This is a genomic window from Pseudomonas sp. BJa3 (genome assembly GCF_026343815.1).
GTDB lineage: Bacteria > Pseudomonadota > Gammaproteobacteria > Pseudomonadales > Pseudomonadaceae > Aquipseudomonas > Aquipseudomonas soli.
Genome location: NZ_JAOXMC010000004.1, coordinates 281737 through 339407, shown reverse-complemented (window position 1 = coordinate 339407; position 57671 = coordinate 281737). Strand labels below are relative to the sequence as shown.

Sequence of the window (57671 nt, the reverse complement as noted above, 5' to 3'; positions counted from 1 at the left end):
CTGGGTACCGGTTTTACCCGGCTGACCCCGGCGGGCATGGCCGAGGCGTGGAAGGCCGGCGAGCCACCGCAGCACCCGGCGCTGCACGCCATGGCGGCCCTGCGTGAACAGTTGCAGGGGCTGGCCAGCCCCGATGCGCGCCTGCTGGAGCATGCCGCCGCCTGGGTTTCGGCGCGCTTCGAGGTGGAGAAGCGTCGACGCGCCGAAATGGGCTTCGACGACATGCTGCTGCGCCTTGAGCATGCCCTGGGCAGCGATGCCGGTGAGCGCCTGGCCGCGTTGATCCGCGAGCAGTTCCCGGTCGCGTTGATCGACGAGTTCCAGGACACCGACCCCGTCCAGTACGGCATCTTCGAGCGCATCTACCGTATCAGCGAGAACAACCCGGACACCGGCTTGTTCATGATCGGCGACCCCAAGCAGGCGATCTACGCCTTCCGCGGCGCCGACATATTCACCTACCTGGCCGCGCGCCGCGCCACCGCCGGGCGCCTGCACAGCCTGGACACCAACTACCGCTCGAGCCAAGCCATGGTCGCGGCGGTGAACCGGGTATTCCTCCAGGCCGAGGAGCGTGCCGAGGGCCGTGGGGCATTCCTGTTCCGGGCCCATGGCGACAACCCGCTGCCCTTCGTCGAAGTACGCGCCAAGGGCCGTGGCGAGCAATTGCTGGTGGCCGGGCAGCCGAGCGCAGCCCTCTGTTGCTGGCTGCTGGATAGCGATGAGCCGGTATCCAGCACCTTGTATCGCCAGCAGCTGGCGGCCAGTTGCGCGAGCCATATCGTCGAGCTGCTCAATGGCGGGCAGCAAGGCATCAGTGGTTTCGCCGACGCCGCTGGCAAGCTGCGCCCCTGCCTGCCCTCCGATATTGCCATCCTGGTGCGCGACGGCCGCGAGGCCCAGCTGATCCGCGCCGAGCTGGCCGCCCGCGATGTGCGCAGCGTGTACCTGTCGGACAAGGACTCGGTGTTCGCCGCCCAGGAAGCCCACGACCTGCTGGCCTGGCTCAAGGCTTGCGCCGAACCGGACTCGGAGCGCCTGCTCAAGGCCGCCCTGGCCAGCCTGACCCTCGACCTGCCGCTGGTCGAACTGGAGCGCCTGAACCAGGACGAACGGGTCTGGGAGGGCTGGGTGATGCGTTTTCGCCGCTACCGCGACATCTGGCAACGCCAGGGTGTGCTGCCGATGCTGCGCCGCCTGCTGCATGACTTCCAGCTGCCCCGCGCGTTGATGGGCCGCAGTGACGGCGAACGCGTGCTGACCAACCTGCTGCACCTGGCCGAGCTGTTGCAACAGGCGGCGGGCGAACTGGATGGCGAGCAAGCGCTGATCCGCCACCTCACCGAGCACCTGGCCAACGCTGGGCAAGCGGGCGAGGAGCAGATCCTGCGCCTGGAAAGCGACGAACAACTGGTCAAGGTGGTGACCATCCACAAGTCCAAGGGCCTGGAATACCCGCTGGTGTACCTGCCGTTCATCTGCACCAGCAAACCGGTGGATGGCCAGCGCCTGCCCCTGGGCTGGCACGATGAGCAAGGCGTGGCGCACCTGACCCTGACGCCGAATGCCGAGCAGATCGAGCGCGCCGACGACGAGCGCCTGGCCGAGGACCTGCGCCTGCTCTACGTCGCCCTGACCCGCGCCCAATACGCCTGCTGGCTGGGCGTCGCCGACCTCAAGCGCGGCACCCAGCGCAGCTCGCAACTGCACCGTTCGGCCCTGGGTTACCTGCTCGGCGGCGGGCTGCCGTTGCCCGCCTCCAGCCAGCTGGGCGAGTGGCTCCAGGCGCTGGCGGCGAGCAACCCGGCCATCAGCCGGGAGGCGCTGCCCGAAGTACAGACACAGAGCTATCGCACGCCGGACAGCCAGCGCGAACTCCTGCCGCCACGCAAGCCACGGCGTGCCGCCGCGGAACACTGGTGGATTGCCTCCTACAGTGCCCTGCGGGTGGGCGACCAGACGCTGATCGCCGACAGCTCCCAGGCCCAGCAACTGCTGGACGACGAGGTGCTGGACAGCCAGCTGCTGCGCGAGGTCCCGGCCGAGGCTGGCGATATCCACCGTTTCCCCCGGGGTCCGAACCCGGGGACCTTCCTCCATGGCCTGCTCGAATGGGCGGGTCGCGAAGGTTTCGCCGAGATCAGCAGCCAGGCCGAGGTGATCGAGCGCACCGTGGGGCGGCGCTGCAATCGACGCGACTGGACCGGCTGGATCCCCACGCTGACGCAGTGGCTGCAGCAATTGCTGCTGCAACCCATGCCGCTGCAGGGGGCCACCCTTACCCTGGCGCAACTGAACCACTACCAGATCGAAATGGAGTTCTGGTTCGCCAGCCACCAGGTCGACGCCCTGCGCCTCGACTACCAGGTGGCGCGCCATACCCATGCCGGCGCGGCGCGCCCGGCCGCGCAGCCGACCTTGCTCAATGGCATGTTCAAGGGCTTCATCGACCTGGCGTTCGAGCTCGATGGGCGCTACTACGTGGCCGACTACAAGTCCAACTGGCTTGGCCCCGATGCCGAAGCCTATGGCGCCCTGGCAATGGAGCAGGCGATCCTCGAACATCGCTACGACCTGCAGTACGTGCTCTACCTGCTGGCCCTGCATCGCCAGTTGCGCGCCCGCCTGCCTGACTACGACTACGATCGGCATGTCGGTGGCGCGGTGTTCATCTTCCTGCGCGGCGTCACGTCGGCAGGCCACGGGCTGTATCATGCGCGGCCACCCCGGGCGCTGATCGAGCAGCTCGACGCGATGTTCCGGGGTGAGCAAGAACCTGAACAACAGGACCTGTTTGCCGGAGCCGCGCCATGAGCCGCAACCTCGATGACCTGCTGCCCACGCCATTGCAGGCGGAGCATCTGAGCGCCCTGGCGCCGCTGAGCGCCAGCCACGACCTGCTGGCGTTGCTCGATCGCTGGGTCGAGCGCGGGTGGTTGCGTGCCCTGGATCGGGCCTTCGTGAGTTTTCTCGAGGAACGGGCGCGAGGCAGTGACCCGTTGGTGCTGCTGGCCGCGGCGCTGGCCAGCCACCAGCTGGGGCATGGGCATGTCTGTCTGGACCTGCGCCAGACTCTCGCGGAACCAGACTTCGCCCTGTCGCTGCCTCCGGAAGGCGATGCCCTGGCCGGGCCGCTGCTGCTGCCTTCGCAGCTGCTGGCCAGCCTTGACCTGGGTACTTGGCTGCAACGGATCGCCGAGAGCCCGCTGGTCGCGGCGGGCGATAGCGTCGAACAGCGCGCCCGGCCACTGGTGCTCAGCGCCGAGCGTTTGTACCTGCGCCGCTACTGGGCCTACGAGCGGCGGATCGACGGCGCCCTGCATGAGCGCCTGGCACGCCGTCAGCCTCAGCCCGCCGATCTGGCCCAGCGCCTGGCGCAGTTGTTCGACGGCGGCTCGGCGGCCGGCGAGGTGGACTGGCAGAAGCTGGCATGCGCCCTGGCCACCCGAGCGGGTTTCAGTGTGATCACCGGCGGCCCCGGCACCGGCAAGACCACCACCGTGGTGCGCCTGCTGGCGTTGTTGCAGGGGCCGGCGGTCGAGCAAGGCCGACCGCTGCGTATCCGCCTGGCGGCACCGACCGGCAAGGCCGCGGCGCGCCTGACCGAGTCCATCGGCCAGCAGGTCGAGCGCCTGCAGGTGGACGTTGAGGTACGGGCGCAGATCCCCACCGAGGTCAGCACCGTGCACCGCCTGCTGGGCAGCCGCCCAGGCTCTCGGCATTTCCGCCATCATGCCGGCAACCCGTTGCCGCTGGACGTGCTGGTGATCGATGAAGCCTCGATGATCGACCTGGAGATGATGGCCAACCTGCTCGATGCCCTGCCGTCCACCGCCCGGCTGGTGCTGCTGGGCGACAAGGACCAACTGGCCTCGGTGGAAGCCGGGGCGGTGCTGGGCGACCTGTGTCGCGACGCCGAGGAAGGCTGCTACTGGCCGCAGACCCTGGCCTGGCTTGAGCAGGTGGGCGGGCAGTCGCTGGCGGGCATTGGCCTGAAACCGGGCGATGGGCAGCGCAATCCGCTGGCCCAGCAGATCGTGATGCTGCGTCATTCGCGGCGTTTCGGCGAAGGCAGCGGCATCGGCCAATTGGCGCGCCTGGTCAATCGCCAGCAGGCGCTGGAGGCGCGGGCGCTGCTGGCGACCCGACCTGCGGACGTTCATTGCCTGACCCTGGGCGGCGAACACGACAAGCGCTTCGATCGCCTGTTGCTCGACGGCCTTGGCCAGGGCGGCGAAGGGCCGCAGGGTTACCGTGGCTACCTGCGCACCATCGGCCGCTTGCGCCCGCCGCCTGGCACGCCGGGCGACGATCCGCGCTGGGAGCGTTGGGCCGCCGAGGTACTGCAGAGCTTCGAAGCCTTCCAGCTGCTTTGCGCCGTGCGCAGGGGCGCCTGGGGTGTCGAAGGCCTGAACGAACGCGTGGCCCGGGTGCTGCACAATGCCGGACTGATCGATAGCCAGCAACCCTGGTACGAGGGCCGCCCGGTACTGGTCACCCGCAATGACTACGGCCTCGGCCTGATGAACGGTGATATCGGCATTGCCCTGCGCCTGCCGGACGAGCAGGGCGAGGCGTTGCTGCGCGTGGCCTTCCCGCGCAACGATGGCAGCGGCGGGGTGCGCTTCGTCCTGCCCAGCCGGCTCAGCGAAGTGGAAACCGTGTTCGCCATGACCGTGCACAAGTCCCAGGGCTCGGAATTCAGCCATACCGCGCTGGTGCTGCCCGATGCCTTGAACCCGGTGCTGACCAAGGAACTGGTGTACACCGGCATCACCCGCGCCAAGCATTGCTTCAGCCTGATCGAGCCGCGCGCCGGGGTGTTCGAGGAAGCGGTGGAGCGCAAGGTCAGGCGTGTCTCGGGGCTGATGCTGGAGCAAGTCTGACTCTGGAGTTCGCCGCCGATATGCTATCGTTGCGGCATTATCCGCAAACATTTTGTGAGATTTTCCCCCATGACTGTGGCTGTCTCGGTCTTGAGACGAGTGACGGGTTGTGCGCTCTCGCTGCTGATGGCCACGCTGTTGTCGACCGGCGCTCCCGCCTGGGCGGGCACTGCCGCGTCGGATGCGCAGGCGCAGCAACGGGCCAAGGCCGTGACCCAGGTGGTACTGGGGATCCTCAGCTACGCACGCTGGCCTGCCGACCCCAACCCCTTGCGCCTGTGCCTGGTCGGCCCTACCGAGTACGCCGACGACCTGATCAAGGGCAATGTGCAGAACTCCGGGCAACCCCTGCAGGTGCGCCGTCTGCTGGCCGACGACCCGAGCGTGGCCAATGCCTGTGATGCCATCTATATCGGCAAGCTCGACAAGCTGGAACGTGAGCGGTTGTTCCAGCGGGTCAATGGCCACCCATTGCTGAGCATCAGCGAGGCCGATGACCCGTGCACCGTGGGTAGCCTGTTCTGCCTGCGGGTCAGCGACCAGCAGGTGGCGTTCGACGTCAACCTCGACTCGGTGGCGCGCAGCGGTGTGCGCATCCACCCCAGCGTGCTGCAGCTGTCGCGACGGCGGGCAGGGCAGCCATGAAGCGTTCAGCCAAGCGCTTCAGCCGGCCGACCCTGCGTGCTGTGCTCGGCCGTCGTCACCTGAGCGTGGCGCTGCTCGCCGCGGGCCTGGCCGGTGTGCTGGTGACCCTGCTCGGCGTGGCGGCGTTGCGCGTCTATGCCAATCACAACCTGCACCTGATCGCCCGCTCCATCAACTACACCGTCGAGGCGGCCGTGGTGTTCGACGACAGTGCCGCGGCCAACGAAGCGCTGGCATTGATCGCCTCCACCGAGGAGGTCGCCGACGCCAAGGTCTATGACAACGACGGCGAACTGCTCGCCCATTGGCAGCGTGATACGCCCGGCGTGATGGCGCAGTTGCAGACCCAGGTGGCGCGCGGACTGCTGGAAGAGCCGATCAACATGCCGGTGCAACACATGGGCCAGCGCGTCGGGCATATCGAGTTGACCGGGCAGGGTGGCAGCCTGGTGCGCTTCCTGCTCAGCGGCCTGGCCGGGATCCTGGTGTGCACGGTGCTCAGCGCGGTGCTGGCGCTGTATCTTTCACGGCGCCTGTTCAGCGACATCATCCGGCCCCTGCGCAACCTGGCCAGCGTCGCCCATGCGGCGCGGCGCGAGCGCAGTTTCGACCGCCGCGTGCCGGAAACCCAGATCGCCGAGCTCAACGAGCTGGGCAACGACTTCAATGCCCTGCTCGATGAGCTGGAGGTGTGGCAGAGCCACCTGCAAAGCGAGAACGAAACCCTCGCCCACCAGGCCAGCCATGACAGCCTGACCGGCCTGCCCAACCGCGCCTTCTTCGAAGGGCGGCTGAGTCGCAGCCTGCGCAACGCAGCGCGCACGCAAGATCATCTGGCCCTGTTGTTCCTGGACAGCGACCATTTCAAGCAGATCAACGACAGCCTCGGCCATGCGGTGGGGGACGAAGTGCTGATCAGCGTGGCTAGTCGGGTGCGTGCGCAACTGCGCGAGCATGACCTGGTGGCGCGCCTGGGCGGTGACGAGTTCGCCGTGCTGCTGACGCCGCTGCACTCGCGAGAGGATGCCAAGCGCATCGCCGAGAAAATCGTCGACAGCATGAAGCTGCCGGTGCAACTGGAGGATGGTACCAGTCTGACCACCTCGCTGAGTGTCGGTATCGCCTATTACCCGGACGACGGCCGCGACCCGGCCAGTCTGCTCAATGCCGCCGATGCGGCGATGTACCAGGCCAAGCGCAATCGCCGCGGCCATTGGCAAGTGGCACAGACGGAACGCTGTGCCAACGATGCAAAGAACAGGAGCTGAACCGTGACCAAGCGTTTTTCCGTACTGCGTTTCCCGTTATTCACCCTGCTGCTGGCGCTGTTCGCCCTCACCGGCTGCCAGAGCGTGCCGCCCAAGGGGCTGACACCCGAGCAGGTCGCCGTGCTCAAGCGCGAGGGCTTCGCCCCGACCGATGACGGCTGGGCGTTCGACCTGTCCGGCAAGGTGCTGTTTGGCAGCGACCTGGATAGCCTCAACAGCCAGAGCGAATCGATCGTCGAGCGCATCGGCAAGGCGTTGCTGTCGGTGGATATCCAACGCGTGCGCATCGACGGTCACGCCGACGCCTCGGGCAAGGCCGCCTACAACCAGCAGTTGTCCGAGCGCCGCGCGCAGAGCGTGGCCAAGGCCTTGGCCGGCATCGGCATGCAGCCGCAGAACATCCAGACCCGCGGCATGGGCAGCAGCCAGCCGGTGGCGGACAACCGCACCGCCGCAGGGCGCATGGAGAACCGCCGGGTGTCGATCGTGGTGGGGTCGGAGTGATACCGACATCGCGGGGCTTGCCCCGCGATGATGCCTTCCCTCAATCCCGAGCGAACTTCATCTCCCGCGTCTCCCCCATCAACAACGGCGCATTGGCCTCGGTCACCTCACGGATGTAATCCCACAGCAGGGTGATCCGCTTCAACTTGCGCAGGTCCTCCCGGCAGTACATCCAGAACTGCCGCGTCACCTCGATCTGCTCCGGCAGCACCGTCACCAGCCGTGGGTCCTGCGCCGCCAGGAAGCACGGCAGGATCGCCAGCCCACGCCCCTGCAATGCCGCCGTGTACTGGGCGATCACGCTGGTGCTGCGCAGGTGCGCGTTGGCGTTGGGGATCAGGTTGGCCAGATACAGTAGCTCCGAGCTGAAGGCCAGGTCGTCCACGTAGCTGATGAACGGGTGGCGCCCCAGGTCGGCGATCTCGCGGATGGGTTCATGGCTGTCCAGGTAATCCTGGGTGGCATACAGGCGCAGGCGGTAGTCGCACAGCTTGCAGCACACGTAAGGGCCATGTTCCGGACGCTCCAGGGCGATGACGATATCGGCTTCGCGCTTGGACAGGCTGATGAAGTGCGGCAGCGGCAGGATGTCCACCGAGATCGCCGGCCAGGCATCGACGAAGTGGCTCAGCTGCGGGGTGACGAAGAAGCTGCCGAAGCCTTCGGTGCAGCCCATGCGCACATGCCCCGACAATGCCACGCCCGAGCCCGAGACTTGCTCGCAAGCCATGTGCAAGGTGCTCTCGATCGACTCGGCATAGCCCAGCAGACGCTGGCCCTCGGCGGTGAGGACGAAGCCGTTGGTCCGCGATTTTTCGAACAGCAAAGTGCCCAGCGCCCCTTCCAGTGAACCGATGCGCCGCGACACCGTGGTGTAGTCCACGGCCAGGCGCTTGGCCGCACTGCTGGCCTTGCGGGTGCGCGCTACCTCAAGAAAGAACTTGAGGTCGTCCCAGTTCAGCGCGCTCAGGGAGGTGAGGTCTTTTTGCATGATGATCCGGTTTTTTTGTGCATTCTTGTTGGATGTTTGCACATCTATACTCGATCTCAGCCCCTGTACGCCACCCCGTGTCCATGCCGGCGTAGGCGTCTTCGTTCCGACAATAATTCCAAGGAGAGCGCAGATGAACGCACCCCAGACGCCCGACCAGACCAAGGTCGAGCAGGTCAAGCTGCTGATCGACGGCCAATGGGTCGAGTCGAAAACCACCGAGTGGCGCGACATCGTCAACCCGGCCACCCAGCAGGTGCTGGCGCGTGTGCCGTTCGCCACCGTCGAGGAAGTGAACGCCGCGGTGGCCGCCGCCGAGCGCGCCTTCAAGACCTGGCGCGACACTCCCATCGGCGCGCGCATGCGCATCATGCTCAAGCTGCAGGCGCTGATCCGCGAACACAGCAAGCGCATCGCCGTGACCCTCAGCGCCGAGCAGGGCAAGACCATTGCCGATGCCGAGGGCGATATATTCCGTGGCCTGGAAGTGGTCGAGCACGCCGCCTCCATTGGCACCCTGCAGATGGGCGAGTTCGCCGAGAACGTCGCCGGCGGCGTCGACACCTACACCCTGCGCCAGCCGATCGGCGTGTGCGCCGGCATCACCCCGTTCAACTTCCCGGCGATGATCCCGCTGTGGATGTTCCCGATGGCCATCGTCTGCGGCAACACCTTCGTGCTCAAGCCGTCCGAGCAGGACCCGCTGTCGACCATGATGCTGGTCGAGCTGGCGCTGGAGGCTGGCGTGCCGGCCGGCGTGCTCAACGTGGTGCATGGCGGCAAGCAAGTGGTCGATGGCATCTGCACCCACCCGGACATCAAGGCGATCTCGTTCGTCGGCTCGACCGAAGTCGGCACCCACGTCTACAACCTGGGCAGCCAGCACGGCAAGCGCGTGCAGTCGATGATGGGCGCCAAGAACCACGCCGTGGTGCTGCCCGACGCCAACCGCACCCAGACCATCAACGCCCTGGTCGGCGCCGCCTTCGGCGCGGCCGGCCAGCGCTGCATGGCCACCTCGGTGGCGGTGCTGGTGGGCAAGGCCCGCGAATGGCTGCCGGATATCAAGGACGCGGCGAGCAAGCTCAAGGTCAATGCCGGCAACGAGCCGGGCACCGATGTCGGCCCGGTGGTCTCCAAGCGCGCCAAGGAGCGTGTGCTGGGCCTGATCGAAAGCGGTATCAAGGAGGGCGCCAAGCTCGAACTGGACGGCCGCGACGTGAAGGTGCCGGGCTACGAGCAAGGCAACTTCGTCGGTCCGACCCTGTTCTCCGGGGTGAAGACCGACATGCAGGTCTACACCCAGGAAATCTTCGGCCCGGTGCTGGTGACTTTGGAGGTGGATACCCTCGACGAGGCCATCGCCCTGGTCAACGCCAACCCGTTCGGCAATGGCACCGGCCTGTTCACCCAGAGCGGCGCGGCGGCGCGCAAGTTCCAGAGCGAGATCGACATCGGCCAGGTCGGCATCAACATCCCGATCCCGGTACCGGTGCCGTTCTTCAGTTTCACAGGTTCGCGCGGTTCCAAGCTTGGCGATCTCGGCCCGTACGGCAAGCAGGTGGTGCAGTTCTACACTCAGACCAAGACCGTCACCGCCCGCTGGTTCGACGATGACAGCGTCAATGACGGTGTGAACACCACCATCAGCCTGCGCTAAGGAGCTCGTCATGCGTATCGCATTCATCGGCCTGGGCAACATGGGCGCGCCCATGGCCCGCAACCTGATCAAGGCCGGGCACCAGCTCAACCTGTTCGACCTGAACAAGACCGTGCTGGCCGAACTCGCCGAGCTGGGCGGGCAGGTCAGCACCTCGCCCAAGGACGCCGCCGCCAACAGCGAACTGGTGATCACCATGCTGCCGGCCGCCGCTCATGTGCGTGGCGTGTACCTGGACGAAGAAACCGGCGTGCTGGCCGGCATTCGCCCCGGCACTCCGACCGTGGACTGCAGCACCATCGATCCGCAGACCGCCCGTGAGGTCTCCAAGGCCGCCGCGGCCAAGGGCATCGACATGGGTGATGCGCCGGTCTCCGGCGGCACCGGTGGCGCGGCGGCCGGCACCCTGACCTTCATGGTCGGCGCCAGCGCCGAGCTGTTCGCCACGCTCAAGCCGGTGCTGGAGCAGATGGGCCGCAATATCGTGCATTGCGGCGAAGTCGGCACCGGGCAGATCGCCAAGATCTGTAACAACCTGCTGCTGGGTATCTCGATGATCGGCGTGTCCGAGGCCATGGCCCTGGGCAATGCGTTGGGCATCGACACCAAGGTGCTGGCCGGGATCATCAACAGCTCGACCGGACGTTGCTGGAGTTCGGACACCTACAACCCGTGGCCAGGCATCATCGAGACTGCCCCGGCTTCACGGGGGTATACCGGCGGCTTCGGCGCCGAACTGATGCTCAAGGACCTGGGGCTGGCCACCGAGGCCGCGCGCCAGGCGCACCAGCCGGTGATCCTGGGTGCCGTGGCCCAGCAGCTTTACCAGGCCATGAGCCTGCGCGGCGAAGGTGGCAAGGATTTCTCGGCGATCGTCGAGGGGTACCGCAAGAAGGATTGACCCGCGAGTGGACTTGATCGCGGATCGTATGGTCCTCCCCCTTGTAACTGCGCACCTTGGGGGAGGGGCATGTGCTCCGCGATTTTTTTGCTTCGAGCTTTCAGGCAAACACGAAGTATTTGCGCACCGTCTCGACCACTTCCCAGGTCCCTTTCATCCCCGGCTCGATCACGAACACATCCCCCGCCTTCAGATGCTTCGGCTCCTCGCCTTCCGGGGTGACGATGCAGTAGCCATCGAGGAAATGGCAGTACTCCCACTTCTCGTAGTTGACCTCGAACTTGCCCGGCGTGCAGATCCAGGTGCCCATGATCTTGCTGCCGTCGGCGGACAGGTAGGCGTTGAGGTTGACGGTGTGCGGGTCGCCGCCGATGCGCTTCCATTTGGTCGCGTCGACCACCGGGGTCGGACAGGTTTCGCGCAGGACGGTGATGAAGTCGGACATGGCATGGCTCCAGGTAACAGGTGAGATGACGCGTCACCATAGGGCCATCGAAGTACGGGCAGTTGCCTGGGCTCGACGTCCAGCTGTCAGAGCGCGCTATCTCAACCCAAGCCTGCCGATCGGCCAGGCCTCACGCCCACCAGTAACGCACGAAGTGGAAGAACACGGGCGCTGCGAAGCACACCGAGTCCATGCGGTCGAGCATGCCGCCGTGGCCTTCGATCATGTGGCCCCAGTCCTTCACTCCGCGGTCGCGCTTGATCGCCGACATCACCAGCCCTCCAAAGAAGCCCATGGCATTGACCGTCAGCGCCATCAGCGCCGCCTGCCAGAAGGTGAACGGGGTGATCCAGCACAGCAGGGCGCCGACCAGGGTCGCCAAGGCCACGCCGCCGGCCAGGCCTTCGACGGTCTTCGACGGCGACAGGTTGGGCGCCACCTTGCGCTTGCCGAACAGCTTGCCGCAGACGTACTGCAGCACGTCGCTGATCTGCACCACCAGGATCAGCCAGGCGATCAGCAGCAGGTTGCGGCCTTCGTAGCCGGGGATGTCCAGGGTCATCAGCGCCGGCACCGAAGACACGCAGTACACCGCGATCATCAGGCCCCACTGCACCTTCGAGGCGCGCTCGAGGAAGCGCGTGGTGTCGCCGCCGAAGCTGGCGAGGATCGGCAGCAGCAGGAACAGGTACACCGGGATGAAGATGCTGAACAGGCCGTACCAGTCCATGGCGATCAGCAGGTACTGCACCGGCAACGCCACGTAGAACGCCGCCACCAGGGCGGGGTAGTCGCTGCGTCGGGTCGGGGTGAGGGTCATGAACTCGCGCAGGGCGTAGAACGAGACGCCGTAGAACAGCACGATGACGCCGTACTTGCCGAACAGGAAGGCGATGCCGATCACCAGCACCATCACCCACCAGGCATTGATGCGCGCGTTGAGGTTGTCGATCACCGCATGCGGCGCGGGGCCGGCACGCCACTTGAGCAGGCGGCCTACGAGGCTGGCGAGCAGCAGCAGGGCGCCGATACCGGCGAATAGCGACAGGGTGTTGTGATCCATCTCAGGCTTCCTTCGGGGCCAGGTTCAGCAGGGCCTGGCGGGCCCGCTCGAGAAAGGCATGCTTGGCTTCGTCCTGCTGCAGGTGCAGCGGCTCGCCGAAACTCAGGGTGCACAACAGCGGCAGCGGCAGGGCGCGTCCTTTGGGCATGACCCGGTTGAGGTTGGCGATCCACACCGGCACCAGCTCTACCTGCGGGTTGGCCGAGGCCAGGTGGAACAGGCCGCTCTTGAACGGCAGCAGCGGGTCATCGGTGAGGTTGCGCGTGCCTTCCGGGAAGAAGATCAGCGAGTCACCCTGGGCAAAGGCGTCGAGCACCGGTTGCAGTGGGTTGCCCTCGCAGGCCTGCTGGCGATCGATCAGCACGCCGTTGAACACCTGGCGGATCAGGAAGTCGCGGATGCCCGGCTTGCACCAGTAGTCGGCGCCGGCCACTGGCCGGGTGCGGCGGCGCAGCGGCTCGGGCAGCGCGGCCCAGAGCAGCACGAAGTCACCGTGGCTGCTGTGGTTGGCGAAGTACAGGCGCTGCACCGGTTGCGGCGTGCAGCCCAGCCACAGGGCGCGGGCACCGGTGATCAGGCGGGCGGCGGAGGTGATGACGAAGGCAGTCAGGCTGGCGAGCATCGGGGTTATCCGGTGAAGGGAAGGGTGACGGCGAGCAGCACCTGCGCGGCCAGGCACAAGGCCTGACGGCGCAGCAGGGCCAGGGCAGCCTCGCTGCGTGCAGGCCAGCCGCGTGGATCGTCGGCGGTCGGTTTCAGGCGCAGTTCGAACAGGGCACGGTCCAGGGCCTGGGTATCAGCGGGCAGGCTGTCGCGGCTTGCGAGCCGGGCGAACAGCTCGGCATCCAGGGCAACGCGTATGGCCCAGTACTTGTGCGCCAGGCCAAGCGCCAGCAACGTTGCGTAGAACACCCGGGGCAGCGTTGGCAGCGGCACGCCCAGCATGGGCGCCAGGCTGCAGGCCAGGGCCAGCAAGGTGATGCCGTCCGACCAGCGCTCCAGTTGGCGGCCACGGGCGAGCAGGCTGGCGACGACGAGCAGGTTCATGGCTGTGTCTCCAGCGGCTGCAGGGCCTGGCGGTGGGCTGGATGCAATACCACGCCGGGGCGCGCCTGGCGGATCAGTGTTTCGGCATGCGCGATTGCCTTGCAGCGACCGCTGACCACCAGCCAGGCGGCGACTGCGCTGGCGCTGCGTGAGTAGCCCAGTGCGCAGCAGACCAGTACCGGGCCGTGCCGGCGCAGGTGTTCGATAGCCTCGGCAGCTTGCTGCAAGGTCTGCGTGTCAGGGGCGACCAGGTCCAGTGACGGCAGGTTCAGGTAGGACTGCGAAGCCTGTGGCGTCTGCTCGTGGCAGCGCGCTTGCCCCGCGATGCGGACCCGGCAGGCGAGCTCCGCGCTGAGGTCGATCACCGCCGGGAACTGCACCGTATCACCCGCGCCCGGCACACGCCCGAGGTACACCCCCTCGCACACCTCATCCGCCTGCGGATGGCGCCAGGTCCACAGCCTTGAATTGATCCAGGCAGCAATCAGGTAAGGCGCCAGCAATGCCGTCGCCGCGACCGACAGCCGGCCATCGCTGCTTTTCTGGAAACCTTGCGCTCCGAACAGTGCGTAGTTCAACGCTACCAGCAGCAGTGAAAACGCAGGCCAGAGCAGCCACAAGGCGGAGTGCCCCAGCTTGAACCCGAGCACGGCCAGCAGCAGCGCGCCCAGTCCATAACGCAACGCCAGCCGCCAGCGTTTGGGATCGCGTGCCAGGCGTGCCTGCTGCCAGGGCAACGGCCCTTGTTGCGGCCACAGCCACAGGCAGACGAACCCGGCCAACGCCCCGGTCGGCACATCGATGAAGTGATGCTGCCAGGTGCTCAGGACCGACAGCCCGATCAGCCCCATCCAGCCGTGCACCAGCCAGCGCCAGGCGGGATGCCGCGCATGGCGGGCGAACATCGTCCAGATGATTACCAACAGCGCGATATGCAGCGAAGGCGCCTGGTTGTAGGGCTTGTCGAAGCCCATCAGCACATCGAACAGCCAGCCGAACAGCCCTGACAGCTCGGGACGCTCGAAGGTGAAGCGCAGCGGCCAGAGCAGGAAGCAGGCCACGCAGATCACCTGTGCCGTGAGCAATGCCAAGGCATGTCGGTCCATCTCGCGACGTGTACGTGGCAGCAGGAACGACAACCCGTACAGCAGGTCGATCGACCAGTACGGGATGATAGTCCACGGCCACAGCGGCATGTGCCGTTCCCAGGCGAACACCAGGCTGCCGATATCGTCGCGTCCGGCCGTGTAGGAGTTGGCCAGGCCGTAGCTGAGGAAAAACAACGGTCCGAGCAGCAACAGCCAGAGCACGCCGCGGCGGATCAGCCCGGTTTCACGGGCCATCAGCGCACCCGCTGCGCTAGGCTGACGCTGAAGATGCCCCATTCATCGATGCGCTGGGTGATCTTGCGGAACCCTGCGGCCTCGACCAACTGATCCATCTCTGCCTGGCTGCGTCGGCGCATAACCCAGGCCTGGCCGCCGCGGTGGCTGGTCAGGGCGCGGGCGATCATCTCCAGCTGCGGATGCCAGGGCTGGCCGGTGTAGACCAGGTAGCCGCCGTCCTCGACGGCATCGGCCAAGCCCGCCAGTGAATTGCCGACCAGCTCGTTGCTGGCGAACAGCTCGTAGAGCCCCGAGACCACCGCGAGGGTGGGGCGTGGGGTGAGGCTGGCCAGGCTTTGCCGATCGAAGGCATCACCCTGGACGAAGCGGGCGATCTCGCCGAGGTCTTTTTCGCTGATCAGTGCGTTGCCCTGTTGCACGTTCAGCTCGCTGTAGTCGCGCAGCAGGATCGAGTCGGGCAGTTGCTGCAGGCCTTGCAAGGCCTCGAGGATATAGCGGCCATGGCCGGCGGCGATATCGACGATATGGACCGGGCGCTGCTGCTCGCGCAACTGGGCGATGGCCAGGCGCAACAGCTCCTCGACGTTCAGCTTGCGCTGGCGGATACCGCGCCAGCCGATGGCGTCCAGGTAGTTCCGGTCGACCAGCCCGCCCAACCGGCCTTTGCCGGTCGGCGTATTGCGGTAGACGTAGTCGAGGGTCGAGCCGGAGTCGAAGCCGGTGTCGAAGCCCAGTTTCACCCCCTCGGAAAGGCCCTTGCCCAACTGCAGGCCGGCGCGGGTGGCGCGCCAGTAGAGGTCGCGTGGCGAATGGCGTGGCAACGGCGCAGCCAGGCTCTCGGCCTCGGCGCAGCTGGCGCCGCTCCTGTCGGCGTCCAACAAGGAAGGGCGCGCTGGCGGCGCGTCGAAGCAGTGCTCGACGAAGCGTTCGATCCGCGCCAGGGCGTGGGCGCGGTCGCGCTCGCCAAGGGTGTCATGGAAGAAGCCTGGCAGGATGTGCTTTTCCTTGCGTGCGCTGCCCAGGCGATCGAAGAACTGCTCCTGCGGCTTGCGCTCGACCACCAGGTCCGCGCCGGAGATCAGCAGTTGCGTCGGCACCTGGATTGCCTGGGCGTCGGCCACCACGCGGTCGGCGGCGTCATACAGGCCCAGCAGCATGCTGACCGAAATGGGCCGGCTGATCAGCGGGTCGGCGACATAGGACATGACCCGCTCCGGGTCATGGGTCAACAGGCGCGGCTTGACGTAGCTGTTGACGAAGAAGTTGCCGCGCAGGGCCTTCATCAGCTTCAGCCCGGGGCGGGCGAAGGGCACATAGAGTTTGACCTTGAACGCCGGCGAAGCGAGCACCAGGCAGCGCACCCTGGGCGCATAGTCGTGGGCCCAGGTGGCGATCAGTACCGCGCCGACGCTTTGCGCCAGCACCACCATATCGGGTTCGGCGATGCCATGGCTGGCCTGGAGGTGCTCGATGAAGGTCTGCACGTCGCGCACGCTGGTGGCGAAGCCCGGGCTGTCGCCGCGTGCTCCTGGCGATTGGCCATGGCCACGGGCGTCCCAGGCGAAGAAATCATAACCGGGCATGTTCAGTTCGTCGGCCAGGTGGGCCATGCGCCCGCCGTGCTCGTGGCCGCGGTGGAACATCACCACGGCGCGGCGTGGTTGATGCTCGTTGCGCGTGGCGGGCCAGTGGCGATAGTGCAGCTCGACGCCGTCATGGGTGCAGAAATGCAGCGATTGCGCTTGGCGCATGGCGAATATCCTTGTCCGGCAGCGAGGGGCTCAGCGGGTTTCGGCCAGGCCGTGGCGAACCCGGTTGTACAGGGTATAGAGCGAGAGCAGCAGGATCACCAGCAGCAGGCCATTGATCCAGCTCGCGGCCAGCAGCCCGAACGCCACGCCAGTGCCCAGCACGCCGAAGGCGAAGGCCCGGTCGCTCTTGCCCATTGGCCCGTCGTAGCGGCGTGACGCGCCGGCCAGCGGGCCCATTACCCCGGCGTATTCGCTGATCACGGCGAACACCACCACCAGCACCACCAGTGCCGGCGAAACGCCGGGCAGCAGGGCGAACGGCAGGTACAGCGCAGTGTCGGCGATCACGTCGCTCAGTTCATTGAGGTAGGCGCCGAGCCTGGACTGCTGGCCGAACTCGCGGGCGAGCATGCCGTCGACCGCGTTCAGCGCCATGCGCAGCAGCATCCACAGCGGTATCAGGATGAACAGCCAGGTGGCCTGGTGCTGCCAGGCGAGCAGTAGGCCAAGGACGATGGAGACCGCCGCGGCGGCGACGGTGACCTGGTTGGCGGTGACGCCACGCTCGTACAGGCGTTGCACCGAAGGGCGCAGCAGCGCCTGGAAGCGGGGTTTGAGCTGATAGATGGATGGCACGGCGAATTCCCTGTCATGGTGCGGCATGGCCGCGATTGTGGGGAATCAGGCCGGGGGCAGGCAAGGGGGCAGGTGAGGGCTTTCGCCTGGTTTCGTGACGCAGCGCTGCAAAGCGGCGCCGCTCTCAGCGAATCCAGCGGTCGCGCTGCTGCAAACGCCACCCCAGCCACCCCAGCGTCACCGCCCGCAGCACCATGAAGCCGAGGAACGCCCACCACAGCCCATGGTTGCCGAACCCGCGCATGGCAAGCGCCAGGGGCAGCGCGACCGCCACCGACAGCAGCATCGCATTGCGCATCTCGCGTGCCCGCGTCGCGCCGATGAACAAGCCATCGAGCAGGTAGCTCCACACGGCTACCAATGGCAGCACCGCCAGATAGGGCAGATAGGGATACGCGGCTTCGCGCACACTGGCAATGTCGGTCTGCAGGTCGATGAACAGGTGCCCGCCCAGCAAGAACAGCACGGCGAACACCAGGCTGACGATCAGCGACCAGCCGCAGGCCACCACCAGTGCCTGCTTCAGGGCACTGCGGTCACGGGCGCCGATGGCATGGCCGCACAGGGCCTCGACCGCATGGGCCAGGCCATCGAGGGCATAGGCGGTGAGCATCAGCCCATTGAGCAGCAGGGCATTGGCTGCCACCGTAGCCTCGCCCAGGCGCGCACCCTGCACGGTGAGCAGCAGGAACACCAGTTGCAGGGCCAGGCTGCGCAGGAAGATGTCGCGGTTGACCGCCAGCAGCGGCCGCCAGCTCTGCCAGCGTTTCAACGCGGCCCAGGCGACCTGCCCGGGGTAGGCGCGCAAGGCCGGGCGGGTGAGGGCCAGGCCGAGCAGGGCGGCGCTCCATTCGGCGATCACCGAGGCCCGCGCCGAGCCGACCACCCCCCAGTCCAGGCCAAGTACGAACCACAGGTTCAGGGCGATGTTGAGCAGGTTGGTCGTCAGCAGGATCGCCAGCGGCGCCCTGGCGTTCTGGGTGCCGAGGAACCAGCCGACCAGGGCATAGCTGGCCAGTGCTGCCGGCAGGCCGAGCAGGCGGGTGTGGAAGAAGGCTTCGGTCGAGGCATGCAGCGCTTCGCTGGGCTGCATCGCCTGCAGTGCCAGTTGGCTGAAGGGTAGGGCCAGCAGGCCGATCAGCACGGCGAAAGCCAGCGCCAGCAGCAGCCCCTGCACAAGTACCTGGCGCAGCGCGGCGCCGTCGGCGCGGCCGGCGGCCTGGGCGGCGAAGCCGGTGGAGCCCATGCGCAGGAAGCCCAGCAGGCCGACCATGAAGGTGAACAGCGTGGCACCGACGGCCACCGCGCCCAACTGATGGGCATGGGGCAGGTGGCCGATCACCGTGCTGTCGACCAGCGCCACCAGCGGCACCGAGATGTTGGACAGGATCATCGGCGCGGCCAGGGCCCAGACCTTGTGGTGGGTGGGGCGGTTGCGCCAGGCGGTGGACAGTGAAGACATGCGGGCTCCTGCGTGATTGCGCAACGGATTGTACCGGCCCGGCAACCTATTGGCGCGAACACGGTCTCACTTGCCGCGCATCGCCAGGAAAGCCTCGAGCCGTTGCGCTATAGTTGCCCCCCTCACGTACACGCTGCCGAAGAGTTCTCTCTCAAATGCTCAACAAAGGATTGTTGCTGGCCTGCGCGCTGGCCCTGCTCAGTGCCTGTGATTCTTCCACCCCGGACAAGCCATCGGCGCCTGCTGCTGACGCCGCTGCCGTCGCGCCTGTCGAAACCCGGACGGCCAAGCGCGAAGATCCGGCAGTGCTCGCCAAACGCTATGCCGGCCGTGAACTGACCGTGCTGGACGTCTCGGAAGTGCAGCTCGACGGCGCCAGCACCCTGTCGGTCAGCGTCTCCGCGCCGCTGGACGCCAATCAGGACTTCGCCGGCAAGTTGCACCTGGTCGACACCGTCAAGGGCAAGGTCGACGGCGCCTGGGAACTCTCCGACAACCAGATGGAACTGCGCCTGCGCCACCTGGAGCCGCAGCGCAAGATGGTCCTGACCATCGACAAGGGCCTGCTCTCGGTCAACGGCAACCAGCTGCAGGCCGAATCGGTCAGCCGCTTCGAGACCCGCGATATGCAGGCCACGGTGGGCTTCGCCAGCCGCGGTTCGCTGCTGCCCACGCGCCTGGCCGAAGGCCTGCCGGTGATTGCCCTGAACGTCGACAAGGTCGATGTCGAGTTTTTCCGCATCAAGCCGGACATGCTCTCGAGTTTCCTGGTCAACTGGGGGCGCAACAGCAGCCTGTACTACTACCAGTCCAAGGAAACCCTGGAGATGGCCGAGCTGGTCTACAGCGGCCGTTTCGACCTCAACCCGGCGCGCAATACCCGCGAAACCGTGCTGTTGCCGATCGCCGGGATCAAGCCGCTGCAGGAGCCAGGCGTATACCTGGCGGTGATGCGTGCCTCGGGCACCTATGACTACTCGCAGCCGGCGACCCTGTTCACCCTCAGTGACATCGGTGTCTCGGCGCACCGCTATCGCGATCGCCTGGACGTGTTCACCCAGGCTCTTGAGGGCGGCAAGGCGCTCAAGGACGTCACCCTCGAGCTGCACGACGACAAGGGCAAGTTGCTGGCCCAGGCCAAAACAGACGGCGACGGTCATGCGCAGCTGCCGATCACCGCCAAGGCCGATACGCTGATCGCCACCCAGGGCGTGCACACCACCCTGCTGCGTCTGAACACCGCGGCGCTGGACCTGGCCGAATTCGACATCACCGGGCCCCAGGCCAACCCGCTGCAGTTTTTCATCTTTGGCCCCCGTGACCTCTATCGCCCAGGCGAGACCGTGCTGCTCAACGGCCTGTTGCGCGACCAGGACGGCAAGCCGGTCAAGGCCCAGCCGGTGAACGTGGAAGTACGCCGCCCCGATGAGCAGGTCAGCCGCAAGTTCGTCTGGGAGGCCGACCAGAACGGCCTGTTCCAGTACCAGCTGCAACTGGCCAGCGAAGCGCCGACCGGCCGTTGGCAGTTGCTGCTCGACATGGGCGGTGGCCGCAAGCAGGTTTACGAATTCCTTGTCGAGGACTTCCTCCCCGAGCGCCTGGCGCTGGAGCTCAAAGGCAGTGCCGCGCCGCTGGCGCCGGAGCAAACCGCCACGATCCAGGTCAATGGTCGTTACCTCTATGGGGCTCCCGCCGCCGGCAACCGCCTCAGTGGCCAGGCCTACGTGCGTCCGTTGCGTGAAGCGGTGAAGGCGCTGCCGGGCTATCAGTTCGGCGCGGTCACCGAGACCGAGCTGAACCAGGACCTGGAACTGGACGAAGTCACCCTCGACCAGAACGGCAAGGCCCGCATCGACATCGAAAGTCGCTGGGCTGAAGCCCGCTCGCCGCTGCAACTGACCGTGCAGGCCAGCCTGCAGGAGTCCGGTGGTCGGCCGATCACCCGGCGCCTGGAGCAGCCGATCTGGCCTGCCGAGCGTATGCCGGGCCTGCGCGGCCTGTTCGACGGCGAAGAAACCGATGGCGACGGCCCGGTGGAGTTCGAGTTCCTGGTGGCTGATCGCGACGGCAAGAAACTGGCCGCCGACAACCTGAAGGTACGGCTGATCCGCGAGCGCCGCGACTACTATTGGAACTACTCGCAGAGCGATGGCTGGAGCTACAACTACAACGAGAAGTTCCTTACCCAGGCTGAAGAAACCGTCAGCGTGAAGGCAGGTTCCACCGCCAAGCTGAACTTCCAGGTGGAGTGGGGTCCGTACCGTGTCGAGGTGGAAGACCCGCAGACCGGCCTGGTCTCCAGTGCCCGCTTCTGGGCCGGCTACCGCGCCCAGGACAACGCCGAGGGGGGCGCCGTGCGCCCTGACCAGGTGAAGATCGCCCTGGACAAGCCAGCCTACAAGGAAGGCGGCACCGCCAAGGTCACCGTCACCCCGCCGGCCGCCGGCAGCGGCTACCTGATGATCGAGTCCGCCGACGGCCCGCTGTGGTGGCAGGAAATCGAGGTGCCGGCCGAGGGCAAGACCTTCGATGTCGAACTGGACAAGAAGTGGGCGCGCCACGACCTGTACATCAGCGCCCTGGTGATCCGCCCGGGTGAGCGCAAGGCCAACGCCACGCCGAAACGCGCCGTGGGCGTGCTGCACCTGCCGCTGGACCGCGCCGAGCGCAAGCTGGCCGTGTCGCTGCAGGCGCCGGAAAAAATGCGGCCCAAGCAACCGCTGACCGTCAAGGTCAAGGCGGTCAACGCCGATGGCAGCGTGCCCAAGCAGGTGCATGTGCTGTTGTCGGCGGTGGACGTGGGCATCCTCAACATCACCGACTTCAAGACCCCCGATCCGTTCGCCAGCCTGTTCGGCCGCAAGGCCTATGGCGCCGACCAGCTGGACATCTATGGCCAGTTGATCGAAGCCGGCCAGGGCCGCCTGGCCAGCCTGGCCTTCGGCGGTGACGCCGCCATGGCCAAGGGCGGCAAGCGCCCGAACACCACGGTGACCATCGTCGCCCAGCAGAGCCTGCCGGTGACCCTCGATGAAAAAGGCGAGGGCCAGGCCAGCGTCGATATTCCCGATTTCAACGGTGAACTGCGCCTGATGGCCCAGGCCTGGACCGAAGAACACTTCGGCATGGCCGAGGGCAAGACCGTGGTCGCCGCGCCGCTGATCGCCGAGCTGTCCGCGCCGCGCTTCCTCGCCGGTGGCGATCAGACCCGCCTGGCGCTGGACCTGGCCAACCTGTCCGGCCGCGCCCAGCAACTGAGCGTGCAGGTGTCCAGCGAAGGTCAACTGAGCCTGGTCGGTGGCGCTCAGCAGAACTTCACCCTCGCCGAAGGCCAGCGCACCACCCTGATGATCCCGGTGCAGGCCCAGGGTGGCCTGGGCCAGGGCAAGGTTCGCGTGCAGGTCAACGGCCTGCAGCTGCCGGGTGAGCCGGCTAGTACCTTCGAGCGTGAATGGACCCTGGGTATTCGCCCGGCTTACCCGGCGATGCTCAAGCACTACCGCGTGGCCCTCAAGGACCAGCCCTGGAGCCTGCCCGACAGCGACCTGGCCGAGTTCGAGCCTGCGGGCCTGGAGGCCAGCCTGGCGTTATCGAGCCGCCCACCGCTGAACCTTGCCGAGCAGATCCGCGCCCTGGAAGCCTACCCCTACGGCTGCCTGGAGCAGACCACCAGTGGCCTGTACCCGTCGCTGTACGCCGATGCCGACAGCCTCAAGCGCCTGGGCATCAAGGGTGAGCCGGCCGATGTGCGCAAACGCAAGATCGAGATGGGCATCGAGCACCTGCTGGGCATGCAGCGCTACAACGGCAGCTTCGGCCTGTGGAGTTCGGACAGCGAGGAGGAATACTGGCTGACTGCCTACGTGACCGATTTCCTGCTGCGCGCCCGCGAGCAAGGCTACGGTGTACCGGCCGAGGCGCTGAAGAAGGCCAGCGAGCGCCTGCTGCGCTATGTGCAGGAGCGCAACCTGATCGAAGTCGACTACAGCCAGAACGCCGACCACACCCGCTTCGCCGTGCAGGCCTACGCCGGCCTGGTGCTGGCGCGCAGCCAACAGGCGCCGCTGGGCGCCTTGCGCAGCCTGTTCGAGCGTCGTGCTGACGCCCGCTCCGGTTTGCCGCTGGTGCAACTGGCGGTGGCGCTGGACAAGATGGGCGACAAGCAACGTTCGCAGCAGGCGCTGCAGGCGGGCCTGGCGGTCACCCGCGGCAAAGGCTGGCTGGCCGACTACGGCAGCGCCCTGCGTGACCAGGCGTTGATCCTGTCCCTGCTGCAGGAGAACAACCTGGCCGCCAATCAGGTCGACCAGCGCCTGTTCGGCCTGTCCGACGAGTTGGCCGCCAACCGTTGGCTGTCTACCCAGGAGCGCAACGCGCTGTTCCTTGCCGGCCGTGGCCTGCTGGGCAAGCCGGAGGGTACTTGGAAGGCTCGCCTGGACAGCGCCGGTGAAGTCCGTGAGTTCGACAACAATGATTCGGGCATGAAGCTCGAGGGCCCGCTGCTGGCCTCGCCATTGACCGTGCAGAACCAGGGTGGCGACACCCTGTACCAGCAGCTGACCTTGTCCGGCTACCCGCGCCAGGCTCCGGCCGCCAGCGGCAATGGCATGGAAATCCGCCGCGAGTACCTGGGCATGAATGGCCAGGCGCTGGATGTGCGCAACCTGCGCAGCGGTGACCTGGTGCTGGTGCACCTGGCGCTCAAGGCCCAGGACCAGGTGCCCGACGCCCTGGTAGTGGACCTGCTGCCGGCAGGCCTGGAGCTGGAGAACCAGAACCTGGCGCAGAGCGCTGCCAGCCTGGACAATGCCAGCAGCGCGGTGAAGCAGTGGCGCGAGTCGATGCAGAACGCCAGCGTGGTGCACCAGGAGTATCGCGACGACCGCTACGTGGCCGCGCTCAAGCTCGACAGCTACGGCACCACCCACCTGCTGTACCTGGCCCGTGCGGTGACGCCGGGCAGCTACCGCGTTCCGCCTCCGCAGGTGGAGTCGATGTACCGGCCCAACCTGCAGGCGATTGGTGATAGCCAGGGCGAGATGATTGTAAGAGCTCGCTGACCCTCAAGCTGTGAGCTGCAAGCTACAAGAGAAAGCAGTCGATGCAGGCTGCTTTCAACTTGCCGCTTGTAGCTCCAAGCTTGCAGCTGCTTTCAATGCACTACCCAGCTCAACACCCACAACCCCAGCAACGCCCAGATGATCCCGAGGATGATCGATGCGCGCATGAAAGCGCGGACCGCCGAGTACAGCAACATCAGGCCGACGATAAGCGCCAGGATGCTCACCAGCGAGGTGTCCATCCCCAGCGTGCGCGCCAGGCCATCGATGAAATTGCCACCGGCGTTGGCCAGCAGGTTGAACAACCCGCTCAAGCCATCGACGATGAACCGGATCACCGAACCCAGTGCCTGGCCCAGCCATTCGAAAAAACCTTCTACATGCATAGTCGCTTCCTGATCAACGAATCGGCGATTCCCAGCCTTTGGCCATCACCTGGCCCGGTCGGTTCCCGATGCCAAGCTTAGCGCGCCCGCGCCTGACCAGGCTGCTGCGGCGTGTCGCCGTCAGCGTGCTGCTGGGCATGGCCCTGCTGTGGCTGGCTGACCGTATCTGGCCATTGCCCATGCCGGGCGACGACCTGGCGCGGGTGGTGCTGGCCGAGGACGGCACACCGTTGTGGCGCTTCGCCGACGCCGACGGCGTGTGGCGCTATCCGGTCAGCCCGCAGGAAGTCTCGCCGTTGTACCTTGAAGCCCTGCTCGCCTACGAGGACCGCTGGTTCTATCGCCACCCCGGGGTGAACCCCATGGCCCTGGCCCGGGCTGCATGGCTCAACCTGCGTGGCGGGCGGGTGGTGTCTGGTGGCAGCACGCTGTCGATGCAGGTGGCGCGCCTGCTCGACCCGCACGACCGCACCTTGCCCGGCAAGCTGCGCCAGCTGTGGCGCACGGTGCAGCTGGAGTGGCACCTGTCCAAGGACGAAATCTTGCAGCTGTACCTCAACCGGGCGCCGTTCGGCGGCACCTTGCAGGGCGTAGCGGCAGCCAGTTGGGCGTACCTGGGCAAGTCGCCGAAACACCTGACTCCGGCCGAAGCCGCGTTGCTCGCGGTGCTGCCTCAGGCGCCGAGCCGGCTGCGTCCGGACCGCCACCCTGAACGCGCCCAGCGTGCCCGGGACAAGGTGCTGCAGCGCCTGGCCGAGTACCAGGTGTGGCCAGCCCAGCGCATCGACGAGGCGCGTGAGGAGCCGCTGTTGCTGGCGCCACGCCAGGAGCCGGCGCTGGCGCCGCTGCTGGCCCGGCGCCTGAATACGCCGAACAGCCCGCCACTGATCCGTACCACCCTGGACGCCGCCTTGCAGCGGCGCCTCGAAGACCTGCTGCTGGGCTGGCGCGCTCGCCTGCCCGAGCGCACTTCGGCGGCGTTGCTGGTGGTCGAGACGCAGAGCATGGCCGTGCGCGCGTATCTCGGCTCCATCGACTTGAGCGATGAGCGCCGCTTCGGTCACGTGGACATGATCCACGCCCTGCGTTCGCCCGGTTCGACCCTCAAGCCGTTCCTCTACGCCATGGCCATGGACGACGGCCTGATTCACTCCGAATCGCTGTTGCAGGATGTGCCACGACGCTACGGCGACTACCGCCCCGGCAACTTCTCCATGGGCTTCAGCGGCCCGGTGTCGGCCAGCTCGGCGCTGGCGCTGTCGCTCAACTTGCCGGCGGTGCAACTGCTCGAAGCCTACGGCCCGAAACGCTTCGCCGCGCAGATGCGCTTGGGCGGGATGCCGCTGGTGCTGCCGCCGCTGGCCGAGCCGAACCTGTCGCTGATTCTTGGTGGCGCAGGCAGCCGCCTGGAGGACCTGGTCGGTGGCTATGCCGCGCTGGCTCGTGGTGGGCTGAGCGCGCAGGTGCGCCTGCAACCTCAGGACCCGCTGGTGGAACGCCGCTTGCTGTCGCCGGGTTCGGCCTGGATCACCCGGCGCATTCTCAGCGGCCTGGCGCGGCCGGACCGTGACCCCCACGCCGAGCTGGTGCAGCGTCCGCAATTGGCCTGGAAGACCGGCACCAGCTACGGCTTTCGCGATGCCTGGTCGGTGGGCGTCGGCCCGCGCTACCTGATCGGCGTATGGATCGGCCGCCCCGACGGCACCCCGGTGCCGGGCCAGTTCGGCCTGGCCTCGGCGGCGCCATTGATGCTGCAGGTGCATGACCTGCTGAGTAACCGCGACAGCCAACGCGGCATCGAAGTGCCGGTCGAACCGGTGCCCGATTCGGTCGGTGTGGCGGCGATCTGTTGGCCGCTGGGCCAGCCAATGAACCGTCAGGACCCGAACTGCCGTCGGCAACGTTTCGCCTGGACCCTCGACGCTACCACGCCACCGACCTTGCAGGCTGCCGACCAGCCGCTGGGGCTGGGTTTGCGCGAAACGGTGTGGCTCAACGAGCGCGGCTTGCGTGTCGATGCCTCTTGTCCCGGTGCCAGGGCGCATGATGTCGCGCTATGGCCGGCCCCGCTCGAGCCGTGGTTGCCCAGCGCCGAACGCCGGGCAGCGCGGCTGCCGACTGTCGACCCCGCCTGCCCACCGCGGATGGCGGCCAGTGCGCCACCGCTGTCGATCGTCGGGGTGCGGGCCGGCGACAGCCTGCGTCGCCCGGCCACCAGCCATGAGCCGCTGCAGGTGCGGGTGTCGGCATTGGGTGGGGCGGGGCGACGCTGGTGGTTCCTCAATGGCCTGCCCTTGGGCGAGACCCAAGGGCAGGACAGCCTGCAAGTAAGTTTCGAGCAGGCCGGGCGCATCGAGTTGAGTGCTTTGGATGAAAGCGGCGAGACGGCGCGGGTGGAGTTCCAGGTCAGCGAGTAAGCACGTTGCCCAGGCTCAGCCTTTGACCGGGTTCAGATCGAAGGCACCAGCCTGGTACTGGAACAGCAGGCAATCGGCCGCCGCGGTGCAGCCGCTTTCATGCACCAGGTTGGCGGGCAGTTTGTAGTAGGCGCCTGTCGGGTACTCCACCCGCTTGCCATCGATCACCGCGTAGAAGGTTCCGCTCAACACCATGGTCGGCAGGGTCTGGCTATGGGTGTGCAGGCCATTGTCGGTGCCTTTGCGGAATTTTACGTAGGCCGAGTACGGCCCCTTGCCGAACAGGTCGCCTTCGACATTGGCGTAGCTCACCGCGCCGTGGGTGCCGGGCACCTGCTGCCATTTCAGCGAAGCGCTGTCAGGGACCGAACTCAGGGTGTCGCCAGCGGCGCTGGCGGTGGCGGTAATAGTGGCCAGGGTGAGGCCGGCGAAAATCGTGTGCAGTGCTTTCATGGGAGGCTCCTTCGCCAAGTGACAATGGGCGAAGGTTAAACAATCAAGTTATGCACAAATACTTCTTCATAGTGCCATAACCTGTGCGTTTTAAGCACAAATCAATGTTGCCATCGCTGCTCTGCGTAGTACGCCTGCACGTAGTCGAGGAGTGCCCGTACCTTGGGCGCCACATAGCGGCTCTGCGGGTAGACCGCGTATACAGTGCGTGAGGGCAGCGACCAGTCCGCCAGCACCGGCACCAGGCGCCCGTCGCGCAAGGCATCGTGGGCGATGAAGCGGTCGAAGCTGGCGATCCCCAACCCGCCGATCGCTGCCGCGCGCAGGGCCATCGGCGAATTGGCGCTCAGGCGCTGAGGCATCAGCAACTCCCGGCGCTCGCCGGCGGGGCCGGTCAGTTGCAGGCGCTGTGGATGCGGCAAGCGGCTGTAGCCGAGCAATGGGTGGGCAGCCAGGGCGTCGGGGGTGGTCGGCGTGCCGTGACGCTCCAGGTAGCCGGGAGCGGCCACCAGCAGCACCTCGCTGTCTGCCAGCCTACGGGCTACGAGGCTGGAGTCGGGCAGGTGGTCGGTGACCCTCAGGCAGACATCGATGTCTTCTTCCAGCAGGTCGATGAAGCGGTCGCTGCAATGCAGTTCGACCTGCAATCGCTCGTGACGTCCGACGAAGTCGGGTAGCCAGTGTCCGAGTTCCAGCTCGCCAAAGGCAGTGGCCACACCCAGGCGCAGCGTGCCGCTGGGCTGTTGTTGATGCTCGGACAGTTCAAGGTTCATGGCCTGCATCTGCTCGAGAATCCGGGTGCAGTGGCGATAGAACAGCGCCCCGGCTTCGGTCATTTGCAGGCGACGGGTGGTGCGGTTGAGCAGTTGCGTGCCGAGATGGCGTTCGAGGTGCTTCACCTGGCGCGACAGCACGGTGTGGGAAACGCCCGCCTGGTGGGCGGCGGCGCTGAAGCTGCCGAGGTCGACGACCCGGCGGAAGGTCTGCATGGCGCTCAACTGGTCCAATGGCACATCACTCCTTGCAGCGAACGGCGGGGCCCTGGCGGCCCCGCGTCGTCGCGGGTCAGCGCCGAACCAGCAGCACCCCGCTTTCCATATGGTGGGTGTAGGGGAACTGGTCGAACAGCGCGCAGCGTTCGATACGGTGGGTATCGTGCAGTTGGGCGATGTTCTGCGCCAGGGTTTCCGGGTTGCAGGAGATGTACAGGATGCGCTCGAAGCGACGGGTCAGCTCGCAGGTGTCCGGGTCCATGCCGGCGCGCGGCGGGTCGACGAACACCGTGCCGAAGTCGTAGCTCTTCAGGTCGATGCCTTCCAGGCGGCGGAACGGGCGGACCTCGTTCAGGGCCTGGGTCAGCTCTTCGGCCGACAGGCGCACCAGGCGCACGTTGTCCACGCCGTTCTCGTCGAGGTTGTGCAGGGCGGCGTTGACCGAGGTCTTGCTGATCTCGGTGGCCAGCACCTGGCGGGCGCGGGTGGCCAGCGGCAAGGTGAAGTTGCCGTTGCCGCAATACAGCTCGAGCAGATCGTCCTGGCGCTCGCCCATGGCCTCGAAGGCCCAGCCGAGCATCTTCTGGTTCACCGCGCCGTTGGGCTGGGTGAAGGCGCCTTCGGGCTGGCGATAGCTGAAGGTGCGCCCGGCGATGTCGAGCTTCTCCACCGCGTAGTCGCGGCCGATCACCACACGCTTGCCTTTCGAGCGGCCGACCACGCTGACACCGAGGTCGGCGGCCAACTGCTGCGCGGCGGCCTCCCAGGCCTCGTCCAGCGGGCGGTGGTAGCACAGGGTGATCATTGCGTCACCGGCCAGGGTGGTGAGGAACTCCACCTGGAACAGCCGGTTGTCGAGGTCTTCATTGGCCTGCCAGGCGGCTTTCAGGCGCGGCATCAATGCATTGATGCGCTCGCTGGCGATCGGGAAGTCGTCGATCAGGATGGCCTTGTGCTTCTCGCCCGGGGCGAACATCGCATAGTGGCGCTGGCCGCCTTCGCGCCACAGGCGGAACTCGGCGCGCAGGCGGTAGTGTCCGCGCGGCGAGTCGAACACGGCCGGCTCCGGCGCGTCGAACGGGGCCAGCAGGTCGCGCAGGCGGGCGGCCTTGGCCGCCAGTTGCGCGTCGTATTGCGCGGGATCGTAGGCAGCACTCATGCGGGGAACCAACCCAGCTTGATGACGAACAGGATGGACAGGATCACCAGCGCCGGGTTCAGGTCATGGCGACGGCCGGAGATCAGCTTGATGGCGGTCCAGGCGATGAAGCCGAAGGCGATGCCGTTGGCGATCGAGTAGGTCAGCGGCATGGCCAGGGCGGTCACCACCACTGGCGCGGCTTCGGTGACGTCGTCCCAGTTGATCTCGGCCAGGCCCGAAGCCATCAGCACGGCGACGAACAGCAGCGCCGGAGCGGTGGCGAAGGCCGGCACGCTGCCGGCCAGCGGGGCGAAGAACAGCGCCAGCAGGAACAGGATGGCGACCACGATGGCGGTCAGGCCGGTGCGCCCGCCGGCACTCACGCCCGCCGCCGACTCGATGTAGCTGGTGGTGGTCGAGGTGCCCAGCAGCGAACCGGCCATGGCGGCGGTGCTGTCGGCGATCAGGGCGCGGCCCATCTTCGGCATGTGGCCGTCCTTGCCCATCAGACCGGCGCGTTTGGCCACGCCGATCAGGGTGCCGGAGTTGTCGAACAGGTCGACGAACAGGAAGGCGAAGATCACGCTGATCAACCCGACATCCAGGGCGCCGGCGATGTCCAACTGCAGGAAGGTCGGGGCCAGCGACGGTGGCATCGAGACCACCCCGCCGAACGGCGTGACGCCCAGCGCGATCGCGGCCACGGTCACCGCCAGGATACCGATCAGCACGGCGCCGCGAACCTTCAGCGACTCGAGGGCGACGATCAGGAAGAAGCCCAGGGTGGCGAGGATCGGCGCGGGTTTGCTGAGGTCGCCCAGACCCACCAGGGTGGCTGGGTTATCGACGACGATGCCGGCGTTATGCAGGGCAATCAGCGCCAGGAACAGGCCGATGCCGGCAGCAATGGCCGAGCGCAGCGGCAGCGGGATGCTGTTCACGATCCATTCGCGGATGCGGAAGATCGACAGCAGGAAGAACAGCACCGCGGAGAGGAACACCGCGCCCAGCGCCACCTGCCAGGTGTGGCCCATGTGCAGGACCACGGTGTAGGTGAAGAAGGCGTTCAGGCCCATGCCCGGCGCCAGGGCGATCGGGTAGTTGGCGATGATGCCCATGGTCACCGAGCCGATGGCCGCGGCCAGGCAGGTGGCGACGAAGAGCGCGCCCTTGTCCATGCCGGTCTCGCCGAGGATGCTCGGGTTGACGAACAGGATGTAGGCCATGGCCAGGAAGGTGGTGACGCCCGCGAGAATCTCGGTGCGCACGTTGGTGTTGTGTGCTTTTAGTTGAAACAGCCTTTCCAGCATGCCTGCTCCCCGGGCGCGCTCGCGCCGTGAATGTATCGACCCCAACAGCAAAGCACAGACCGTACCGGGTGCCGTGGTTTTGTGTGGGGTGGAAAAAAGCCGCGCATCATACCAGCAAGGATGGCGGGGGCCTATGGCCATTGGGGAGAGAGGCCATTCGGGCCCTCTCGCGGTTTTTCGCCTCGCGAGGGGGCGAACACGGTTTTCAGCCGTTATGCATACGGTCGCGATGGGTCAACGTCGGGAACAGCTTCATCCATACCCCGGTCACCAGCAGCGTGCCCACGCCGCCGAGCACCACCGCCGGCACTGTGCCAAACCAGTGCGCGGTCAGCCCCGACTCGAACTCGCCGAGCTGGTTCGAGGCACCGATGAACAGCCCGTTCACCGCGCTTACCCGGCCGCGCATCTCGTCCGGCGTCTCCAGCTGCACGAAGGCGCCGCGGATGACCATGCTGATCATGTCCGCCGCGCCGAGCACCACCAGCACCGCCAGGGAGAACCAGAACGAGGTCGAGAGGCCGAAGGTGATGGTCGCCACCCCGAACACGCCGACCGAGGCGAACATGATCAGGCCTACCTTGCGCTCCACCGGGAAGCGCGCCAGCCACAGCGACATCAGCAGCGCGCCCACCGCCGGCGCCGAGCGCAGCAGGCCCAGGCCCCAGGCGCCGGTGAGCAGGATGTCCTTGGCGAACACTGGCAGCAGCGCGGTAGCGCCGCCCAGCAGCACGGCGAACAGGTCTAGGGAGATGGCACCGAAGATGTCCGGACGGCTGCGGATGAAGCGTACCCCGGCCAGCAGCGATTCCAGGTTGGCCCGACCGCGCTGGGGCAGTTGCTGGCGCGCGTCGAGGCTCAGGGTCAACAGGCAGGCGATGAGGTAGAGGGCCACTGTCGGGCCGTACACCCAGGTACTGCCGAAGGCGTAGAGAAAGCCGCCGACCGCCGGGGCGACGATGGTCGCCGACTGGGTGGCCGACGCCGACGCCGCCACGGCCCGTGGGAACAGCCCTGGCGGCACCACGTTGGGTAACAGCGCCTGGGTCGCCGGCATCTCGAACGAACGGGTGGCGCCGAGCAGGAAGGCGAGGATGAAGATCAGCTCGCGGCTGACGTTGTCGGTGACGCTGCCCAGTGCCAGCGCCAGGGCGATCAGCGCCTGCAGGGTCTGGCACAGGGCGGCCACCTTGCGTCGGTCGTAGCGGTCGGCGACATGGCCTGTGTGCAGCATGAACAGCACCCGGGGCGCGAACTCGACCAGCCCGACCAGGCCCAGGTCGAGGACATTCCCGGTCAGTTGGTAGAGGTGCCAGCCAATGGCCACGGTCAGCATCTGGAAGCCGCTGGCGGTGAACACGCGGGCCAGCCAGAAGGCCAGGAAAGGGTGGTGATGACGCAGCAATTGCGGGGCGGAATCGGACATCGGGGGGCTGCAGCCTCGGAGATAGAGGGGCCTGCAGAGTAACATCTGTTTGTAACAAATAGTTGCTGAAAGTCGTGTGGATCAACTGCCGCGAATTCGCAAAAGAGGGTGAGGCAACCGGTCACGCGGCAATCAACCACACATCCGAATGGGGCATTCAGGACTATGCTTCCATTCAGTCGTTGATCTGGATCAATCGTTCCAGATGCAACGATCTTGGCCTTCGGGCCGGAATCCCCGCGATCGAACAGAACAATTCTAACGCGCCGCACTCGATACCCGTGGGGGCAGTGGGCGACAGGCCATGAGCCCGGTCGCCGGATTACCTGAAGAGGAAGCACCATGTTCGGATTGGAAGCTCTAGAGCTCGCCCGAATCCAGTTTGCCTTTACCGTGTCCTTTCACATCCTGTTCCCGGCCATCACCATTGGCCTGGCGAGCTACCTGGCGGTCCTAGAAGGCCTTTGGCTGAAGACCGGCGACAACACGTACCGTGACCTCTACCACTTCTGGTCGAAGATCTTCGCCGTGAACTTCGGCATGGGCGTGGTCTCGGGCCTGGTCATGGCCTATCAGTTCGGCACCAACTGGAGCCAGTTCTCCGATTTTGCCGGATCCATCACTGGTCCCTTGCTCACTTACGAGGTCTTGACCGCCTTCTTCCTCGAGGCCGGTTTCCTTGGTGTCATGCTGTTCGGCTGGAACCGTGTAGGCCGTGGCCTGCACTTCTTCGCCACCTGCATGGTGGCGCTCGGCACGCTGGTGTCGACTTTCTGGATCCTCGCTTCCAACAGCTGGATGCAGACCCCCCAGGGCTACGAGATCGTCAATGGCCAGGTGATTCCGGTGGACTGGTTCGCGGTGATCTTCAACCCGTCCTTCCCCTATCGCCTGATGCACATGGCCACCGCGGCCTTCGTCGCCACCGCGTTCTTCGTCGGCGCCTCGGCGGCCTGGCACCTGTTGCGCGGGAGGGACAACCCGGCAGTGCGTAAGATGCTGTCGATGGCCATGTGGATGGCCCTGGTGGTGGCGCCTATCCAGGCCGTGATCGGCGACTTCCATGGCTTGAACACGCTCAAGCATCAACCGGTGAAGATCGCCGCCATCGAAGGCCACTGGGAGAACAAGCCCGGCGAGCCGACGCCGCTGATCCTGTTCGGCATTCCCGACATGCAGGCAGAAACCACGCGCTTCAAGATCGAGATTCCAGCCTTGGGCAGCCTGATCCTGACCCATAGCCTGGACAAGCAAGTGCCGGCGATGAAGGACTTCCCGCCCGAGGACCGACCCAACTCGACCATCGTGTTCTGGTCGTTCCGGGTCATGGTTGGCCTGGGCATGCTGATGATCTTCGTCGGCCTGTGGAGCCTGTGGCTGCGCAAGCGCGGCACCCTGTACAGCTCGCGGCCGTTCCTCTACCTGACCCTGTGGATGGGCCCGTCGGGGTTGATCGCGATCCTCGCCGGCTGGTTCACCACCGAGATCGGCCGCCAGCCGTGGGTGGTCTACGGGCTGATGCGCACCGCCGATGGGGTGTCCAACCACAGCTACGCGCAGTTGGGGTTCACCCTGGTGATGTTCGTGGTGGTCTACTTCGCGCTGTTCGGCACCGGCCTGGGCTACATGATGCGCCTGGTGCGCAAAGGGCCGAAGACCGGTGAAGGCTATGAGCACACCCCGGGTGGCCCTGGCCAGAAACGTACGCCGGCGCGGCCGCTGTCCGCCGCCGATGAAGGCCATGAGGCCGACTCCAGCAGCCTGAGCAAGGGGAACTGAGATGGGTATCGATCTTCCGCTGATCTGGGCCGTGATCATCATCTTCGGCGTCATGATGTACGTGGTGATGGATGGTTTCGACCTGGGCATCGGCATGCTCTTCCCCTTCGTCCAGGACGAGCGTGATCGCGATGTAATGATGAACACGGTTGCTCCGGTATGGGACGGCAACGAGACCTGGCTGGTACTGGGCGGGGCGGCGCTGTTCGGGGCTTTCCCACTGGCCTACTCGGTGGTGTTGGAGGCGCTGTACCTGCCACTGATCCTGATGCTGGTGGGCCTGATCTTCCGGGGCGTGGCCTTCGAATTCCGCTTCAAGGCCCGGGCCAACAGGCGCCATATCTGGGACAAGGCCTTCATCTGGGGCTCGCTGGTGGCGACCTTCTTCCAGGGCGTGGCCCTGGGCGCTTTCATCGAGGGCTTCAAGGTGGTCGACCGCAAGTTCGTCGGTGGCACCCTCGATTGGCTGACGCCGTTCACGGTGTTCTCGGGCCTAGGCCTGATCGTCGCCTACACGCTGCTGGGCTGCACCTGGTTGATCATGAAGACCGAAGGGCCGCTGCAGCAGAAGATGCATGACATGGCTCGGCCACTGGCGCTGGTGCTGCTGGTGGTGATCGGCATCGTCAGCCTGTGGACGCCGATCGCCTATCCGCAGATCGCCGAGCGTTGGTTCAGCATGCCCAACCTGATCTGGTTCATGCCGGTGCCGATCCTGGTGCTGGTGACCTTCTACGGGTTGCTGCGGGCGGTGGCGCGCAATGCCCACTACACCCCGTTCCTGCTGACCCTGGTGCTGATCTTCCTCGGTTACAGCGGGTTGGGCATCAGCCTGTGGCCGAACATCATCCCGCCGTCGATCAGCATCTGGGATGCCGCGGCGCCGCCGCAGAGCCAGGGCTTCATGCTGGTGGGCACGCTGTTCATCCTGCCGTTCATCCTTGGTTACACCTACTGGAGCTACTACGTGTTCCGCGGCAAGGTGACCCATGAAGACGGCTATCACTAGGAGCGCCGGGCGATGAATGTCGAAGAGAAGAAACCGCTGTGGCAACGCCTGGGTTGGCTGGTGCTGATCTGGGGGCTGAGCGTGGCAGCGCTTGGCGTGGTGGCTTATGGCATGCGCATGTTCATGAACGCGGCAGGCCTGAGTACTCACTAAGCCATTGAGTCATCGCGGGGCAAGTCGCACCGATGCGACTTGCCCCGCGATGCTTTTATTTCCGGGCCTTGAGCACCACGAACTTCGGCGTTGCCGCCACCTGCTCGACGCCCCGGAACAAGCGCGCCAGCTTGCTGTGATAGCCCAGGTGGCGGTTGCCGACGATGTACAGCGCGCCACCGACTTCCAGCGCCTCGCGGGCCTGCTGGAACATGCGCCAGGCGAGGAAGTCGCCGACCACCTGCTGCTGGTGGAACGGTGGATTGCACAGCACCACGTCCAGCGATTGTTTCTCCTGGCCGGCCAGGCCGTCCGCGGCCCTGATCGTCACTTCGCGTTCGCCCAGTGCCGCCTGCCAGTTCTCCCGCGCCGACTGCACCGCCATGTACGACTCGTCGACCAGGGTGAACTGCGCATCCGGGTTGGCCAGGGCGCAGACAATCGCCAGCACGCCATTGCCACAGCCGAGATCGGCTACGCGGGCGCGGCCCAAATCACGTGGCAGATGCGGCAGGAAGGCGCGAGTGCCGATGTCCAGGCCTTCGCGGCAGAACACGTTGGCGTGGTTGACCAGCTCCAGGGCCGGCGTGTCCAGGCGGTAGCGGCTGGGGTAGGGGGAGCGCGCGACGGGCCGTTGCGCGACAGTGGCAGTCAGCAGGCGCGCTTTCTTCTGCGCCAGCGAAGCCTGCACCGGGCCGATGTACTTCTCCATGAGGTCGCCGGCGGCTCGTGGCAGGTGCTTGATCATCGCCCCGGCGATCACCTGGGCTCCAGGCGCCAATTGGCCCTGCAGGCGGATCAGTTGCTCCTCGAGCAGGGCCAGGGTCTTGGGCACGCGCACCAGCACGCGGTCGAATGGGCCCTGGAAGGGCTCGCTGGCCGGGATGAAGGGCACGCTGTCGAACGGCTTGCCGTTCCCCGCGAGGTTCTTCTCCAGGGCCAGGTGCGCCAGGTGCGAGTCGCTGCTGCTGGTCACGTCCAGGTGCCCGGCCAGGCTGGCGGCCAGGGCGCCGAAGCTGTCGTTGAGCACCAGCACCTTGCACCCTGCGCCCGGTGCCTGGGCGGCCAGGTGTTCCAGCAGGTACTGGTCGGCGGCATCGAACGCCAGCAGCGGGTCGTTGGCTTGCTCCGGCTGGCGGATCAGGTCGAGGTCGGCGAAGGGGCTGTTGAACAGGGGCATGACGTGGGGCTCTGCTGCGTATCTGCCCGGCGCGCGGGTGCGGCGGGCTTGCGGCGGGGAATTCTACAGGGCTTTGCGCCTGGGTGGGGGACGCGCTGTCAGAGCAGGCCGCGCAGGGCGGCAATGGCGATGGCGCCAGCTTTGTTGGAGGCGTTGGTCTTGCTGATCACACTGCGAATATGGAAATTCACGGTGCTGGTCGACAGCGAGAGGATCATCGCCACGTCGGCGGCAGTCTTGCCGGCGGCGGACCACTTGAGCACTTCAAGCTCGCGTTCGCTCAATTGCGGCAGTGGGCTGTACTTCGCCAGGTGGTGCGTGCTGAGGGCGGCGTGCAAGGTGTTGCACAGCCACATGACCTGGGCACTCTTCTCGAACAGTTCGTCGCGGGAGACGGCGCCTTCGGCCCTGGAGACGCTCAACTGACTTTCGTTGTGCTGCTGGTCGTGCACCGACTGACTCCAGCCATGGATCATGCCGTAGGCGCTGGCGGCCTCACGCAGCTGTGGCACCTCATGAAACAGATCGTCGTTCCAGACCAGTGGCAACGTCGTGTGGTGGCATTTTGATACTGTCGGGTCTATGTTGATGAAGTCTTCAGCCTGATAGAGGGTGTTCCAGGCGCTTGGGTAATTGTTGTAGAGGACGATTTGGGGGCCACGGGCAGCGATATGCAGGTGCAAGGTCAGGCCGATGAACTCCATGTCCAGTGCTTGGGCCAGTTTCACAGCCTGGCCGAACACCTGCTGCGGCTCTTTCTCCTCCAGCAGTTGCTGGAGCTGCTCGCTCTTCCAATGTGGCATCTGAGGCTCCCTTTACGTCTTCGTGGATCCAAAGTGAGGACTACACGGACCGTAGTGTAGGAAAGCTCCTACTGGTGTGCTGGGTTTTTTTTCTATAGCTGTGTCGCTTTTTTAGGTAGTTCTGCTCGGTGTCGTGCCATGCCCTACAAATCGACGGTGTTTATCTGCGCTGCTTTGCGCGACACTGTGCGCTCTTGATTCGTGGAGCCCGTCATGACCGCCAGCGCCGACAAATTCACCCGCCAGACCCTGCTCGGCGTCCAGCCTCTGACTCCCAACCTGTTTTCCCTGCGTGTCACCCGCGATGCAGGCTTTCGCTTTCGTGCCGGTCAGTTCGCCCGGCTGGGCGTGAACAAGGCCGATGGCAGCGTTGTCTGGCGTGCCTATTCCATGGTCAGCGCGCCCCATGACGAGTTTCTCGACTTCTTCTCCATCGTGGTGCCCGGGGGCGAGTTCACCAGTGAGCTCAGCCGGCTTGGCGAAGGCGACACCCTGCTGATCGACCGCCAGGCCTTCGGCTACCTGACCCTTGACCGCTTCGTCGGCGGCCGTGACTTGTGGCTGCTGGCCACCGGCACCGGCATCGCACCGTTCATGTCGATCCTGCAGGACTTCGAGGCCTGGGAGCGCTTCGACAATATCAAGCTGGTGTACTCGGTGCGCGAGGCGAAGGAGCTGGCGTATGTCGATGAAATCGCCGCGTTGGAACAGCGCGACTACCTGGCGGAGTACGCGGGCAAGCTGCAGTTCATTCCGGTGGTTACCCGAGAGCAGCATCCGGGTGCGTTGAATGCGCGGATTACCACGTTGATCGAGAACGGTGAACTGGAAAAGGCGGCGGGGCTGGCGCTGTCGCCGGAGCATTCACGGATCATGCTGTGCGGCAACCCGGAGATGATCGACGAGACGCGCAAGGTGCTCAAGGCGCGGGACTTGCAACTGAGCCTGAGCAAGCGGCCGGGGCAGGTGGCGGTGGAGAATTACTGGTAAGGAACAATGGCGCCTTTTGGATCGCCGTCACTGGGGCCGCTGCAAAGCGGCCCCAGTCGTTTTGTGCTTCAGGGCTGGCGATTCTGCGCCTTGAGCAAGTCGCGAATCTCGGTCAGCAGGGCTTCCTCGGCGCTGGGCACCGGCGGCGCGGTCGGTGCCACGGCCTCTTCGCGCTTGAGGCGGTTGATCACCTTCACGCCCATGAAGATGGCAAAGGCGACGATGATGAAGTCGAGCACGGTCTGGATGAACTTGCCGTAGGCCAGCATCACGGCCGGCACATCGCCTTCGGCAGCCTTGAGCGTGATGGCCAGGTCGCTGAAGTCGACACCGCCGATCAGCAGGCCGATGGGGGGCATGATCACGTCACCGACAAAGGAAGAGACGATCTTGCCGAACGCCGCGCCGATGATGATACCCACCGCCATGTCGACGACATTTCCCTTGACCGCGAAGGCCTTGAATTCACTGAGCATGCCCATGCTGTATTCCTTTGTTACGAATGGAGAGGTAAACGCAGTGTAAGCCACTAAAACGCTTCATGCGTGACGTTCGCAGCTACAGACTGTTTATAGAGCGAATAGTTTTGTCGTCCGCCGAGGCCTCCGGGGCACGTCCGTATTCGGCTATCATGGCGGTTTTTTCCAGGAGACCCAGCCCATGGCCAAGGCCAAGCGTTTGTATGGCTGCACCGAGTGCGGCGCGACCTTTCCCAAGTGGGCCGGGCAGTGTGGCGAGTGCGGGGCCTGGAACACCCTGGTCGAGAGCATGATCGAAAGCGGCGGCGCCGCGGCACCGAGCGGGCGCGCCGGCTGGACCGGGCAGCAGGCGCAGATCAAGACCCTGGCCGAAGTGAGCGTCGAGGAGATCCCGCGCTTCACCACCAGCAGCACCGAACTCGACCGTGTACTCGGCGGCGGCCTGGTGGATGGTTCGGTGGTACTGATCGGGGGCGATCCGGGTATCGGCAAATCGACCATCCTTCTGCAGACCCTATGCAACATCGCCGTGCAGATGCCGGCGCTGTATGTCACCGGTGAGGAATCGCAGCAGCAGGTAGCCATGCGCTCCCGGCGCCTGGGCCTGCCCCAGGACCAGCTCAAGGTCATGACTGAAACCTGCATCGAGACCATCATTGCCACCGCGCGCCAGGAAAAGCCGCGGGTGATGGTGATCGACTCGATACAGACCATCTTCACCGAACAACTGCAGTCGGCGCCGGGCGGCGTCGCCCAGGTGCGCGAGAGCACGGCATTGCTGGTGCGCTATGCCAAGCAGAGCGGCACGGCGATCTTCCTGGTCGGTCACGTCACCAAGGAGGGCTCGTTGGCAGGTCCTCGGGTGCTCGAGCACATGGTCGACACGGTGTTGTATTTCGAGGGTGAGTCCGATGGCCGCCTGCGCCTGCTGCGCGCAGTGAAGAACCGCTTTGGCGCGGTCAACGAGCTGGGTGTGTTCGGCATGACCGACCGCGGCCTCAAGGAAGTCTCCAATCCGTCGGCGATCTTCCTCAATCGCACCCAGGAAGAGGTGCCCGGCAGCGTGGTCATGGCCACCTGGGAGGGCACCCGGCCGATGCTGGTGGAGGTCCAGGCGTTGGTTGACGACAGCCACCTGGCCAATCCGCGACGGGTGACGTTAGGCCTGGACCAGAACCGCCTGGCCATGCTGTTGGCGGTGTTGCATCGACACGGCGGCATCCCCACCCATGATCAGGACGTGTTCCTCAACGTCGTCGGTGGTGTGAAGGTGCTTGAGACTGCCTCCGACCTGGCGTTGCTGGCTGCGGTGATGTCGAGCCTGCGCAATCGTCCGCTGGCCCATGGCCTGCTAGTGTTCGGCGAAATCGGCCTGTCGGGCGAGGTACGCCCGGTACCCAGTGGCCAGGAGCGTTTGAAGGAAGCGGCAAAACATGGCTTCAAGCGTGCCATCGTGCCTAAGGGCAACGCGCCGAAAGAGGCGCCCGCCGGGTTGCAGGTGATTGCCGTGACCCGTCTGGAACAGGCACTGGACGCATTGTTCGAGTAGGTCAATTTTTTTATAAGTGATTCTCAATAGCGAGTAGCATGCCACCACCTGCGAGCACCTCATGGAGTGCGTCTGGCGGAGTCAGACCTCAAGCGGCTGTTTCTCAAGCACGCGAAAAACCTTCAAGGCCTGCTCTCGCGCAAGGTGCGCGACTCACTGCTGGCCGCTGACCTGGTGCAGGACAGTTTCCTGCGCCTGGCCGAGCAGCAGTGTACCGAGACGATCGACAACGCCCAGGCGTACCTCTATCGCACCGTGCACAACCCGAAGATCGATCACGTGCGTTAGCAGCAAAGGCGCAAGACCGACACGATGCCCCACGAGGCTTTCGAGGCGCTCGTCGAGGATGGCCCCGGGCTCGAGAGCGAGCCGTGCGCGAGCAGCACCTGCGTCGGTTGCAGGCGATCCTCGGCGAGTTGCCCGAGCGCACCCGGGAGATCTTCCGCCTCAACCGCCTGGAAGGCATGACCCACGCCGAGGTCGCCAGGGATCTGGGGATCTCCGACAGTTCGGTGCAAAAGCATCTGGCCAACGCCCTGGCCTATGTGATGCCGTGCCTGCAGGAGACCGAATGACCAACGGTTTACGGTCCTGGTTGCAGCTGCGCTATATGGCGGGGGGCTGGAGGCCGGTGATCTGAATGTGTTGAATCGGTACTTTGTGGCTCACGGCTAAAGCGATCCCAGGATTCCACGCATCTTCCCATACAAAAAAGGAGCCGACGATGCGCGTCGGCTCCCCTCGGTGACCGTCCTGGTCAGCGATCAGTGTTCGGCAACCGCTTTGCGCCTGGGCGTCTCGTTGCCGTGCTCGTCCAGTTCCAGCACCGGTACCTCGTTGCCCTCGGCGTCGAACAGCTTGCCGTCCTTGAAGTAGTCGCCATCACGCAGGGCCGAAATATCGGAGTACTGGATGGTGCGCTCGTAGGCCGCGGCGAACACCGACTGGTTTTCCGAGTTGCCGGTGGTGAAGTGGTTGAACATCAGGTTCAGCAGAATTGCCATGATCGCCGCCGAGCTGATGCCGGAGTGGAAGATGGTTTCGAACCAGCTGGGGAAGCTGTGGTAGAAGTTCGGCGCCGCGATCGGGATCATGCCGAAGCCAAGCGAGGCGGCGACGATGATCAGGTTGACGTTGTTCTTGTAGCTGACTTTCGACAGGGTACGGATTCCGCTGGCGGCCACGGTGCCAAACAGCACGATACCGGCGCCACCGAGTACCGGGGTAGGCACCGCCGCAATCACCCGGCCCATGATCGGCAGCAGGCCGAGCACCACCAGGATCACGCCGCCGGTGGCCACCACATAGCGGCTCTTCACGCCGGTGACTGCCACCAGGCCCACGTTCTGGGCGAAGGCGCTCTGGGTGAACGAGCCGAAGATCGGCGCCAGGATGCTCGATGCCATGTCGGCGCGCAGGCCGTTGCCCAGGCGCTTGGAGTCGACCTTGGTGTCGATGATTTCACCGACCGCCAGGATGTCCGCCGAGGTTTCCACCAGGGTCACCATGATCACGATGCACATCGACAGGATCGCGGCGATGTGGAAGGTCGGCATGCCGAAGTGGAACGGGGTGGGGAAGGCGAAGATCGGGCCTTCGGTGACCTTGCTGAAATCGGCCATGCCCAGCGACCAGGCGATCAATGTGCCGGCGACCATCGCCAGCAGGATCGACAGGCGCGAAATGCTCGCGCTGCCGAGCTTGCTCAGCAGCAGGACGATGGCGAAGGTCAGCGCCGCCAGGCCGATGTTGGCCATGCTGCCGAACTCTGGCGAGGCGCTGTTGCCGCCCATCACCCAGCGGGCCGCGACGGGCATCAGGGTCAGGCCGATGGTGGTGATGACGATGCCAGTCACCAGGGGCGGGAAGAACTTGGTTATGCGCGAGAACACCGGGGTAATCAGGAAACCGATCAACGAAGCTGCCATTACCGCGCCCAGCACCGCCGGCAGGCCACCGCCGCCCTGGCTGCCAAGAATCGCGCCCATGGTCGCCACGCCCGCGAACGACACGCCCTGGACCAATGGCAGCTGGCAGCCGAAGAACGGCAGCCCAAGGGTCTGCAGCAATGTCGCCAGGCCACCGGCGAACAACGAGGCAGCAATCAGCAGCCCGATTTCCGCCGGCGCCAGGCCGGCGGCCTGGCCGAGGATCAGGGGTACGGCGACGATCCCTCCATACATGGTCAGGACATGCTGCAGCCCGTAGGCCAGGTTGGCGCCGAGGCCGAGGTTTTCGTCCTCGGGGCGCGGGGCGGGAGACGTGCTGGGGGACGTGGTCATTGGAGCAGGCTCTCTGTTTATTGTTGTGCCGCTACTGTAGACAACTAGCGCAAATAATTGCCACTAAAATTGTATACAAAGTTTTGATCGTAGCGTCGTAAAGGATGCATCCAGGGTGCCTGAAACCTGGATGCACGTTGCGTTCCAACCTGCGAGAGGCTGTTCCAGAGGGGTGTGTACAAAGGGGCTGGGAAAGGCAGGAAAGCTGTCTGGCTGGACAAGAAAGCGGTCACAGCCAGATTGTTAGCAGGCTAAGAGATATCAATCTTCGATGAGTTCGCGCAGCTCGCGCATCATTTCGGTGCTGTCCGCCAGGTTCAGTTCCACAAGACGGTGCAAATGGGTCATCGAGTCGATGTCGATGTGCAGGCAGATGAAGCCCAGGCGCGTGGACTCGTCGTGGCGCAGTTCGACCTGCATCCTGACCTCGGTTTTCTTGTCGTTGAGGTGGATGACTGCGTCGAAGTCCTGGGTGGGGTCCGCATCCCAGGGTTCCGGGCGCTCTACCAGCAAGCCCTTAAGCGACAGGTCGAGGAGCTTCACCGGCCAGCGACGTTCGCCCTGGCGCAGTTCGGTAGGGGCATCGAAGGCGATGCGCTGGAAACGGCGGCGTTCGTCGTGGGAGCTAGTCATGGCTGGATCCTCGTCAGATCTTCTGACTATAGCCCAGCCATGGCCGTCCCTTTCGGAGGATTAACCGGAGGCTATTTGCCGCCGACGATGTTCACATCGCTGCAGTTGTAGAAGCCTTCGCCGGCCGGGTCCTTGCGCTGCCAGCGGCTGTAGATGACACGCTTGCCGATGTGGTTCTTGAGATCGACCTCAAGCTCGTAGTACCCATTTACTGGTGGCACGTCGCCGATTTCCTGCACCAGTTCCAGATCGTCCCACTTCAGCGCGCGCTCTGCGGGGTTGTAGCCAGGCTTGGACACATAGATTTCCCAGTAACTGGGGTTATGCACGGCCTCGATCTTGTAGCGCATGTGCACTTTGTTGTCGGCCCCCTTGCGCAGTTCCTGGGTGGCCCACTCGGCAGGTTGGTCCAGGCCGCTCTTGTCGTTGACCAAGAGGTACAGCCAATTCGAATCCAATTTCAACTTGCGCAAAATTTCGAGGAGTGCGTTCCTGACCTTGCTTAGTGAATCCGCTGCCACGACATTGCCCGCCGAGCACAACTGGCCGTCGGGGATAGCCTTCTTGACTTCTTCGATTTTGTCGTACTCGGGGATGTTCTTCGACACTTCGTGCCATTGGATGAACTGATAGGTCGCCTGTTGGGCGTTGTTGTCGAACTTGCGGTAAACGTGTTGGTACGCCGCTTTGCAGCCTGGACTCTTGATACCTGAGCCATCTTCTGGCCAGTGGTAGTCTTGTGCGTTGAAGCAAGCCAGTTGGCGCGCCACGGGTACTTCCATGGCACCATGCATTGGCTCGATGGGGGCGGCATGGGCAGGTATCGCCGCAGTGGCGAGCAGGCCGATGAAAGAGGTGTGAAGCAGGTACTTGGTCTTCATTGTGAACATCCTTGTGTATTCAAGACCTGTTCAAAATGCACTCTGGACTGTGGCCCGACAACTGGCAGAATTACCAGGTGAGTTGCGGGAACAACGCTCTAGGTCGGAGCCCCTGGGGTAGCAAGGACGCTCATCTGGATATGGTAATGGAGGCGAGCAGGCCCTAGACTCAGAGGGCTGTCTATTCCAACCACTTAAGCTGGAAGCATGCCATGAACAACAATAACAGCCTGCTACGCCATATCCCGTGGCTGGCGCTGGCAGTCATAGGGGCCTGCGCGCTGGGCGTCGTCGCCCTGCGTCGCGGTGAGGCGATCAATGCCTTGTGGATCGTCGTCGCGGCAGTGGCCATCTACCTGGTTGCCTACCGTTACTACAGCCTGTTCATCGCCACCAAGGTGATGCAGCTCGACCCACGCCGGGCCACGCCGGCGGTACTCAACAATGATGGCCTGGACTACGTCCCGACCAACAAGCACATCCTTTTCGGCCACCACTTCGCCGCCATCGCCGGCGCCGGCCCGCTCGTGGGCCCGGTGCTCGCGGCGCAGATGGGCTACCTGCCCGGCACGCTGTGGCTGATCGCTGGCGTGGTGCTGGCCGGCGCGGTACAGGACTTCATGGTCCTGTTCCTGTCCACACGGCGCAACGGCCGCTCGCTGGGCGACATGGTCCGGGAAGAGATGGGCCGCATACCGGGCACCATCGCCCTGTTCGGTTGCTTCCTGATCATGATCATCATCCTCGCGGTGCTCGCGCTGATCGTGGTCAAGGCCCTGGCCGAGAGCCCGTGGGGCATGTTCACGGTGATCGCGACCATCCCGATCGCGATGTTCATGGGCATCTACATGCGCTACATCCGCCCGGGCCGCATCGGTGAAATCTCCATTGTCGGCGTGGTCCTGCTGCTGCTGTCGATCTGGCTGGGGGGCCAGATCGCCGCGGATCCGGTGTGGGGCCCGGCGTTCACCTTCACCGGCGTGCAGATCACCTGGATGCTCGTGGGCTACGGTTTCGTCGCCGCTGTGCTGCCGGTGTGGCTGGTACTGGCGCCGCGCGACTACCTGTCGACCTTCCTCAAGATCGGCACCATCGTCGGCCTGGCCATCGGTATCCTGATCATCGCGCCCGAGCTGAAGATGCCGGCGCTGACCCAGTTCACCGACGGTACCGGCCCGGTGTGGAAGGGCACCCTGTTCCCGTTCCTGTTCATCACCATCGCCTGCGGCGCGGTGTCCGGCTTCCACGCGCTGATCTCCTCGGGGACCACGCCGAAGCTGCTGGACAACGAAACCAACGCCCGTTACATCGGCTACGGCGGCATGCTGATGGAGTCGTTCGTCGCCATCATGGCCATGGTTGCCGCCTCGGTGATCGAGCCGGGCGTGTACTTCGCCATGAACAGCCCGGCCGCAGTGGTCGGCGCCGACGTCGCTTCGGTGGCGCAGACCGTCAGCAGCTGGGGCTTCATGATTACCCCCGAGCAGTTGGAGGCCACTGCCCGCGACATCGGCGAGCACACCATCCTCGCCCGTGCCGGTGGCGCGCCGACCCTGGCGGTCGGTATCGCGCAGATCCTGCACCAGGTGCTGCCGGGCGAGAACACCATGGCGTTCTGGTACCACTTCGCCATTCTGTTCGAGGCACTGTTCATCCTCACCGCAGTGGACGCCGGTACTCGTGCCGGGCGCTTCATGCTGCAGGACCTGCTGGGCAGCTTCGTTCCGGCGCTCAAACGCACCGAGTCGTGGGGGGCCAACCTGCTCGCGACCGCCGGTTGCGTGGCCATGTGGGGTTACCTGCTGTATCAAGGCGTGATCGATCCGCTGGGGGGTATCAACACCTTGTGGCCGCTGTTCGGTATCTCCAACCAGATGCTGGCCGGTATCGCCCTGATGCTCGGTACCGTGGTACTGATCAAGATGAAGCGTCAGCGCTATATCTGGGTCACCCTGGTACCTGCGGTATGGCTGCTGATCTGCACCACCGCCGCGGGCCTGATCAAGCTGTTCGACCCGAACCCAGCTGTGGGCTTCCTGGCCCTGGCCAAGAAGTACAGCACCGCGCTGGACGCCGGCCAGGTGCTGGCGCCTGCCAAGGATATCGGTCAGATGCAGCACGTGATCTTCAACGCCTACACCAACGCTGGCCTGACGATCCTGTTCCTGGTGGTGGTGTTCAGCATCCTGTTCTTCGCCCTCAAGGTCGGCTATGCCGCCTGGGGCCGCAAGGAGCGGACCGACAAGGAAACCCCGTTCCAGGCCCTGCCTGACGCTTGAGAGGAATGCCGCGATGTTCAACGACCTGGGTCGACTGGGCAAGTACCTGGGGCAGGCAGCCCGCCTGATGGTCGGCATGCCCGATTACGACAACTATGTCGAGCACATGCAGACCAAGCACCCGGACAAGCCGGTGATGAGCTACGAGGCGTTCTTCCGCGAGCGCCAGGAAGCGCGTTATGGTGGCAAGTCCGGGCCCAAGTGCTGTTGAACCCGCGACACGCGTGAACCAGTGGGAGCCCGGGCAACCGGGCTCCCACTTTCATTTTCAGCTGCAGGAGACAACCGCGTGCAAACGCCGATTCCCGTTACCGTGCTGACCGGCTTTCTCGGTGCCGGCAAGACCACACTGCTCAAGCACATGCTCAAGGCCGAGCACGGCCTGAGGCTCGCCGTGATCGAGAACGAGTTCAGCGAGGCCGGCATCGACAGCCAACTGCTGGGCGATGAGCCAGTGCAGGTCATGACCCTGGCCAACGGCTGTGTGTGCTGCAGCATCCATGGCGACCTGACCCGTGCCCTGTACCTGCTGCTCGAACGCCTGGACGCCGGCGAGATCGCCTTTGATCGCCTGGTGATCGAGTGCACGGGCCTCGCCGACCCGGCACCCGTGGCACAGACCTTCTTCATCGACGAAGAGCTGCGCGAGCGCTATATCCTCGATGGCATCATCACCCTGGTCGACACCGCCCACGCCGAACTGCACCTGACCCAGGCCATCGCCCAGGCCCAGGTCGGCTTTGCCGACCGTCTGCTGCTGAGCAAGACCGATCTGGTCGAGCCGCAGGTGGTCGATGCCCTGCGCGAGCGCCTGGCGTGCATCAATGGCCGGGCGACGATTCGCGTGGTCGAGCACGGTCGCATCGACCTGGCCGAGCTGCTCGATGTGCGAGGGTTCAACCTCAACCCGGACCTTGGCATCAGCCCCGGGCCCAGCTTGCGCCCGGTCCTCAAGCCCGCCACCCCGGATCGCATTTCGACGCTGGTGCTGTGCACCGAAACACCGTTGGATATCGATCGGCTCAGCGACTTCATGAACGAGCTGCTGGAGGAGCACGGCAAACAGCTGTTGCGCTACAAGGGCGTGTTGAATATCGCGGGTGAAGATCGCCGTTTGGTGTTCCAGGGAGTGCTGAAGCTGTACGGCTTCGACTGGGACGCCGAGTGGAAGGAAGGCGAGCTTCGGGAAAGCGTGATGGTGTTCATCGCCGATGAGCTGCCGGAGGAAAGGATTCGGGCTGGTTTCGAAGCTTTGAGCCACGCCTGATTGGGATACAGCCGACTGTTCGATGCCGCCGTAAGGCGGCATTTTTTTGGCCTCGTTTCAGCGATCAGGCCAGTCGAGGTGGCCGCTTGCAGGAGGTACTTTTTTTGGTACACTCGGCCGCGTCGGATCTAAAAATAAATGTGCAGTTCTTCTGTAGTGCGTTGGGTAATGAGCCCGTGAGGGAGTGGCTAAAGGGCTTGGCACGTGAAGAACGCTATCTGATTGGCATGGAAATCAAGACCGTTCAGTTGGGATGGCCACTTGGCATGCCCTTGGTCAGAAAGCTGGAGCACGGGCTTTGGGAAATCCGTATCGACATGGGGCATGTCGTTGCCCGTGTACTGTTCACGATCATGGATGGCGTGATGTTCATGCTCCATGGATTCATCAAGAAAAGCCAGAAAACGCCTTCAGCAGATCTGGCCCTGGCCAGGCAACGCAAGGCCAGCTTACGGAGGTCAACTACATGAACCCGCATATCGGTTCGAACTTCGATGATTTTCTCGCCGAAGAGGGCATCCTCGAAGAGGTCACGGCGGCTGCGCTGAAACGGGTGATCGCCTGGCAACTGACGCAGGCGATGAAGCAGCAAAAGATCAGCAAGAAGGCTTTGGCCGAGCGTATGCACACCAGTCGGGCGGCGGTCGATCGAGCCTTGGATCAGACAGACGCTGGCATGACCTTGGCAACGTTGGCTAGCGCTGCCAGGGCCTTGGGGCAGCGCGTGGAAATACGTCTCGTACCGGATGTCGCGCCAGCCCGATGAAGTACAAACATGAAAAAGCCCGGCACAAGGCCGGGCTTCTTCATTTCAGGCGTCTGCCAATCAGTTGCCGTACACCGGCAGCTTCTTGCAGATGGCCTTGACCTTCTCACGTACGGCGTCGATCACCGCTTCGTTGTTCAGGTCGGCCAGGATGTCGCAGATCCAGCCGGCCAGTTCACGGCACTCGGCTTCCTTGAAGCCACGGGTGGTAACGGCTGGGGTGCCGAAACGCAGGCCCGAAGTGACGAACGGCGAACGTGGGTCGTTCGGTACCGAGTTCTTGTTGACGGTGATGAAGGCCTTGCCCAGAGCGGCGTCGGCGTCCTTACCGGAGATTTCCTGCTTGATCAGCGACAGCAGGAACAGGTGGTTCTCGGTGCCGCCGGAGACGACGTCGAAGCCACGCTCGATGAATACGCTGGCCATGGCCTGGGCGTTTTTCACGACCTGCTGCTGGTAGGCCTTGAACTCAGGCTGCAGGGCTTCCTTGAAGCAGATCGCCTTGGCAGCGATGACGTGCTCCAGCGGGCCGCCCTGGGCGCCCGGGAAGACGGCGGAGTTCAGCTTCTTCTCGATGTCGGCGTTGGCACGGGCCAGGATCAGGCCGCCACGTGGACCGCGCAGGGTCTTGTGGGTGGTGGTGGTGACCACATCGGCGAACGGCACAGGGTTCGGGTACACACCAGCGGCGACCAGGCCGGCGACGTGAGCCATGTCGACGAACAGGTAGGCACCGACCTTGTCGGCGATTTCGCGGAAGCGTGGGAAATCCAGCACTTGCGAGTAGGCGGAGAAGCCGGCAACGATCATCTTCGGCTTGTGCTCGACAGCCAGGCGCTCGACTTCGTCGTAGTCGATCAGGCCGTTGGCGTCGATGCCGTACTGGATGGCGTTGTACAGCTTGCCCGAGGAGGAAACGCTGGCACCGTGGGTCAGGTGGCCGCCGTGGGCCAGGCTCATGCCCAGGATGGTGTCACCGGCCGACAGCAGGGCCAAGTAGACAGCGGCGTTGGCCTGGGAACCGGCATGCGGCTGGACGTTGGCGTAGTCGGCGCCGAACAGCTCCTTGGCGCGGTCGATGGCCAGCTGCTCGACGACGTCGACGTACTCGCAACCACCGTAGTAGCGCTTGCCTGGGTAGCCTTCGGCGTACTTGTTGGTCAGAACCGAACCCTGGGCCTCCATGACCGCCGGGCTGGTGTAGTTTTCCGAAGCGATCAGCTCGATATGCTCTTCCTGGCGCAGGGCTTCTTGCTGCATGGCTTCGAAGAGCTCGGCGTCGTACTTGGCAATGGTCAAATCACGGCTGAACATGGCGGTCCTCAAGGATCGGGCAGAATTGGGGGAGCATTCTAACCGATTGATTCGCCGCTGGCATATGAAGTGGCATCAAGTCGCGGACCAATGGGCTTCATGTTGCAGGCCGCGTGGCGACTGGGCTGGAGTTGACTTTGAGGTCCGGTTTTTTCCAGGTTGCATGAGGTCTGGTGGGCGCGAAGACCCCGCGCAGCGCCTACTGGAACATGAACAACGTCTCGTTGCTGAACTGGGCCTCGAACTGGTTGGCGGGCATCGGTCGGCCGAACAGGTAGCCCTGCACCTCGTCACAGCCGTGTTCGCGCAGGAACTCCAACTGCTCATGAGTTTCCACGCCCTCGGCGATCACCGCCAGGTTGAGGCTGTGGGCCATGGCGATGATCGCCCGGGCGATCTGTGCGTCCTGTTCGCCTTCGGGCAGACCATCGACGAAGGTGCGGTCGATCTTCAGCACGTCGATGGGGAACTGCTTGAGGTAGTTGAGCGACGAGTAGCCGGTGCCGAAGTCGTCGACCGCGATGCTCAGGCCCAGGTTCTTCAGGCTGTCGAGGATCTGCATGGCCTCGTTGACCTCGCGCATCAGGATGCTTTCGGTCAGCTCCAGCTCCAGGCACGCCGGCGGCAGCCCCGTTTCGTCGAGGATAGTTGCGATGCGCGTGCCCAGCTGGCCGTCGGAGAACTGCCGGGCGGAGATGTTCACCGACACCTTGGGCACACGCACTTTCTGCTGGTGCCAGGCCTTGAGCTGACGGCAGGATTCGCGCAGTACCCAGTCGCCAACGTCGACCACCAGGCCCAGCTCCTCGATCACCGGGATGAAGTCGCCCGGCGGCACCAGGCCGCGTGTCGGGTGGCGCCAGCGCAACAGCGCCTCGGCGCCGGTCAGGCGCTTGCCGTCGCCGCTGAACTGTGGCTGGTAATAGAGGATGAACTCGTTCTGCTCTAGTGCATGGCGCAGGTCGCTTTCCAGTTCCAGACGCTCCAAGGCGCTGGCGTTCATGTCCGCTTGGTAGAACTGGAAGTTGTTCTTGCCGCGTTCCTTGGCGTGGTACATCGCCGTGTCGGCGTTCTTCATCAACTGGCTGAGCTCGCTGCCGTCCTGTGGGCTCAGGGCGATGCCGATACTGGCGGTGACGAAGAACTCGCGGTTTTCCAGCACGAACGGGGTGACCAGCCCGTCGAGGATGTGCTCGGCAACATGGATGGCGCGGTTGAGGGCCTGCTCGCGGCTGGCCTTGGGCTGCAGCAGCAGGGTGAACTCGTCGCCGCCCATGCGCGCCACGGTGTCGTCGTCGTCGACGCAGGCCAGCAGGCGCTCGGCCATGTCCTTGAGCATGCGATCGCCCGCCGCATGGCCAAGGGAGTCGTTGATCGGCTTGAAGCGGTCGAGGTCGAGGAACATCAGCACCACCCAGGCCTTCTGGCGCTCGGCCTGTTGCAGGGCGGTGTACAGGCGGTCCTGGAACAACGTGCGGTTGGGCAGGTGAGTGAGGGCATCGTAGTAGGCCAGGCGGTGGATGCGCTGCTCGCTGGCCTTGCGTTCGCTGATGTCGGTGAAGAAGCACACATAGCTGGCCAGGTCGCCTTCATCGTCGAGCACCGCGGTGATGCCTACCCACGCCGGGTAGTGCTCGCCGTTGCGCCGTTTCAGCCAGACCTCGCCTTCCCAGCTGCCGCGCTGGCTCAGTTGCTTGAGCACGTAGCCTTGCTGGGCGTTCTGTTGCTGCTCGACGGTGAGCATGCCGGGGAGCTGGTCGAGCACCTCGGCCACGGCATAGCCGCTGACGCGGGTGAATGCTTCGTTGGCCTGGACGATATAGCCGGCCGGGTCGGTAATGAGGATCGCCGAGGTGGAGTGCTCGAACACGGTCGCGGCCATGCGCAGGTCTTTTTCGGCCCTGCGTTGCTGGCTGATGTCGCGGCCCACGCCGAGCACCCCCTCGAAGCGCTCGTGTTCGTCCCACACCAGCACCAGGCGCAGCTCGATGGGGATCTTGCGGCCGTCGGCGCGCAGGCAGTCGAACAGGAACAACTGCGTAGGCAGGGTACTGCGCAACTGGGCCAGTTGCGTGCTGTCGTCCAGCACCTGGCTGACGCGCTCGAGCAGGTTGTAGACACCGCTGAGCTGGGCCGGGTTGGCAATGATCGACTGCCAGCCGTTGGCAAAGATCCAGTCGGCCTGGTAGCCCAGCACCGCCTGCACCGAGGGGCTGACATAGTTGAGCTGCAGCTGGCTGTCGGTGGAGAAGATCACGTCGCTGATGCTCTCGGCGAGCATGCGGTAGCGCTGTTCGCTGTCGCGCAGCGATTCGCTGGCTTCGATCTGCACGGTGACATCCTTGCCCACGCCGATGATACGTGTGACCAGGCCTTCGCTGTCGCGGGTCAGCACCTGCTCGCGGATGTCGTAGCACCGCCAGCCACCGTCGCGATGGCGGAAGCGCAACTGGCAGTGCAGCGACTGGCCATAGCCGGTGTCGCGCTGCTGCTGGCGCAGGGCGCGGTAGTGCTCGGCATCGCCGGGATGCAGGAGCATCTCCCAGAAGCGGTCACCCATCTGTGCCAGCTCCGCGCGGTCGTAACCGAGGGTCTGGCCGAGGTGGCGGTTGCTGAAGATCATCCGCTGGCTGTCAACGTCCTGCACGTAGAGCTGGTCGGGCACGGTACGCACCACGTCCGACCAGAAGCCCTCGCGTTCGAGCAGCGACAGCTCCACCTGCTTGCGGCTGGTGATGTCGCTGATGCTCAGGATTACCGCCTGGTAGTCACGGCGCTGCTGCGGCAGTCGGGCCATCAGCCACAGGTGCAGTTCACCACCGAGCGGGGCGGGTAGGCGGACCTCCAGTTCGAGTTGCTGGCGCTCTTCGATCAGCGCGTCGATCAACTGCATGCCGATACTGTCGCGGCTGTCCCCGCTGCCATCTATCAGGCGCTGCCAGGCGCCAGCGTGGGAGTCGACGTTGAGCAGTTGGCGGGCCACCTGGTTGATCTCGGTGATCTTCAGTTCCGCAAGCAAGGTGCGGCGCAGCTTGGTGTCCAGGGCCAGGCTTTGCTTGAGCGCGGCGCGGTTGCGCAGGTGGTAGCGGTCGAGCTGCCCCGGCAGGCTGGAGAGATCGAGCACGCACAGGGCCACGCCGGTGCCCTCGAAGATTTCCTGGTAGCGCCGACGGTCTTCCTGCAAGGCGCGTTGGCGACGGCGCATGTTGATCAGCGCCAGCACCGGCAGCAGCGCGCAGAACAGCACCAGCACGCATTTGCCGAGCAGCGCCGGCAGCAACCTGTCGCGGGCCAGGCCGGCATCGAACAGGCCACGCAGTTGCCAGGTGCTGTTGTCGATGAAGGCAAGCATCACGCTTTGCAGAGGCTCTTCGCTGGTCTGCCGGTGCCCGTGGCGCTCGATGACCTCGCCGCTGCGGCTGTTTTCCAGCAGCCACAGGGGATGGGTGGGGCCGTCAAGGTGACGGGTCAGCTCCTGGTAGTAGTCGCGGCTCAGGCGCAGCAGCCAGTAGCCGCGGTCTTGCTCGGTCGGCTGGCGCAGCAGCAGGTAGAGCCGCTGATTGTCGGCATCGTTGCCATAGAAAAATGCCCTGCCCTGATTCAGTTGCAGCAGGTCGTCAATCAGCTGACGGTCGGGTGAGCCAGCGAGGGTGTCGCTGCGCACCTGCCCGGTGGCGTCAAGCCAGGCCAGGTCGCGCAGGGCCGGCAGGCGGGCCTGCAAGGTGGCGAGCAGGCTGGGCAGGGCGACAGGCGCCGGAGGTTTGACGTAGGGCTGGACCAGGTTCAGTGATTGCTGGGCCTTCAGCGCCATGTTCAGGCTCAGATGGTCGGCCAGTTCGGCACTGGTGGCCAGGCTCTGCTGGCGCAGGTCGGCCTGGGTATGGCGGTACTGGGAGAAAAGTTGCCACAGCAGCAGCCCCAGCAGAACCAGGGCGAGCAGGGCCAGCGCCCCCTTGAGCGAGCCACGCAGGTGCGTGCCGGCCGTGGAATCGGCAGGACGCAGGGATGACGGTTGCGTGAGATTGGTCAAGCGTTGGGTCCTGCGATTGGGCTGACGATGGCAGGGGTTGCGTTGTCGCTGCATGCACGGCCCGTGCCGTGGTTGCTGGGCGCACTATAAGACGCACGCGGGAAGCCGACTAGCATGCCTTCAAATATGGCAAAGTGCCAGTCCGCATGTCCGATGCCGGCCGGCAGTTGGTCATGCCGGTTCTGCAAGTCCCTGCAACCTGTGCGAGAATGCCGCCCGCTTCATAGTCAACGCATCGGAGATGTACGGTTTTGGTTACCCACTATTCCACCAATGGCCTCGATTCCGCCTGCGGGCGTAGCAGTCAGACGCTGGTCAGCACTGCCGTGGCCGAGGACGTATCCTGCAAGACCTGCCAGCGCTCGCTGGCCAAGCCGGACGCGGCCGCCGCCAGTGCCAACAAGACGCCGTCGCTGGCCGAGCTGCGCAAGTCGGCCAAGGCTGCCGCCGAGCCGGTCGCCCAGGTTGCCGCACAAACCACCGCCAAACCCACTGCCGCGCCTGCCAAGGCCGTGGGCAAGCCGGCTGGCAAACCTGCCCGCAGTGGCGGCTTCAGCGTCAAGTCCGCCTGGGCCGCGCGCCTGGCCGAGCAATCGGACCGTTGCCGCCTGCCGCGTGGCAAGGCCAGGCAGTCGCACGTCTGAGCCTGCGCCAAGCCCGCCCCACCCGTGCCGGCGTGGGCGCGGGCTTGCCCCGCGAAGGCCGCCGGGCGGCCCCGCCATCTACCCCATCTGTGCAACGCCGCGACTTGGCGTAGAATGGCCCACTTTATTCAATGACCCCGTAATCACATCCCCTGGCCAATGCCGGGGCGCGTGTATTTACCTATCTGATAGAGGGCTTGGTTTTGGCTCAATACGTCTACACCATGCATCGGCTGAGCAAGGTCGTGCCGCCGAAGCGGGAAATTCTCAAGAATATTTCCCTGTCGTTCTTCCCGGGAGCCAAGATCGGCGTGCTGGGCCTGAACGGCGCTGGTAAATCGACCCTGCTGCGGATCATGGCGGGCGTCGACAAGGAATTCGACGGCGAAGCCCGTCCGATGCCCGACATCAACGTCGGCTACCTGCCCCAGGAGCCGCAGTTGGACCCGAGCAAGACCGTGCGTGAAGTGGTCGAGGAAGCGGTCAGCGTGATCAAGGAAGCCCAGGCCCGCCTGGACGAGGTCTACGCCGCTTACGCCGACCCGGATGCCGACTTCGACAAGCTGGCCGCCGAACAGGCCAAGCTCGAGGCCATCCTGCAGGCCGCCGACGGTCACAACCTCGAGCGCCAGCTGGACGTCGCCGCCGATGCCCTGCGCCTGCCGGCCTGGGAGGCGAAGATCGAGCACCTGTCCGGTGGCGAGAAGCGCCGCGTGGCCCTGTGCCGCCTGCTGCTGTCGGCCCCCGACATGCTGCTGCTCGACGAACCGACCAACCACCTGGACGCCGACTCGGTAGCCTGGCTGGAGCGCTTCCTGCACGACTTCCCCGGTACCGTGGTGGCAATCACCCACGACCGTTACTTCCTCGACAACGTCGCCGGCTGGATCCTCGAACTGGACCGCGGCGCCGGCATCCCGTACGAAGGCAACTATTCGGGCTGGCTGGAAGCCAAGTCGGACCGTCTGGCGCAGGAATCCAAGCAGCAGAGCGCCCACGAGAAGGCCATGAAAGAGGAACTGGAGTGGGTGCGCAAAGGCGCCAAGGCCCGCCAGTCCAAGTCCAAGGCCCGTCTGCAGCGCTTCGAAGAGATGCAGTCGCAGGAATTCCAGAAGCGCAGCGAGACCAACGAGATCTACATCCCGGCCGGTCCGCGCCTGGGCGACAAGGTCATCGAGTTCAAGAACGTCACCAAGGGCTATGGCGATCGCGTGCTGATCGACAACCTGTCGTTCGCCATGCCTAAGGGCGCCATCGTCGGCGTGATCGGTGGTAACGGTGCCGGTAAATCGACCCTGTTCCGCATGCTGATGGGCAAGGAGCAGCCGGACTCGGGCAGCATCGAGATCGGTGAAACCGTGCAGCTGGCCTGCGTCGACCAGAGCCGCGAAGACCTGGACGGCAGCAAGACCGTGTTCCAGCAGATCTCCGACGGCTCCGACCAGATCCGCATCGGCAGCTACGAGATCCCGTCGCGCACCTACGTCGGCCGCTTCAACTTCAAGGGCGGCGACCAGCAGAAGTTCGTCAAGGACCTCTCCGGTGGTGAGCGTGGCCGCCTGCACCTGGCCCTGACCCTGAAGGAGGGCGGCAACGTCCTGCTGCTCGACGAACCGTCCAACGACCTCGACGTCGAAACCCTGCGTTCGCTCGAGGAAGCCCTGCTGGACTTCCCGGGCGCCGCCATCGTGATTTCCCACGACCGTTGGTTCCTGGACCGTGTGGCCACTCACATCCTGGCGTACGAAGACGATTCCAGCGTGGTGTTCTTCGAAGGCAACTACACCGAGTACGAAGCCGATCGCAAGAAGCGCCTGGGCGACGCCGCTGCCCAGCCGCACCGTGTGCGTCACAAGAAACTGGCCCAGTAAGCCGGTTTTTGCTGCACAACGATGGGGCCCTCAGGGGCCCCATTTTTGTGCCTGGCTTTCAGGGATGAGAAGGGCTGCGTGGGAGCGGGCTTGCCCCGCGATTGCTGCGTTAAGGGAGAGCAGGGAGAAAGTGCACTCTCACGAGTACAGCGAGAAACTTGTATACAGTTATAGAAAACGCACCAATTAATTTCATAAAAACGACATTTCGCCCTGTTCCAGTGCGATTGGTTCTTGGTACATTCCCGAAAAAACCAAAAACAATCCCTCTCTTGGTGAGATGTCTACCATGATCGAATCTGTCGACGATTTCCTGGCCCGACTGCAACAACGCGATCCGGCCCAGCCCGAATTCCACCAGGCCGTGGAGGAGGTGCTGCGCAGCCTGTGGCCTTTCCTCGAAGCCAACCCTCACTACCTGCAGGCAGGCATTCTCGAACGCATGGTCGAACCCGAGCGTGCCGTGCTGTTCCGTGTGTCGTGGGTCGACGACCAGGGCAAGGTCCAGGTCAACCGCGGCTACCGCATCCAGATGAGCAGCGCCATCGGCCCGTACAAGGGCGGCCTGCGCTTCCACCCGTCGGTCAACCTGGGCGTACTCAAGTTCCTGGCCTTCGAGCAGGTGTTCAAGAACTCGCTGACCTCGCTGCCAATGGGCGGCGGCAAAGGCGGCTCGGACTTCGACCCGAAGGGCAAGAGCGACGCCGAAGTGATGCGCTTCTGCCAGGCGTTCATGAGCGAGCTGTACCGCCACATTGGCGCCGACCTCGACGTGCCTGCGGGTGACATCGGCGTCGGTGCCCGCGAGATCGGCTTCCTGTTCGGCCAGTACAAGCGCCTGGCCAACCAGTTCACTTCGGTGCTGACCGGCAAGGGCATGACCTATGGCGGCAGCCTGATCCGCCCGGAGGCCACCGGCTACGGCTGCGTGTACTTCGCCGAAGAGATGCTCAAGCGCCGCGACCAGCGCATCGACGGTCGCCGCGTGGCGATCTCCGGTTCCGGCAACGTTGCCCAGTACGCGGCGCGCAAGGTCATGGACCTGGGCGGCAAGGTGATCTCGCTGTCCGACTCCGAAGGCACCTTGTATGCCGAAGCCGGCCTTACCGATGCCCAGTGGGACGCGGTGATGGAGCTGAAGAACGTCAAGCGCGGTCGCATCAGCGAGCTGGCCGAGCAGTTCGGCCTGGAGTTCCGCAAAGGCCAGACGCCCTGGAGCCTGGCATGCGATATCGCGCTGCCGTGCGCGACGCAGAACGAACTGGGCGCCGAAGACGCCCGTACCCTGCTGCGCAATGGCTGTATCTGCGTTGCCGAAGGGGCCAACATGCCGACCACCCTGGAGGCTGTGGATATCTTCATCGAGGCCGGCATCCTCTACGCGCCTGGCAAGGCATCCAATGCCGGTGGCGTGGCCGCGTCGGGCCTGGAGATGTCGCAGAACGCCATGCGCCTGCTGTGGACGGCCGGGGAGGTGGACAGCAAGCTGCACCACATCATGCAGTCGATCCACCATGCCTGCGTGCACTACGGCGAGGAGGCCGATGGCAGCATCAACTACGTCAAGGGCGCCAATATCGCCGGCTTTGTGAAGGTGGCTGACGCGATGCTGGCCCAGGGCGTGGTCTGATTCGATAACTTGCGGCCGCTTCGCGCCGAAAGGGGCGCGAAGCGGCCGCGATGATTTCAGCACTCACCCAGAATGGCCAGTACCTCGATCATCTGGTCCCCCGCCGGCCGTCGCCACAACACTTCATCCCCAGGCCCGGCGCCCAGAAGCGCCTGCCCCAGCGGCGAGCCCCAGTTGACCAATCCGTGGGCGGCATCGGCCTGATCCTCGCCCACCAGTTGCACCTGATGCTCCTGGTCATGTTCATCGACGAACCGCACCAGGCTGCCGATCTGCACCTTCTCCGTGGACGTTACAGCAGGTACCACCTGCGCGCTCTGCACCCGAGCGGTGAAGTAGCGC

At 65.1% G+C, this 57671-nt stretch carries 48 protein-coding genes (2 of these 48 only partly in view); 24 read left to right on the top strand and 24 right to left on the bottom strand.

Going from position 1 to position 57671, the window contains the following annotated elements:
• The 5 genes from recB to OH705_RS06765 all read left to right on the top strand — a co-directional run.
• Positions 1 to 2814, top strand: the 3' portion of a protein-coding gene (gene recB / locus OH705_RS06785; RefSeq protein WP_267301528.1) for an exodeoxyribonuclease V subunit beta. It extends 858 nt beyond the left edge of the window; 2814 of the gene's 3672 nt are visible here — the last part of the coding sequence; the start codon falls outside the window, past its left edge; it ends in the stop codon at positions 2812 to 2814.
• Positions 2811 to 4886, top strand: coding sequence for an exodeoxyribonuclease V subunit alpha (gene recD, locus OH705_RS06780; RefSeq protein ID WP_267301527.1), 2076 nt, complete (start codon positions 2811 to 2813; stop codon positions 4884 to 4886). The genes recB and recD overlap by 4 nt, the downstream gene beginning before the upstream one ends.
• A 69-nt stretch (positions 4887 to 4955) precedes the next feature.
• Entirely contained in the window at positions 4956 to 5531 is a 576-nt protein-coding gene (locus OH705_RS06775; protein ID WP_031316726.1) for a YfiR family protein, read from the top strand.
• Positions 5528 to 6799, top strand: coding sequence for a diguanylate cyclase domain-containing protein (locus OH705_RS06770; protein WP_023632751.1), 1272 nt, complete (start codon positions 5528 to 5530; stop codon positions 6797 to 6799). Before OH705_RS06775 ends, OH705_RS06770 begins: the two co-directional genes overlap by 4 nt.
• Positions 6800 to 6802: 3 nt before the next feature.
• On the top strand, positions 6803 to 7303 hold the full coding sequence (locus tag OH705_RS06765) for an OmpA family protein (protein ID WP_231867455.1): 501 nt from the start codon (positions 6803 to 6805) through the stop codon (positions 7301 to 7303).
• A gap of 40 nt (positions 7304 to 7343) precedes the next feature.
• On the opposite strand, the gene OH705_RS06760 is transcribed toward OH705_RS06765, so the two are convergent.
• Positions 7344 to 8294 (bottom strand): LysR family transcriptional regulator, encoded by a 951-nt coding sequence (locus tag OH705_RS06760; protein ID WP_031316500.1) that lies wholly within the window; start codon positions 8292 to 8294, stop codon positions 7344 to 7346.
• A gap of 133 nt (positions 8295 to 8427) precedes the next feature.
• Between OH705_RS06760 and OH705_RS06755 the strand changes: the two genes are divergently transcribed.
• Together OH705_RS06755 and mmsB are read left to right on the top strand one after the other, a co-directional pair.
• Positions 8428 to 9954: a CoA-acylating methylmalonate-semialdehyde dehydrogenase gene (locus OH705_RS06755; RefSeq protein ID WP_038707313.1), complete on the top strand. Its 1527-nt coding sequence runs from the start codon at positions 8428 to 8430 to the stop codon at positions 9952 to 9954.
• A gap of 10 nt (positions 9955 to 9964) precedes the next feature.
• Positions 9965 to 10855, top strand: coding sequence for a 3-hydroxyisobutyrate dehydrogenase (gene mmsB, locus OH705_RS06750; protein WP_028691313.1), 891 nt, complete (start codon positions 9965 to 9967; stop codon positions 10853 to 10855).
• A 100-nt stretch (positions 10856 to 10955) separates the two neighbouring features.
• On the opposite strand, the gene OH705_RS06745 is transcribed toward mmsB, so the two are convergent.
• The 8 genes from OH705_RS06745 to OH705_RS06710 all read right to left on the bottom strand — a co-directional run bounded on the left by OH705_RS06745 (position 10956) and on the right by OH705_RS06710 (position 18605).
• Positions 10956 to 11300 carry a cupin domain-containing protein gene (locus OH705_RS06745; RefSeq protein WP_023631693.1) on the bottom strand — a complete coding sequence of 115 codons (345 nt, stop codon included), beginning with the start codon at positions 11298 to 11300 and terminating at the stop codon, positions 10956 to 10958.
• A 130-nt stretch (positions 11301 to 11430) separates the two neighbouring features.
• Complete coding sequence (locus OH705_RS06740; RefSeq protein WP_023631694.1) at positions 11431 to 12363, bottom strand: phosphatidate cytidylyltransferase; 933 nt, start codon at positions 12361 to 12363, stop codon at positions 11431 to 11433.
• Between the two features lies 1 nt (position 12364).
• Positions 12365 to 12985, bottom strand: coding sequence for a lysophospholipid acyltransferase family protein (locus OH705_RS06735; RefSeq protein WP_104444536.1), 621 nt, complete (start codon positions 12983 to 12985; stop codon positions 12365 to 12367).
• A 5-nt stretch (positions 12986 to 12990) separates the two neighbouring features.
• Positions 12991 to 13410 carry a hypothetical protein gene (locus OH705_RS06730; protein WP_267301521.1) on the bottom strand — a complete coding sequence of 140 codons (420 nt, stop codon included), beginning with the start codon at positions 13408 to 13410 and terminating at the stop codon, positions 12991 to 12993.
• Complete coding sequence (locus tag OH705_RS06725) at positions 13407 to 14753, bottom strand: phosphatase PAP2/dual specificity phosphatase family protein (RefSeq protein ID WP_267301520.1); 1347 nt, start codon at positions 14751 to 14753, stop codon at positions 13407 to 13409. The genes OH705_RS06730 and OH705_RS06725 overlap by 4 nt, the downstream gene beginning before the upstream one ends.
• Positions 14753 to 16507 carry a bifunctional alpha/beta hydrolase/class I SAM-dependent methyltransferase gene (locus OH705_RS06720; RefSeq protein WP_267301519.1) on the bottom strand — a complete coding sequence of 585 codons (1755 nt, stop codon included), beginning with the start codon at positions 16505 to 16507 and terminating at the stop codon, positions 14753 to 14755. The genes OH705_RS06725 and OH705_RS06720 overlap by 1 nt, the downstream gene beginning before the upstream one ends.
• A gap of 30 nt (positions 16508 to 16537) precedes the next feature.
• A complete protein-coding gene (locus tag OH705_RS06715) occupies positions 16538 to 17143 on the bottom strand; it encodes a CDP-alcohol phosphatidyltransferase family protein (protein WP_267301518.1) in 606 nt (201 codons plus the stop codon).
• A gap of 124 nt (positions 17144 to 17267) precedes the next feature.
• Positions 17268 to 18605, bottom strand: a complete 1338-nt coding sequence (locus OH705_RS06710) for an MATE family efflux transporter (RefSeq protein ID WP_038707318.1) — start codon at positions 18603 to 18605, stop codon at positions 17268 to 17270.
• Between the two features lie 155 nt (positions 18606 to 18760).
• On the opposite strand from OH705_RS06710, the gene OH705_RS06705 reads away from it, so the two are divergent.
• Complete coding sequence (locus OH705_RS06705; protein WP_094010341.1) at positions 18761 to 23665, top strand: alpha-2-macroglobulin; 4905 nt, start codon at positions 18761 to 18763, stop codon at positions 23663 to 23665.
• A 92-nt stretch (positions 23666 to 23757) separates the two neighbouring features.
• Here OH705_RS06705 and OH705_RS06700 read toward each other — a convergent pair whose 3' ends face one another.
• The gene (locus tag OH705_RS06700) at positions 23758 to 24051 is read right to left on the bottom strand and encodes a hypothetical protein (RefSeq protein ID WP_023631497.1); all 294 of its coding nucleotides are present in this window, start codon (positions 24049 to 24051) and stop codon (positions 23758 to 23760) included.
• A 68-nt stretch (positions 24052 to 24119) separates the two neighbouring features.
• Between OH705_RS06700 and pbpC the strand changes: the two genes are divergently transcribed.
• Complete coding sequence (gene pbpC / locus OH705_RS06695; RefSeq protein ID WP_267301517.1) at positions 24120 to 26468, top strand: peptidoglycan glycosyltransferase PbpC; 2349 nt, start codon at positions 24120 to 24122, stop codon at positions 26466 to 26468.
• Positions 26469 to 26483: 15 nt separating this feature from the next.
• Here pbpC and OH705_RS06690 read toward each other — a convergent pair whose 3' ends face one another.
• The 5 genes from OH705_RS06690 to OH705_RS06670 form a co-directional block, all read right to left on the bottom strand.
• Positions 26484 to 26921 (bottom strand): cupin domain-containing protein, encoded by a 438-nt coding sequence (locus tag OH705_RS06690; RefSeq protein WP_094010340.1) that lies wholly within the window; start codon positions 26919 to 26921, stop codon positions 26484 to 26486.
• Positions 26922 to 27022: 101 nt separating this feature from the next.
• Positions 27023 to 27928, bottom strand: coding sequence for a LysR family transcriptional regulator (locus OH705_RS06685; RefSeq protein WP_038707320.1), 906 nt, complete (start codon positions 27926 to 27928; stop codon positions 27023 to 27025).
• A gap of 58 nt (positions 27929 to 27986) precedes the next feature.
• Complete coding sequence (gene trmA / locus OH705_RS06680; RefSeq protein ID WP_046857216.1) at positions 27987 to 29072, bottom strand: tRNA (uridine(54)-C5)-methyltransferase TrmA; 1086 nt, start codon at positions 29070 to 29072, stop codon at positions 27987 to 27989.
• On the bottom strand, positions 29069 to 30364 hold the full coding sequence (locus OH705_RS06675) for an NCS2 family permease (RefSeq protein WP_038707321.1): 1296 nt from the start codon (positions 30362 to 30364) through the stop codon (positions 29069 to 29071). Before OH705_RS06675 ends, trmA begins: the two co-directional genes overlap by 4 nt.
• Before the next feature lie 205 nt (positions 30365 to 30569).
• On the bottom strand, positions 30570 to 31790 hold the full coding sequence (locus OH705_RS06670) for an MFS transporter (protein WP_267301515.1): 1221 nt from the start codon (positions 31788 to 31790) through the stop codon (positions 30570 to 30572).
• Between the two features lie 342 nt (positions 31791 to 32132).
• Here OH705_RS06670 and OH705_RS06665 point away from each other — a divergent pair, with 342 nt between their 5' ends.
• From OH705_RS06665 to OH705_RS06655, 3 genes are read left to right on the top strand one after another with little or no spacing between them, the layout of a single operon-like run.
• Positions 32133 to 33569 (top strand): cytochrome ubiquinol oxidase subunit I, encoded by a 1437-nt coding sequence (locus tag OH705_RS06665; RefSeq protein ID WP_267301514.1) that lies wholly within the window; start codon positions 32133 to 32135, stop codon positions 33567 to 33569.
• 1 nt (position 33570) lies between these two features.
• The gene (gene cydB / locus OH705_RS06660; RefSeq protein WP_023630573.1) at positions 33571 to 34578 is read left to right on the top strand and encodes a cytochrome d ubiquinol oxidase subunit II; all 1008 of its coding nucleotides are present in this window, start codon (positions 33571 to 33573) and stop codon (positions 34576 to 34578) included.
• Positions 34579 to 34590: 12 nt separating this feature from the next.
• Positions 34591 to 34731 carry a DUF2474 domain-containing protein gene (locus tag OH705_RS06655; RefSeq protein ID WP_023630574.1) on the top strand — a complete coding sequence of 47 codons (141 nt, stop codon included), beginning with the start codon at positions 34591 to 34593 and terminating at the stop codon, positions 34729 to 34731.
• Positions 34732 to 34786: 55 nt separating this feature from the next.
• Here OH705_RS06655 and OH705_RS06650 read toward each other — a convergent pair whose 3' ends face one another.
• Positions 34787 to 35911, bottom strand: a complete 1125-nt coding sequence (locus tag OH705_RS06650; protein WP_267301511.1) for a methyltransferase — start codon at positions 35909 to 35911, stop codon at positions 34787 to 34789.
• A 98-nt stretch (positions 35912 to 36009) separates the two neighbouring features.
• Positions 36010 to 36714, bottom strand: a complete 705-nt coding sequence (locus OH705_RS06645) for an autoinducer binding domain-containing protein (protein ID WP_094010335.1) — start codon at positions 36712 to 36714, stop codon at positions 36010 to 36012.
• Positions 36715 to 36927: 213 nt separating this feature from the next.
• Here OH705_RS06645 and OH705_RS06640 point away from each other — a divergent pair, with 213 nt between their 5' ends.
• Complete coding sequence (locus tag OH705_RS06640; protein WP_094010334.1) at positions 36928 to 37704, top strand: ferredoxin--NADP reductase; 777 nt, start codon at positions 36928 to 36930, stop codon at positions 37702 to 37704.
• Positions 37705 to 37772: 68 nt separating this feature from the next.
• Here OH705_RS06640 and mscL read toward each other — a convergent pair whose 3' ends face one another.
• Positions 37773 to 38186, bottom strand: coding sequence for a large-conductance mechanosensitive channel protein MscL (mscL, locus tag OH705_RS06635; protein ID WP_023630299.1), 414 nt, complete (start codon positions 38184 to 38186; stop codon positions 37773 to 37775).
• A 178-nt stretch (positions 38187 to 38364) separates the two neighbouring features.
• On the opposite strand from mscL, the gene radA reads away from it, so the two are divergent.
• The 3 genes from radA to OH705_RS06620 all read left to right on the top strand — a co-directional run bounded on the left by radA (position 38365) and on the right by OH705_RS06620 (position 40307).
• The gene (radA, locus tag OH705_RS06630; protein ID WP_094010333.1) at positions 38365 to 39732 is read left to right on the top strand and encodes a DNA repair protein RadA; all 1368 of its coding nucleotides are present in this window, start codon (positions 38365 to 38367) and stop codon (positions 39730 to 39732) included.
• Positions 39733 to 39798: 66 nt separating this feature from the next.
• Entirely contained in the window at positions 39799 to 40020 is a 222-nt protein-coding gene (locus tag OH705_RS06625) for an RNA polymerase sigma factor (protein ID WP_267301510.1), read from the top strand.
• A complete protein-coding gene (locus tag OH705_RS06620) occupies positions 39942 to 40307 on the top strand; it encodes a sigma-70 family RNA polymerase sigma factor (protein WP_267301509.1) in 366 nt (121 codons plus the stop codon). Before OH705_RS06625 ends, OH705_RS06620 begins: the two co-directional genes overlap by 79 nt.
• A 189-nt stretch (positions 40308 to 40496) precedes the next feature.
• Here the strand turns inward: OH705_RS06620 and OH705_RS06615 are convergent, their stop codons facing one another.
• The 3 genes from OH705_RS06615 to OH705_RS06605 form a co-directional block, all read right to left on the bottom strand.
• Positions 40497 to 42014, bottom strand: a complete 1518-nt coding sequence (locus OH705_RS06615) for a nucleobase:cation symporter-2 family protein (RefSeq protein WP_023630301.1) — start codon at positions 42012 to 42014, stop codon at positions 40497 to 40499.
• Between the two features lie 261 nt (positions 42015 to 42275).
• Complete coding sequence (locus OH705_RS06610) at positions 42276 to 42647, bottom strand: PilZ domain-containing protein (protein WP_267301508.1); 372 nt, start codon at positions 42645 to 42647, stop codon at positions 42276 to 42278.
• A 71-nt stretch (positions 42648 to 42718) separates the two neighbouring features.
• The gene (locus OH705_RS06605; protein ID WP_160290876.1) at positions 42719 to 43528 is read right to left on the bottom strand and encodes a lytic polysaccharide monooxygenase; all 810 of its coding nucleotides are present in this window, start codon (positions 43526 to 43528) and stop codon (positions 42719 to 42721) included.
• Between the two features lie 212 nt (positions 43529 to 43740).
• Between OH705_RS06605 and OH705_RS06600 the strand changes: the two genes are divergently transcribed.
• From OH705_RS06600 to OH705_RS06580, 5 genes are all read left to right on the top strand, one after another.
• The gene (locus OH705_RS06600) at positions 43741 to 45807 is read left to right on the top strand and encodes a carbon starvation CstA family protein (RefSeq protein WP_038707324.1); all 2067 of its coding nucleotides are present in this window, start codon (positions 43741 to 43743) and stop codon (positions 45805 to 45807) included.
• 13 nt (positions 45808 to 45820) lie between these two features.
• On the top strand, positions 45821 to 46018 hold the full coding sequence (locus OH705_RS06595) for a YbdD/YjiX family protein (protein ID WP_008094130.1): 198 nt from the start codon (positions 45821 to 45823) through the stop codon (positions 46016 to 46018).
• A gap of 78 nt (positions 46019 to 46096) precedes the next feature.
• Complete coding sequence (gene yjiA / locus OH705_RS06590) at positions 46097 to 47074, top strand: GTPase (RefSeq protein WP_104444526.1); 978 nt, start codon at positions 46097 to 46099, stop codon at positions 47072 to 47074.
• Positions 47075 to 47178: 104 nt separating this feature from the next.
• A complete protein-coding gene (locus tag OH705_RS06585; RefSeq protein ID WP_416383567.1) occupies positions 47179 to 47544 on the top strand; it encodes a type II toxin-antitoxin system RelE/ParE family toxin in 366 nt (121 codons plus the stop codon).
• Positions 47541 to 47840 (top strand): helix-turn-helix domain-containing protein, encoded by a 300-nt coding sequence (locus OH705_RS06580; RefSeq protein WP_094010329.1) that lies wholly within the window; start codon positions 47541 to 47543, stop codon positions 47838 to 47840. Before OH705_RS06585 ends, OH705_RS06580 begins: the two co-directional genes overlap by 4 nt.
• 60 nt (positions 47841 to 47900) lie before the next feature.
• On the opposite strand, the gene glyA is transcribed toward OH705_RS06580, so the two are convergent.
• Together glyA and OH705_RS06570 are read right to left on the bottom strand one after the other, a co-directional pair.
• Complete coding sequence (glyA, locus tag OH705_RS06575) at positions 47901 to 49154, bottom strand: serine hydroxymethyltransferase (RefSeq protein WP_094010328.1); 1254 nt, start codon at positions 49152 to 49154, stop codon at positions 47901 to 47903.
• A 199-nt stretch (positions 49155 to 49353) separates the two neighbouring features.
• Positions 49354 to 53184 carry an EAL and GGDEF domain-containing protein gene (locus OH705_RS06570; RefSeq protein ID WP_110604459.1) on the bottom strand — a complete coding sequence of 1277 codons (3831 nt, stop codon included), beginning with the start codon at positions 53182 to 53184 and terminating at the stop codon, positions 49354 to 49356.
• A 251-nt stretch (positions 53185 to 53435) separates the two neighbouring features.
• Here OH705_RS06570 and OH705_RS06565 point away from each other — a divergent pair, with 251 nt between their 5' ends.
• The 3 genes from OH705_RS06565 to gdhA all read left to right on the top strand — a co-directional run bounded on the left by OH705_RS06565 (position 53436) and on the right by gdhA (position 57329).
• Positions 53436 to 53828: a hypothetical protein gene (locus OH705_RS06565; RefSeq protein ID WP_023632059.1), complete on the top strand. Its 393-nt coding sequence runs from the start codon at positions 53436 to 53438 to the stop codon at positions 53826 to 53828.
• A gap of 203 nt (positions 53829 to 54031) precedes the next feature.
• On the top strand, positions 54032 to 55699 hold the full coding sequence (ettA, locus tag OH705_RS06560; RefSeq protein WP_110604458.1) for an energy-dependent translational throttle protein EttA: 1668 nt from the start codon (positions 54032 to 54034) through the stop codon (positions 55697 to 55699).
• Positions 55700 to 55988: 289 nt separating this feature from the next.
• Positions 55989 to 57329 (top strand): NADP-specific glutamate dehydrogenase, encoded by a 1341-nt coding sequence (gene gdhA / locus OH705_RS06555; protein ID WP_267301498.1) that lies wholly within the window; start codon positions 55989 to 55991, stop codon positions 57327 to 57329.
• A 56-nt stretch (positions 57330 to 57385) separates the two neighbouring features.
• Here the strand turns inward: gdhA and OH705_RS06550 are convergent, their stop codons facing one another.
• Positions 57386 to 57671, bottom strand: partial view of a GreA/GreB family elongation factor gene (locus OH705_RS06550; RefSeq protein ID WP_267301497.1) — the 3' portion only. Its footprint extends 209 nt past the window's final position; 286 of the gene's 495 nt are visible here — the last part of the coding sequence; its start codon lies off the right edge, out of view; the stop codon is at positions 57386 to 57388.

Bases quoted from the DNA above. Each gene is read 5' to 3' on its own strand.
- OH705_RS06610 (WP_267301508.1), bottom strand. From the start codon at position 42,647: ATGACTAGCTCCCACGACGAACGCCGCCGTTTCCAGCGCATCGCCTTC.
- OH705_RS06665 (WP_267301514.1), top strand. From the start codon at position 32,133: ATGTTCGGATTGGAAGCTCTAGAGCTCGCCCGAATCCAGTTTGCCTTT.
- OH705_RS06755 (WP_038707313.1), top strand. From the start codon at position 8,428: ATGAACGCACCCCAGACGCCCGACCAGACCAAGGTCGAGCAGGTCAAG.
- pbpC (WP_267301517.1), top strand. From the start codon at position 24,120: ATGCCAAGCTTAGCGCGCCCGCGCCTGACCAGGCTGCTGCGGCGTGTC.
- OH705_RS06600 (WP_038707324.1), top strand. From the start codon at position 43,741: ATGAACAACAATAACAGCCTGCTACGCCATATCCCGTGGCTGGCGCTG.
- OH705_RS06760 (WP_031316500.1), bottom strand. From the start codon at position 8,294: ATGCAAAAAGACCTCACCTCCCTGAGCGCGCTGAACTGGGACGACCTC.
- OH705_RS06690 (WP_094010340.1), bottom strand. From the start codon at position 26,921: ATGAAAGCACTGCACACGATTTTCGCCGGCCTCACCCTGGCCACTATT.
- OH705_RS06735 (WP_104444536.1), bottom strand. From the start codon at position 12,985: ATGCTCGCCAGCCTGACTGCCTTCGTCATCACCTCCGCCGCCCGCCTG.
- OH705_RS06580 (WP_094010329.1), top strand. From the start codon at position 47,541: ATGAACCCGCATATCGGTTCGAACTTCGATGATTTTCTCGCCGAAGAG.
- OH705_RS06615 (WP_023630301.1), bottom strand. From the start codon at position 42,014: ATGACCACGTCCCCCAGCACGTCTCCCGCCCCGCGCCCCGAGGACGAA.
- trmA (WP_046857216.1), bottom strand. From the start codon at position 29,072: ATGAGTGCTGCCTACGATCCCGCGCAATACGACGCGCAACTGGCGGCC.
- OH705_RS06650 (WP_267301511.1), bottom strand. From the start codon at position 35,911: ATGCCCCTGTTCAACAGCCCCTTCGCCGACCTCGACCTGATCCGCCAG.
- mmsB (WP_028691313.1), top strand. From the start codon at position 9,965: ATGCGTATCGCATTCATCGGCCTGGGCAACATGGGCGCGCCCATGGCC.
- OH705_RS06705 (WP_094010341.1), top strand. From the start codon at position 18,761: ATGCTCAACAAAGGATTGTTGCTGGCCTGCGCGCTGGCCCTGCTCAGT.
- glyA (WP_094010328.1), bottom strand. From the start codon at position 49,154: ATGTTCAGCCGTGATTTGACCATTGCCAAGTACGACGCCGAGCTCTTC.
- OH705_RS06725 (WP_267301520.1), bottom strand. From the start codon at position 14,753: ATGGCCCGTGAAACCGGGCTGATCCGCCGCGGCGTGCTCTGGCTGTTG.
- OH705_RS06605 (WP_160290876.1), bottom strand. From the start codon at position 43,528: ATGAAGACCAAGTACCTGCTTCACACCTCTTTCATCGGCCTGCTCGCC.
- recD (WP_267301527.1), top strand. From the start codon at position 2,811: ATGAGCCGCAACCTCGATGACCTGCTGCCCACGCCATTGCAGGCGGAG.
- OH705_RS06720 (WP_267301519.1), bottom strand. From the start codon at position 16,507: ATGCGCCAAGCGCAATCGCTGCATTTCTGCACCCATGACGGCGTCGAG.
- OH705_RS06670 (WP_267301515.1), bottom strand. From the start codon at position 31,790: ATGTCCGATTCCGCCCCGCAATTGCTGCGTCATCACCACCCTTTCCTG.
- OH705_RS06645 (WP_094010335.1), bottom strand. From the start codon at position 36,714: ATGCCACATTGGAAGAGCGAGCAGCTCCAGCAACTGCTGGAGGAGAAA.
- radA (WP_094010333.1), top strand. From the start codon at position 38,365: ATGGCCAAGGCCAAGCGTTTGTATGGCTGCACCGAGTGCGGCGCGACC.
- OH705_RS06700 (WP_023631497.1), bottom strand. From the start codon at position 24,051: ATGCATGTAGAAGGTTTTTTCGAATGGCTGGGCCAGGCACTGGGTTCG.
- OH705_RS06675 (WP_038707321.1), bottom strand. From the start codon at position 30,364: ATGCTGGAAAGGCTGTTTCAACTAAAAGCACACAACACCAACGTGCGC.
- OH705_RS06775 (WP_031316726.1), top strand. From the start codon at position 4,956: ATGACTGTGGCTGTCTCGGTCTTGAGACGAGTGACGGGTTGTGCGCTC.
- cydB (WP_023630573.1), top strand. From the start codon at position 33,571: ATGGGTATCGATCTTCCGCTGATCTGGGCCGTGATCATCATCTTCGGC.
- OH705_RS06710 (WP_038707318.1), bottom strand. From the start codon at position 18,605: ATGTCTTCACTGTCCACCGCCTGGCGCAACCGCCCCACCCACCACAAG.
- OH705_RS06730 (WP_267301521.1), bottom strand. From the start codon at position 13,410: ATGAACCTGCTCGTCGTCGCCAGCCTGCTCGCCCGTGGCCGCCAACTG.
- OH705_RS06595 (WP_008094130.1), top strand. From the start codon at position 45,821: ATGTTCAACGACCTGGGTCGACTGGGCAAGTACCTGGGGCAGGCAGCC.
- OH705_RS06640 (WP_094010334.1), top strand. From the start codon at position 36,928: ATGACCGCCAGCGCCGACAAATTCACCCGCCAGACCCTGCTCGGCGTC.
- mscL (WP_023630299.1), bottom strand. From the start codon at position 38,186: ATGGGCATGCTCAGTGAATTCAAGGCCTTCGCGGTCAAGGGAAATGTC.
- OH705_RS06770 (WP_023632751.1), top strand. From the start codon at position 5,528: ATGAAGCGTTCAGCCAAGCGCTTCAGCCGGCCGACCCTGCGTGCTGTG.
- OH705_RS06740 (WP_023631694.1), bottom strand. From the start codon at position 12,363: ATGGATCACAACACCCTGTCGCTATTCGCCGGTATCGGCGCCCTGCTG.
- OH705_RS06655 (WP_023630574.1), top strand. From the start codon at position 34,591: ATGAATGTCGAAGAGAAGAAACCGCTGTGGCAACGCCTGGGTTGGCTG.
- gdhA (WP_267301498.1), top strand. From the start codon at position 55,989: ATGATCGAATCTGTCGACGATTTCCTGGCCCGACTGCAACAACGCGAT.
- OH705_RS06745 (WP_023631693.1), bottom strand. From the start codon at position 11,300: ATGTCCGACTTCATCACCGTCCTGCGCGAAACCTGTCCGACCCCGGTG.